We start from the raw sequence: 57,671 nt of genomic DNA, 5'->3' as shown, positions 1-57,671 counted from the left end.
GTAGTCGCTGGAGAACTGGCTGAAATTGTCGATGCCCCACTCCGCGGCCACGCGCCCGATGCCGCGCGCCCCGTCTTCGAGCAGCGTGCGGCGGATCGCGTTGAGGCGCAGCCGGCGCAGGTAGACGACGGGGCTGATGCCCAGCACGTCCTCGAAGCAGTATTGCAGCGTGCGGCGGCTCACGCAGGCGTGTTCGCACAGCTCGGGAATCGTCACGGCCCGGTCGCGGTGTTCCACCAGGTAGTCGCGCGCCTTCGCCACGATGGCGCGGCGGCGCTGCTCGCTGCGCAAGGTGGACGCCTCGATGCTCGAAGCGCCCAGCATCAGCAGCAGCGCATCGACCACGCAGTGCTGGGCTTCCTCGATGGAGGCGCCCGCGTGGTCGCCGCCCTCGCCCAGCAGCGAGGCGAGCGTGCGCAGGCAGGCGGTGCGCGCCGCCGGGTCGACGCGCAGGATCTCGGCGCCCTCGATCGCTCCCAGCACCTCCTCGCAGCCATTGCGCTGCGCGCCCTCCTCGCACAGCTCGCGGCTGACCACGACACCGAAGATATCGTGATCGCGCGGCGTGACGAGCTCGAACGCGCTGCCGCCCGGTCGCGCCATCACCGAGGCGCTGGCAGCCTTGCGCCCGTTGATGCGGCTTTCGTCCAGCTCCAGCGGCAGGCCGAACCACAGTGCGCCGGGGCGGACGCGGCACACCTGGTGCACCGCCTGGTTGATGCGCTCGCGAAACACCTGCACGCCCGGCAGGTGCAATTCGTCGAGGGCGCCGGCGAAGGCGCCGCAGGTGATCTGGTCGTAGACCTGTTCCCAGCCGGTCAGGTTGCGCGCCAGGTCGTCGGGGTCCTGCGCCGCCACGCGGCGCAAGCTGGTATCAAGTTGGTGCATGCCTGTATCACCTTGGAACAATGGTTGAACGATGCGCCGCGGCAATCCGTTGCAGGCAGGCCGCGTTGCCCTGAACTTTGCCGATTTCCACTAACGCTGGCGCCCGCAGCTTTTCTACACTCGGTACAGCAAGTTGTGTACCAAGGTGCGGTTGCAACAACTGCTCCAGCTTGCGGGACGATGGGGTAACCGATAAGGAGAAGCACATGAACAATGCAGGCACACCGGGCGCCCCGGCGCTCAAGCAGACACTGAGTACGGTCCAGCTATGGGGCATTGCCGTGGGGTTGGTCATCTCGGGCGAGTATTTCGGCTGGAGTTACGGCTGGGCTTCGGCAGGCACGCTGGGCTTTGCCGTGACGGCGATCTTCGTCGCCCTCATGTACACCTGTTTCATCTTCAGCTTCACGGAACTGACGACCGCGATCCCGCAGGCGGGCGGCCCGTTCGCCTACAGCAAGCGGGCGTTCGGCGCCACGGGCGGCTACCTGGCAGGCGCGGCCACGCTGATCGAATTCGTGTTCGCCCCGCCGGCCATCGCGCTGGCGATCGGTTCCTACCTCAACGTGCAATTCCCCGAACTCGATCCCAAGTGGATCGCCGTGGGCGCCTACCTCGTGTTCATGACCCTGAACATCGCGGGCGTGCAACTGGCGGCCACGTTCGAACTCTTGATCACCGTGCTGGCGATCGCCGAACTGCTGATCTTCATGGGCGTGGTGTCGCCCGGCTTCTCGATGGCCAATTTCGTACGCGGCGGCTGGTCCGGGCAGGACGGCTTCAGCACGGCCGCCATTCCCGGCATGCTGGCGGCGATCCCGTTCGCGATCTGGTTCTTCCTGGCCATCGAGGGCGTGGCCATGGCGGCCGAGGAAGCAAAGAATCCGCGCCGCTCGATCCCCATCGCCTACATTGCCGGCATCCTCACGCTGGTGGCGCTGGCGATCGGCGTGATGGTGTTCGCCGGCGGCGTCGGCGACTGGACCAAGCTTTCGAACATCAACGACCCGCTGCCCCAGGCCATGAAGACCATCGTCGGCGCCGACAGCGGCTGGCTGCACATGCTGGTCTGGCTCGGCCTGTTCGGCCTTGTGGCGTCATTCCACGCCATCATCCTCGGTTACTCGCGCCAGATCTTCGCCCTGGCCCGTGAAGGCTTCCTGCCGCGCGTGCTGGCCACCGTCCACCCGCGGCTGCGCACCCCGCACCTGGCCGTGCTGGCCGGCGGCGTGGTCGGCATCCTCGCCATTTTCAGCGACCAATGGGTGAGCTTCGGCGGGCAGACGCTGACGGCCAATATCGTCACCATGTCGGTATTCGGCGCCATCACGATGTACATCGTCAGCATGCTGAGCCTCTTCAAGCTGCGCCGCACGGAGCCCGACATGGTGCGGCCGTGGCGCGCGCCGCTGTACCCATGGTTCCCGGCATTCGCCGTCGCCGCCGCCGGTGTCTGCCTGGTGACGATGATCTACTACAACTTCCTGATCTTCTGCGTCTATCTCGGCCTGCTGGCCGTCGGCTACGCCGTGTTCCTGCTGAGCCGTGACAAGCGCCCCGCCCCAACCATCGTGGAGACCATCTGATGCGCCGCCCCTTCGCCAAACCGTTCCTCTCGCTCGCCGTTTCGCTTGCCCTTTCCCCGCTGGCCGCGCACCACGCAGCCGCCCAGGAAGCCCCGTGGGCACTGTCCGGCAACGTCACGCTGGCCTCGGACTACCGCTTCCGCGGCCTGACGCAGACGCAGAAGCGGCCCGTGATCCAGGGCACCTTCGATGCCGTCCACGCCAGCGGCCTGTATGCCGGCCTGTTCGGTTCCAGCGTGTCCAACGCGGCCTACAACAATGGCAGCGGCACGGAAATCGACGTGTATGGGGGCTACCGTCATGCCTGGGGCGACGGCAACAATATCGATGCCGGCATCGTCACCTACTGGTTCCCCAGCGCCGGCTACCAGCTGCAGGGCCGGCACATCGACTACGACACGCAGGAAGCCAAGCTGGCCGTCAACCTCGGCAGCTTCAACGTCACGGGCTGGGTGGGCCTGTCCAAGCACTGGTTCGGCTTCGCCGCCGATCCTGTCAGCGGCCAGCAGGTGAAGACGCGCGGCACCGGCTATATCGAAGTGAACTGGTCGCGCGAACTGGCGCCCGGCCTCGTGCTGGCCCTGCACGCCGGCCGGCAGCACTTGCGCCACCTGGGGGATTATGATTTCAACGATGCGCGGATCGCCGTGACGAAGACCTACAAGCAATGGTCGTTCAGCCTCGCGGCCATGCACAACGACGGCGACGCCGACCGCGCCGGCGTGCCGATCTGGACCTTCTTCGATGCGGACGGGCGCGGCAAACATGTGGCAGGATCGGCACTGGTGATCAGCGCGTCGCAGAATTTCTGATCTCATCCATAGCACGGAGCTGAACGCATCATGCCTGCATACAGTCACACCGTGGGCCCCAGGACCTACACCTTCGCCAGCCTGCGCGAGCTGATGGCCCGCGCCACGCCGGCCCGCTCGGGCGACCACCTGGCCGGCGTGGCGGCCGGCAGCGCCGAGGAGCGCGTGGCGGCCCAGATGGCACTGGCCGCCCTGCCCCTCACCACGTTCCTGAACGAAGCCGTGGTGCCGTATGAAACGGACGAGGTCACGCGGCTGATCGTCGACGAGCACGACGCCGCAGCCTTTGCCCCCGTCCGGCACCTTACCGTCGGCGACTTCCGCAACTGGCTGCTGGGCGACGCCGCCGACACGGCCGCGCTGGCCCGGCTTGCGCCAGGCATCACGCCCGAGATGGCGGCCGCCGTGTCGAAGATCATGCGCATCCAGGACCTGGTGCTGGTAGCCCGCAAGTGCCGGAACGTGACACGCTTTCGCAACACGATCGGCCTGCCCGGCACCCTGTCGACGCGCCTGCAACCAAACCACCCGACCGACGACCCGTCCGGCATCGCCGCCAGCCTGTTCGACGGCCTGTTGTACGGCAATGGCGACGCCGTCATCGGCATCAACCCGGCCACGGACAATGTGCCGCAGGTGATCCACATCGTGACGATGCTCGACGAGATCATCGCCCGCTACCGGATTCCCACGCAATCGTGCGTGCTCACGCACGTGACGAACACGATCGCCGCCATCGAACGGGGCGCGCCCGTCGACCTGGTGTTCCAGTCGATCGCCGGCACGCAGGCGGCCAACGCCAGCTTCGGCATCGACCTCGCGCTGCTGGGCGAGGCGCGCGCGGCCGCCCTGTCGCTGGGCCGCGGCACGGTCGGCGACAACGTGATGTACTTCGAGACGGGCCAGGGCAGTGCCCTGTCGGCCGGCGCCCACCATGGCGTGGACCAGCAGACGTGCGAGGCGCGCGCCTATGCGGTGGCGCGCAGGTTCCAGCCCCTGCTGGTGAACACGGTGGTCGGCTTCATCGGCCCCGAATACCTGTACGACGGCAAGCAGATCACGCGCGCCGGCCTGGAAGACCATTTCTGCGGCAAGCTGCTCGGGCTGCCGATGGGTTGCGACGTGTGCTACACGAACCATGCGGAAGCGGACCAGGACGACATGGACGTGCTGCTGACGATGCTCTGCACGGCCGGCTGCACGTACGTGATGGGCATTCCCGGGTCGGACGACATCATGCTGAACTACCAGACCACCTCGTTCCACGACGCGCTGTATGCGCGCCGCGCGCTGGGCCTGCGCCCGGCTCCGGAATTCGAACGCTGGCTGCGCGATCTCGGCATCTTCACGGGCGACGGCGACGTGACGCTGGGCCGCACGCTGCCCGCGCCGTTCGAACGCGCCCTGCTGCAACTGTCCTGAAGGAGCAACGATGTCGGACGATCTCGGCAACCCCGACCCGTGGCAGGCGCTGCGCCAGTTCACCGCCGCACGCATCGCCCTCGGCCACGTGGGGGTGAGCCAGCCCACCGCCGCCCAGCTGGACTTCCAGCTCGCCCATGCGCGGGCGCGCGATGCCGTGCACCTGGAACTGGACAGCGCGGCGCTCGGCAGGCAGATCGAAGCCGCGTGGCCGGAAGCGGGGCCTATCCTGTCGCTGCACAGCGCGGCGGAGAACCGGCATGTCTATCTGCAACGCCCCGACCTCGGCCGGCGGCTGGACGATGCCTCGCGCGCCCTCGCCATGCCGGGGCAGCCGGGTCCGCGTCCCTTCGACCTGGCCTTCGTGGTGGCCGATGGCCTTTCCGCCCTCGCCGTCATGCAGAACGCGGCGCCGTTCCTGGCCGCGCTGCGCTCGCGCCTGCGAAGCGAATCCTGGTCGCTGGCGCCGGTCTCGATCGTGCGGCAGGGCCGCGTGGCCGTCGGCGACGAGGTGGGCGAACTGCTCGGCGCCAAAATCGTCGTGGTGCTGATCGGCGAACGGCCCGGCCTCAGTTCGCCGGACAGCATGGGCCTGTACATCACGTGGGAACCGGCCGTGGGCCTGACCGACGAGCGGCGCAATTGCATTTCGAACGTGCGGCCGGCCGGGCTGCGCTACGAGGAAGCGGCAGGCCGGCTGCATTACCTGCTGGCGGAGGCGCGCCGGCGGCAGCTGACCGGCGTCGCGCTGAAGGACGAGAGCGGCGCCGCCGCTCCGCTGCCCGACGGCGGCGGCAGGCGCTTCCTGCTGTGAGCGCGCTTACCAGTTGTTCTCGAACGCGAGGCCGACGGTGGAGCCCCTGAAGGCGGTGCCGAAGATGCCGCCCGCCGATAACGGATCGCCACTGGCCGCCGCCGCGCGGGCGGCGGCGTTCCAACGGGCGTGCGTGAAGAACAGCCGCAGTTCGGGCCGGTCGAAATAGCGCCGGCCTGAAGACAGCGCCACCGCGCCCGTGAACTTGGTCAGCCGCCGCGCGTCGCCGTGCTTCGGCGCGACCCGGTCGTGACCGATGTCGGCCAGCAGTTTCACGTGGTCGGTAACGCCATAGGACATGCGCCCGCCCGCGCTGGCCCAGGTCTTCTCCTTCGCCGGATCGTGCGCGGTATCGCGTTGCCAGAGCAGGAGGAGCTCGCCGCCAAACCGCGGGGTGACCTGCGCCTGCCAGCCATCCATGATGCGCAGGCGATGCACGTCGCTGCCGTTGGCGGTGTCGCCGGTAGCACCATTGTCCGCGCCCGCGCCGGTGCCCCACTGGAGCACCAGGCGGTTATCGCCCGCGCCGAATACGTTCTTCTGGCGGTGCTGCACGGTGATCATCGAGCCGCCATGGCGCTGTTCGCCGCCGTTGCCGTGGATGAGCGTGAGGCCGAGTTCCAGCGAGCCGCCGGGATTGACCTGCCAGCCGCGCAGCTGGAAGTCGTGCCGGCTTGCCGTGTCGCCCACCTGCATGTTCGGCATGGTTTCCCGGTCGTCGTGCAGGAAGGCATAGCTCACCTGCAGGCCGCCCACGCGCACGTTCTCGATGCCGCCGCCCAGGCCAGAAGGGTTCCAGTACATGAAATCGGTAAGGTGCATCGATTCGCGCTTGTAGTAGCGCCGGCCGGCCCACAATGTCGCGCCACCGAGGCTGGACATGTTTTCGATGGCGACGTAGGCTTGCGGCAGGCCGACGTCCCACCCGCCCTGCGGCCGGGCGGCATTGCTGGACGCTGCCCGGTTGCCCAGGTTCAGCATCGCGTAACCCTTCACTTGCCCGTCCGCGCTGTCGAGCAGGCGCTGGCCGAGCAGCAGTTCGCCATAGACGCCGCATTCATTGCCCAGCCGGTACTTTGCCTCCGCGCCGGCCAGGCCGAAGCAGGTTTGCCCGCCCGAGGCGGAATTGACGCCGGCATGGGCGCGCAGGTACTGGTCGATATCGAGGGCAGCCGCCGGAAAGGCCGGGGCGAGCGCGAGCAGCGCCGCCGCGATGTGCTTCATGCGCATGATGTCTCCTGATGGTTTTATGGTTGTCGGGCGCAGCGAATCCCGTCCCGCCGCGGCAGCAGTGCGCGGCGGGTTGCGTGGTGCGAAGCGGGATTGCCGGGCCGTTCCGGCCAACGGCCGGAGGCTGCGCCGGCGGTGGCGCCGGCGCCTGGCGGGTCGTCAGTCAAGCATGGCGTCGACTTCCCGCGCCGACGGGGCATACGGCCCCGGGTGCATGGCCGCCACGGCGGCCACCGTGGCGATGCGCGCGAGTTGGCGGTGCGCCGGCATCTCGGGATACAGCAGCTTGCCGCTGATCCAGCCCGCCATTGCCGCGTCGCCGCAGCCGACGGTGTCGGCCACGTCGACGCGGCGCGCCGGCGCCTCCAGCACGTGCTCCCCGCGGATCAGGCACAGGCCGCGGGCACCGCGCGTGAGCAGGATTTCCGCATCGGGCGCTATCGCGCGCAGCTCGGCCACCGCGTCGCGCGGCGCCAGCCCCGGAAACAGGCCTTCCAGGTCTTCGTCGGACACCTTGATGTGATTGGCGATCGCCACGACCTGCCGGAACACCGGCTGGTAGGATGGGTCGCGCATCTCGTTGCGGAAATTCGGATCGAAGGCGATGCGCCGGCCGGCGCAGCGCGCCGTGAGGGCCTGCTCCACGAGCCGCTGCGCCAGCGGCGGGCGCGCCAGCGCCAGCCCGCCCAGGTGCACGATCTCGGCATCCTCGATCCAGCCTTCCGGCAGCCGCGCCGGCTGGAAGTGCAGGTCCGCGCTGTTCTCGCCGAGGAAGACGTAGCGCGGCGGATGGCGCGACGTCACCATGGCGATGAACGGCGGCGCGTCGGCGCGCTGCAGGAAGCGCGCATCCAGGCCGGCCTGCGCGCCCGCCTCGGCGATCTCGTCGCCGAAGATATCCTTGCTGACGGCGCCGGCATAGCCGGTGTGCACGCCCAGCCGCGCGCCCACGCGGGCCACGTTCCAGCAGGAGCCGCCGGGATGCGCGTGCCAGGTGCCGTCGTCCTGGCGGATCATGTCGGTCAGCGCTTCGCCGAAGACGACATAGCGGGGGAATCGTCCGTCTGCCATGTCAGTTCGCCTGTTGCTGGTGACGCCATTTGTCCAGCATCACGGCCAGCACGATGACGGCGCCCTTCGCCACGTACTGCCAGAACGAGGACAGGCCGAGGATCGTCAGGCCATTGTTGAGGAGCGCGATGATCAGCGCGCCGATGACCGTGCCCCAGATCGTGCCGACGCCGCCCATCAGGCTGGTGCCGCCGAGGACCACGGCGGCAATCGCATCGAGCTCGTAGCCGGAGCCCCAGTTGCCGTTCGCGCCATACAGGCGGCTGGCCGACATCGCGCCGGCGGTGCCCGCGCACAGGCCGGAGAACGCATACACGAAGACCATCACCACGCCGACCTTGATGCCGGTCAGGCGTGCCGCCTGCGGATTGCCGCCGACTGCGTAGATGTGCATGCCGAGCACCGTGCGGCGCAGGATGAACCAGGCGGCCAGCACCAGCGCCGCGGCCACCCACACCAGCCAGGGCAAGCCGGCGAAGGAACCGTTGCCGATCCACTCGAAGCTCGGGATCTCGCGGTTCAGGATCGTGGTGCCGTCGGCCAGCAGGTAGGCGGCGCCGCGCAACGCGGTCATGGTGCCGAGCGTGACCACGAAAGGATTGATGCGAAAGACCGCCACCAGCAGTCCGTTCAGCAGCCCCATGCCGAGGCCGGCGGCCAGGAAGACGGGTAGCGACAGCGCCGGCGCATTGCCCGGCAGCGAGGCGATCATGCCGAGCACCGCCGAGACCGCGAGCACGGAGCCCACCGACAGGTCGATGCCGCCCGTGAGGATCACGAAGGTCATGCCGGTGGCCAGCACCAGGTTGATCGAGGTCTGGCGCAGCACGTTCATCGTGTTGGCCGAGGTGGCGAAGTTGGAGATGCCGTCTTCCGCGAAGTAGCCGGTCAGGAAATAGAACACGACCCACAGTGCGACGAGCACCGGGAACATGCCGAGCGTGGCGAACATGCGCGAGCACGCCGGGCCGATGCCGCCGATGCGGCTTTGCCCGGCCGGGCGCCGCGCCGCGTTGGACGCAGCCTTGGCTTCGCCACCGGGGCTCGGTGACAGCGACGATTGAATGGTGTTGCCGGAATTGATGAGCATGATGTCTCCTTATGCGGCCTGGGCCAGGGTGGCCAGCGCCATGATGTTTTCCTGGGTGATGCGTTCGCCGCGCAGTTCGCCGGCCATGGCGCCTTCGCGCATGACCAGCACGCGGTCACAGATGCCGATGATCTCGGCCAGCTCGCTCGAGATGCACAGCACGGCGACGCCGGCGTCCGCCAGCTCGTGGATGATCCGGTAGATCTCGTGCTTGGCGCCGATATCGACGCCGCGCGTGGGCTCGTCCAGGATCAGCACGCGCGGGTTGATGGCCAGCCAGCGCGCCAGCAGCAGCTTTTGCTGATTGCCGCCGGACAGGCCGCCGATGATGCCTTCCGGCCCGGCGCCCCGCGCGGAGAGGCGGGCGATGGCGTCGCGCGTGACGCGCAGCAGCGCCCCCTGCCGCAGCACGCCGCAGCGCGCATGCGCGCCGAGCACGTTCATCGTCACATTGGCCAGCAGTGACTGTTGCAGGAACAGGCCCTGCCCCTTGCGGTCTTCCGGCACGTAGGCGATGCCGAGGCGGATGGCATCGGCGGGCTCGCGGATCGTCACCGCCTCGCCGTCCACCTCGACCGTTCCGCCGGCCATGCGGTCGGCGCCGAACACGAGCCGCGCGAGTTCCGTGCGGCCCGCGCCGACCAGCCCGGCGAGGCCGACGATCTCGCCGGCCCGCACGGCGAGCGACGCCGGGTGCACCTTCGCGCCGTGCACGCCGGTGAGCTTCAGGCGCACCGCGCCGGCGGCGCGCTTGCCGGCGTGCTCGTAGAAGCCGTTCAGCTCGCGGCCGACCATCATGCGCACCACCGTCTCGGGCGTGGCTTCCTCGCGCGGCAGTTCGCCGACCCAGGTGCCGTCGCGCAGCACCGTCACGCGGTCGGCCAGCATGCGCACCTCGGCCATGCGGTGGCTGATGTAGATGATGGCGATGCCCCGATCGCGCAGGCCGCGCATCACGTCGAACAGGCGCCCGGTCTCGCGCTCGGACAAGGCGGCCGTCGGCTCGTCCATGATCAGCACGCGGCTTTCGTGCACCAGCGCACGGGCGATCTCGACCTGCTGCTGGTCGGCGATGGACAGCCCGCAGGCAAGCCGGGTCGGCGCGAAGGTGGCGCCAAGGCTGCGCAGCACTTCCGCGGCGCGCCGGTTCATGCGCGCCGTATCGACGGTGCCGAAACGGCCGCGCGGTTCCGCGCCCATGAAGATGTTCTGCGCCACGGTGAGGTTGGGCGCCACCGACAGTTCCTGGTAGATCAGGTTGATGCCGCAGGCGCGCGCCTCGGCCGGGCAGGAAATGCGTACCGGCTTGCCGGCCACGCGGATCTCGCCCGCATCGGGCTGGTAGACGCCCGCCAGGATCTTCATCAGCGTGCTCTTGCCGGCACCGTTCTCGCCCATCAGCGCGTGGATCTCGCCAGGCCGGATGCAAAGCTGGACGCCGTCGAGCACCGTGACGGCGCCGAAGCGCTTGCGGATGCCGGACACCTCCAGCACCGCTTGTTCAATTGCTGTTGCCATGTCTCCTCCGATGAGGTGTTGCAGGGGGATTGCGCGGGAAGCGCGAGAGGCTACCGGCTGGCCCAGCCCTTGTAGGCAGCCACGTTGTTCCTGGTAATGGCCGGCGTGGGAATCAGCACGGTCGGGTTGGCCGGCCGCTTGCCCTGCATGATCCCGTAGCCGATCTCGATGGCCATGGTGGCCATCTTGTACGGGTCCTGCGCGGCCGTGACTGCGAAGATGCTGTTCTTCGACTTGAGCGCCGCCTCGGCGTCCGGCGCGCCGTCCACCGATGCCACCATCTGCACGTCGGCGCGGCCAGCCTGTTTCACCGCCAGCTCGGCACCGATCGCGGAAGGATCGTTGATGGCGAACACGGCGTCGATCTTGCGGTGCGCGATCAGGAGGTTCGTCATCACTTCCATGCCGCCATCGAGGCTGCCCTTGGCGTCCTGGTTGTCCGAGACGATGCGGATGCCCGTACCTGCCAGGGCTTGCTTGCACCCGGCCACGCGGGCGATCACGGCGGTCACGGGTGGGCCGTTGACGATCACCACATTGCCCTTCCCTTTCAGCCGTTCGACGATGCGCTTGCACGACTCGACGCCGGCCATCGTGTTGTCGGACATGATCGTGGCATCGGCATTGTCGGCCCCCACGTCGACCGCCATCACGACGATGCCGGCGTCGCGGGCCTTGCGCAGCACGGGAGCGATGCCTTTCGGGTCGGTCGCGTTGACGACGAGGATGTCGACCTTGTTGGCGATGAAGTTCTCGATCTGGCCGACCTGGGTATGCAGGTCGTACTTGCTGGAGACGGTGGTCACCTTCACGCGCGGGCCGGCGATGTTCCTGGCCGCGTCGGCGGCGCCCTTGCCGATGGCCACGAAGTAGGGATTGGCGAGGTCGCTCACGGCGACGCCGACGGATTTCAGGGGCCGCTGGGCGCTGGCCGGGCCGGCCAGCGCCAACGCTGCGGCCGCGATGCAGGCGGCGAGGGCTTGTCTTTTCATTGCAGTGTCTCCGGTTAATGGGGCGAGCGGCGCGAGCGCGCCCGCGGCCTGTGGCGCCACTGTCCGGCGCCGGGCTGTGATTCTGTCGTCACGAGCAAACTTTACACGTGTCGACTTTTTGACGTCAACCGGTTTTTTCCGTGCTGTTGCCGAGGGGATCTGGCGCTAGATTCCGCAGGGAAAAATCAGTTGGCGGTGCGCTCCGTTCCCGTGCCACCGTGCCCGGCAATTCCCATACCGGCAAAGATGCTGCACTGATGTTGCGCACAAGTATTTGCGCTATGATAGGGAAGCTGTCGCGGTATCGCCGGCGCCGGCCATGGATGGCAACGGGCTTCTGGCCGTTGCCCGGGAACTTACCTTACACGAGTCAAGTCACGCATGAAGAAAGCCCAGAATGGCCATGCCATCCGCCCACCGGCCACGATGCACGATGTCGCCGCGCGCGCCGGGGTCTCGCGCGCCACCGTCTCGAAGTATTTCAACGACGGCGACGGACTGAAGCCGGACACGCGGGCCCGCATCCTCCAGGCCTGCCAGGAACTCGAATACGTGCCGGACCCGCACGCGGTGAGCCTTGTCAGGGGCCGGTCGCGCACCGTCGGCGTCGTTCTGCCCGTGATCAACGAACCCTTCTTCGCCGAAGCGCTGCGCGCCATCGAACAGAAGGCCAAGGCGCTGGCGATGGATGTGATCATCCAGTGCTCGTACAACGATCCGGCCGAGGAAGCGGCGGCGCTGCTGACGATGCGCTCGATGAAGGTGGCCGGCGTGGTGCTGACCGCCGTCGCGTCGCGGGACAACCTGGACCTCCTGCGGCGGCTCGAGCAGGAAATGCGCATCGTCTACCTGGACAGCTACGTGCACGAGGACTGCAACTTCGTGATGAACGATAACCGGCAGAGCATGGCGATGCTGACGCGCTACCTGCTCGGCCGTGGCCACCGGCCTGCCTACCTGGGCGCGCCGCCGGTCGCGCATCCCTCGCCGGCGGAAAGGCTGGCCGGTTACCAGGAAGCGATGGCGGAAGCGGGCATGCCGCCGCACCTCGTGCCCGCCGGCACCCAGCCGTCGTGGGATTTCGAGGGGTATGCATTCCGCCACGTGCTCGACTGGCTCGCCACCGGCGCGTTCAAGCGCGCCGGCATCACCGCCCTCGCCTGCGGCACCGACCGGCTGGCGATCGGCGCCATGTCCGCCTGCCGCAAGTTCGGCCTCGAACCGGGCAAGGACATCGCCATCGCCGGGCATGACGACCTGCCGATCTCCGCTTACCTCCATCCTCCGCTCACCACGTTCAGGCAAGACGTCGCGGCCATCGGCATCGCCGCCATGGAATGCGTGCAGGCGCAGCTCGACGGCGACGATACGGCGCCGTGGCGCAAGCGCTTCACGGGCGGGATGGTGCTGCGCGAGTCGGCCTAGCCGCAACCGGCGCCGTCCTCGCCGGGCGAGCCGGCCGGCGCGCGCCAGCCGGCTCCGGTTGCGACCGCCATGCCCAGCAAATATACTGGCAGCAACGACCGCCCGCCGGTCATCCTTGCCAGGTGCCCTTTGAGTCTGCTGCAAAACGTCCTGTTGCTGGTCCTGCTGGTGCTCGCCGCAGGTTTCCTGTCCCTTACCGAGATCGCGTTCGCCGGCGCGCGCAAGATCAAGCTCAAGCTGCTCGCCGAAGCGGGCGACGAGCGCGCCCTGAAGGTGATGGCGCTGCAGGCGCAGTCGGCCGACTTCTTCGCCGCCAGCCAGATCGGCCTGAACGCCATCTCCATCATGGGCGGCATCGTCGGCGAAGGCGCGCTGCGCCCGCACTTCATCGGCTGGATCTCCACCTTCTACACCGGCCCGGCGCTGGACAATATCGGCTTCGCCGCCTCGTTCATCACCGTCACGTTCCTGTTCATCCTGTTCGCCGACCTGATGCCGAAGCGGCTGGCGATGATGGCGCCGGAACGGATCGGGGTGCTGCTGATCGAACCCGTTTCGCTGTTCATCCGCATCTGCAAACCGCTGTCCTGGCTGATCAACTCGGCCGCGAACATCATCTTCCGCATCTTCAAGATCGACACGGCCCGCGAAGACAGCATCACCTTCGACGAGATCTCGGCCGCCGTGGAAGCGGGCGCCCAGGCCGGCGTGCTGCAGAAGCAGGAACAGCATTTCATCGAGAACGTCTTCCAGCTGGAGTCCCGCTCGGTCGCCTCGGCGATGACGACGCGCGACAACGTGGTGTACTTCAACCTGAAGGAAAGCGAGGAAAGCATCCGCCAGAAAGTGGCGTCGTTTTCGAAATTCCCCGTGTGCGACGGCTCGATCGACCGCGTGATCGGCTACGTGGACACGCGGGACATCCTGGTGCGCCTGCTGCACAAGCAGGCCCCCGTGCAGCTGAACGAACTGACGATCCGCACGGTGCCGATCATCCCCGACACGCTGACCCTTTCCGAGCTGCTCGACCGCTTCCGAGCCAGCAAGGAAACCTTCGCCGTGGTGATCAACGAATATGCGCTGGTCATGGGCGTGATCACGCTCAGCGACATCATGCTGACGGTGATGGGCAGCTGGGGCAACACGCCGGACGAGGACTTGCAGGTGATCCAGCGCGACGACGGTTCGTGGCTGATCGACGGCGGCACGCCGGTCGAAGACCTGAAGCGCACCTTCGGCCTCGAAAGCCTGCCGGAAGAAGAGAATTACGAAACCGCCGCCGGCTTCATGATGTACATGCTGCGCAAGGTCCCGAAACGCACCGACAGCGTGGAGTACCACGGCCTCAAGTTCGAAGTGATCGACGTGGACCATTACCGGATCGACCAGTTGCTCGTCAAGCACGTGGCGCCGAAGGAAGGCGGCTGAGCGGCCGGGCGCCGCCAGCAATCGGCACACGCGCAGGCCGGCACGACGCGTGCCGGCCTGCTGGGCTTATTGATAACGCACTCGCAATATCATAAACTCGCGGTTCGCAGCCGAGCCTGGACCTGGGGCCGGTACCGTCTTCAACCGCTACGCCGGGACGCAAGTCTCCGGCCGAACCCCCATCATGAAGAAAAAGAACGTCCTTCCCCTTCTGGCCAGCGTCATTGCCGCCGGTCCCGTGCTGCCGGCCCGTGCCGACGAGCAGCCGATCGCCACCGTCACCATCACGGCCGCCCCCAGGCCGGCGTTCAACGCCGTGGCCGACGCCGGCTCGCGCCTCGGACTGACTCTTGCCGAAACCCCGGCATCGGTCGAAGTGATCGACCGCGCCCTGATGGAGCAGCGCGGCGCGCGCACGCTCGAGGATGCGCTGGGCGGCGCCGTCGGCATGACGGTGGGCGGCAACCCCGGCTCGCCCGGCGTCGCGTCGACCCGCGGCTTCACCGGCGGCTTCCTCACCTACCTGTACGACGGCATGCGCATCTCGACGCCAACCATGTCGACCCGCCCGCAGGACAGCTGGAACTATGAACGCATCGAAGTGCTCAAAGGCCCCTCTTCCGTGCTGCACGGCGAAGGCGGCATCGGCGGCGCGGTCAACTTCGTGCCGCGCCAGGCCCGCCGCGAAGCCAGCGCCGAAGCCCTGCTGTCCGCAGGCAGCTACGGGGCACGGCGCGCGGCGCTCGGCCTGGGCGGCCCGGCCGGCAGCGACAGCGCCTGGCGCGTCGACGTGAGCCACAACCGCAGCGATGGCTGGATCGACCGGACCGGCCAGCGGCTCACGCATCTGACGGCGGCCTGGCACACCACGTTCCGCCCCGGGCTCACGCTGGACCTGTCGCTGGACCGGCTGCGCGACGACGTCGGCGCCTATTACGGCACACCGCTGATCCCGGCGGCGCTGGCCGGCGCGCCGACCGGCGCCGTCAGCGACCCGACCGGGCGGGTCATCGACCGCCGCGTCGCCCGCATCAACTACAACCTGCTGGACAGCGTGATGGATGCCGACAGCCTGTGGCTGCGCGCGAAAGTGGGCTGGCAATTCACTCCCGGCTGGACCCTTCGCAACGAGCTGTCCCGCTACGATGCCGACCGCCTTTGGCGCAATGCGGAGAGCAATGTCTTCGCCGCGCCGGCCAGCGTCGTGCGTACGCAGAGCCACGTCGGCCACGAGCACCGGGTCTGGAGCGACCGCGTCGATCTCGGTTACCAGGGCACGCTGGCTGGCATGCGGCACCGCTTCGTCGCCGGCGCCGAGCTGACCCATACCGCGTTCGCCAGCGACCGCCGCTTCTCGGACGGCTCGGCCGCCACCCGCGCGGCACTGCTGGTCGACCTGTTTGCTCCGTACCAGGGCTACTACGACGACAGCATGGCATTGACGACCGGCGCCGGCAACCGCGTCATGCTGCGCACGCGGGTACGCACCGCCGCCGTCTTCGCCGAGGATGCGCTGACGCTCGTCCCCGGCCTGACCGTGGTGACCGGCTTGCGCCACGAAACGATCCGGCTCGAAAACGAGGCCGACGACCGCAATCTCGCCGCCACGAGCGGGTTCTCCAGGCGCTACCGGCCGTCATCCGCGCGCGCCGGCGTGGTCTGGGAAGCACGGCCCGATACGGCGCTGTATGGCCAGGCCGGCACCGCGGCGGCGCCCGTGGGCAGCTCGAACCTGCTGCTGATGAACGCCAGCAACGCGGCCTATCCGCTTACCCGGGGCCGCCAGATCGAGGCCGGCATCAAGCAGAGCCTGCCGGCCCGGCGGTTCGACTGGAGCGCCGCGCTGTACCGGCTGGAGCAGACCGACGTGCTGTCGCGCGATCCGGATCGGCCGAACATCACGGTCAACAATGGCAGGATCTCGTCGCGCGGCGTCGAGCTGTCGGCAAGCTGGCAGGCCAGCGGCGCGCTGAGCATTGCGGGCAACCTTTCAGTGCTGGACGCGCACTACGACTCGCTGGTCGAGACCGGCGGCGTGTCGCGGGTGGGCAAGGTCCCCGTCAACGTACCCGAACGCACCGCGCGGCTGTGGAGCGACTACCGCATCGCCCGGCTTGGCCTGGCCGTCGGCGCGGGCCTGAGCTATACCGGCGCGCGCTATGCGGACAATGCCAACACCGTGCGGATGAACGGCCATGCGCTGGCCGATGCCCATGTCAGCTGGCGTGCCCGTCCGGCCACGGTGACGCTGCGGGTGCGCAACCTGGCCGACCGCCTGTACGCCAAGTGGACCGGTTCCAGCGCCGCGAACCAGATCGTGCTGGGCGAGCCCCGCACCGTCGAGCTGACGGCCGCATTCGACCTTTGATGGCGCCGGCAGGCGCTTCGCCCGGCACGGCCGACGTCGTCCCCACGGCAGGCTGGAAAGCCGGTGGCAGCAGGACCGTGCCGGGGAAAAGCCATACGATCGTCTCAGCCGATACAGGCGAATCAGGCACAGGTGTCGCAGCCGGACGATGCGATGGCGCCCGCCCGCAGGCGCCGTTCCACGGGGAACGCCGCACCGGCCGTGCGCCCGCCGCCGGAAATTCGTTGGCACGCGTGTTGCTGTGCTCTCCTCACCACAACAAGGAGACACATGATGAACGACTCTTACCCCGATTCACCCCGCACGATGCGCGCGGCGGTCTGGCATGGCCGCCACGATATCCGCGTCGACACCGTGCCGCTGCCGCCGCCCCCGCAGGAAGGCTGGGTGCAGATCCGCGTGCACTGGTGCGGCATCTGCGGATCGGACCTGCATGAATACCTGGCCGGTCCCGTGTTCATCCCCGTCGGCACGCCTCACCCGCTGACCGGCATCGAGGGGCAATGCATCCTCGGCCACGAATTCTGCGGCGAGATCGCCGCCCTCGGCCCAGGCGTCGAAGGCTTCGCGGTCGGCCAGCGGGTGGCCGCGGACGCGTGCCAGCACTGCGGCCGCTGCTACTACTGCACGCATGGCATGTACAACATCTGCGAACAGCTGGCCTTCACCGGCTTGATGAACAACGGCGCCTTCGCCGAACTGGTCAACGTGCCCGCCGACCTGCTCTACAAGCTGCCCGACGACTTCCCGGCCGAAGCGGGCGCCCTCATCGAGCCGCTCGCCGTGGGCATGCACGCAGTGAAGAAAGCCGGTTCGCTGCTGGGGCAAAGCGTGGTGGTGGTGGGCGCCGGCACCATCGGCCTGTGCACGATCGCCTGCGCCCGCGCCGCCGGCGCCGCCCAGGTGATCGCCCTGGAAATGTCGGGCGCACGCAAGGCGCGCGCGCTGGCGGTCGGCGCCAGCCACGTGTTCGATCCCTCGTCCTGCGACGCGCTGGCCGAGGTGCGCCGCGTCACGGCGGGCCTGGGCGCCGACGTCAGCTTCGAGTGCATCGGCCATCGCGACACGGCGAAACTGGCCATCGACGCGATCCGCAAGGCCGGCACCTGCGTGCTGGTCGGTGTCTTCGAGGAACCGAGCAGCTTCAATTTCTTCAACCTGGTCTCCACCGAGAAGCGGGTGGTCGGCTCGCTGGCGTACAACGGCGAGTTTGCCGACGTGATTGCCTTCATCGCCGACGGCCGCATCGATGTCGCGCCGTTCATCACCGGCCGCATCGCCCTGGAAGACATCGTGGCCGGCGGCTTCGAGCGCCTCGCGCGCGACAAGGAAAACAACGTGAAGATCATCGTGACGCCGGCCGCGGCGGCAGTGGCATGAACGCAGTACCACGTTTCGCATCACCACAACACAAGGAGACCCCATGCGCTTGAAACAGACCATCGCCTGCGCCGCGTTCGCGCTGGCACTGCCGCTCGGCGCCAGCGCCGGCATGCCCGGCATGAAGGGCGCCCACCACGTGGGCATCACGGTGCCGGACATGCACGAGGCCGTGCGCTTCTTCGTCGACGTGATCGGCTGCGAGGCTTCCATCGAACTGGGCGCGTTCAAGTTCGCCGATGACTGGATGACGGTCCACCTGAATGTCGATCCGCGCGCCGAGATCCGCCGCTTCCAGATGGTGCGCTGCGGGCAGGGCATCAATGTCGAAGTCTTCGAGTACGCCGCGCCCGACCAGGCCACCAGGCTGCCGCGCAACAGCGACATCGGCGGCCATCACCTCGCGTTCTATGTCGAGGACATGGACAAGGCGGTCGCCTGGCTGCGCGCGAAGGGCGTGCGCACGCTCGGCAGCCCGAGCACCTTCAAGGAGGGCCCGGCGGCCGGGCTGACGTGGATGTACTTCCTGGCGCCCTGGGGCCTGCAACTGGAGATCGTCAGCCTGCCGCGCGGCATGGCATACGAGAAGACGACGAAACCGCTCTTGTGGGACCCGCGCTACCCGGCCAGGTAGCGACGCCAAGGGGGCGCCCGGGCGCCCCCTAGCGCTGGTTCGGCGGCACGATGCCGAACTTGCGCATGTACCGGTACACCGTGGCGCGCGCCAGGCCCAGCTCCGATGCCGCGCGCGTCACGTTCCACTTGTGGCGCGCCAGGGCGGCCTGCAGCGCCGCAGGTGGTACGAGACGCGCACCGTCCTCGTCTTCCGTGTCGCTAGCCGCCGGCGGCGGGGCCGGCGGGGAAGCGCCCAGCCCCGCCCCGAACTGGCCGGTCAATTCCTGCGGCAGGTCGGCGTGCATGACCAGGTCGCCGTCGGTAATCGCCAGCGCGTAGCGCAGCACGTTGCGCAACTGGCGGATATTGCCCGGCCAGGCAAAGCACAGCAGCGCACGCATGGCATCGGTGCTGAGCTGCGCATCCCTGCCCAGCAGCTCCGCCTCCTCGGCCAGCACCCTCTCGATGAGATAGCGCCGGTCCTCGCGCTGGCGCAGCGGCGGCAGGTGCAGCGTGGCGCCGCACAGCCGGTAATACAGGTCTTCGCGGAACGTGCCGTCGCTGATCAGGTTGCGCAGGTCGCGGTGCGACGCGGCGATCACGGTCAGGTCGAGCGGCACCGGCCGGTCGGCGCCCAGCGGCAGCACTTCCCGCTCCGACAGCACGCGCAACAGGCGCGTTTGCAGGTGCAGCGGCATGTCGCCGATCTCGTCGAGGAACAGCGTGCCGCCGTCGGATTGCAGGATCACGCCCTTCATGCCTTTCGCGCGCCCGCCCGTGAAGGTGCCCGCCGTATAGCCGAACAGCTCGCTCTCGATCAGCGATTCGGGGATGGCGCCGCAATTGACGGCCACGAACGGCCGGGCGGCCCGGTTGCTCGACCCGTGCAGCGCGCGGGCGACGACTTCCTTGCCGGTGCCCGTCTCGCCGTGGATCAGGATGTTCAGCTTGCGGTTGACGAGGCGCTTGGCCTGGTCGAGCAGGCGGCGCATTGCCCCATCGTCGCCCGCCAGCCGGTCCAGCTCGGGGTGGCTGGCCGGCACGGCGCCTTCCGGTTCGGCGGGCAGGCGGCGCGCCGCCGGGCGCTGGCGCGGCGGCCGCACGCTGGCATAGAACATTTCGCCGCCGCCCCGCGCCACGATGGAACGCTCGCCGGCCTGGAAGCGCAACAGCTGGTGCAGGTCGGCCGGCGCCAGCTCGAACAGGTCGCCGAGTGCGCGCCCGACGATGCCGCCCGGCGCATCGTGGAACAGGCGGCGCGCGCCCGTGTTGGCGCCCACCACGTTGCCCGCCTCGTCGTAGGCCAGCATGATCTCGCCGCTGACCTCGACGAGCGCCCAGGTGGTGCCCAGGCGCAGGATCGCCCGGTCCTGGAAGTGCCGCAGGAAGTTGGCGTCCTCGATCAGCTGGGCGTACATCATCGTCAGGTGCAGCGCCAGGTGCTGGCTCTTCTTGCTGGGCGGCGATGCGAGGGCCGACAGGTCGAGCACCGCGAGGAACTTGCCTTCCGGGTCGAACAGCGGCGCCGCCGAGCAGGTCAGCGGGATGTGCGTGGGATCGAAATGATCGGCCTGGTGGCAGGTCAGCGCCGTCTGCTCGGTCACGCAGGTGCCCACGGCGCACGTGCCGGCCGAGCGTTCGCTCCATTCGGCGCCCAGGTACAGGCCGGCCCGCTTCAACTCGACGGCCTGCGCATCGTTGCCGATGTAGTCGACGGTGACGCCGGCGGCGTCCGTGAGCAGCAGCACGTAGCCGAGGCCGGACACGCGCTTGTGCATCTGTTCCATGCCCACGCGCGCCACGCCCATGAATTGCTCGATCTGCTCCTGGTGCGCGCGCAGCGTGTGCGAGGTCACGATGTGCGGGGCCCTCGGCCGCGCGGGGTCGAGCCCGTAGTCGCTGATGCAGCGCCGCCACGACCTGAGGATCACTTCGTCGGCGGCTTCGCCCTGCGCCCCTTGCAGGGCGGCCGACAACACGTGTTCGATGTGCCGGCTGGTTGCGGAATTCGTCATGCCTGTCTCCTGCTGCGCCGGCAACTCATTGATTGCCGGTCATTGCCCGCTTGTAATGATACGTCAACATGGCCCCGCCGCGGCGCGGGGACCATCGTACGGCTACAGCGCGCCGCGCCCCAGTTCGGCGGCGATGTGTTCGGCCTGCCGGATCGCCAGCGCGACGATCGTCAGCGTGGGATTGGCCGCCGAACTCGACGTGAACTGGCTGCCGTCCGAGATGTAGAGATTGGGGATGTCGTGGCTGCGCCCCCATTTGTTCACCACGCCGTCGCGCGCGTGCGCGCTCATGCGGTTGGTCCCCATGTTGTGGCTGGCCGGGTAGGCCGGCATGTCGATCACGCGCGTGGCGCCCACCGCCTCCGACAGCTTGCGGAACTGAGCCAGCCCGTGGGCCGCGATGGCGTCGTCGTTGCGGTGGTAGGTCTTGCTCACGATCGGCACGGGCAGGCCGTACTGGTCCTTCTCGGTCGGGTGCAGCGTGATGGCGTTCTGTTCGCGCGCCATGTCCTCGCCGCACACCCAGATCGCCGTCATGTGGTCGTACATCTCCAGCGCGGACGTGACATCCCTGCCCCAGCCCCCCGGCTTCATGAACGCGGCCGCGTACGGCAGGCCCAGCGCCAGCCCTTCCAGGTAATAGCCGCCGTTGAAGCCGCGCCGCGTGTCGGGCGGCACCTCGTCGGCAATTACGGCGCCGATGTCGAAGCCGCGGTTCATGTACACCGGCTTGCGGTGGATCGCCAGCGCCGCGGCCGTGGAATGGTTCATGTAGTTGCGCCCCACCTGGCCGGACGAATTGGCCAGGCCGTCGGGGAACATCGCCGACGCCGAGTTGAGCAGCAGGCGCGGCGATTCGATCGAGTTGCCGGCCACGCACACGAGCCGCGCCTTCTGCAGCACGTGGCGGCCCTTGCGGTCGGCGTACAGCACGCCGTTCACCTTGCCGGCCCTGTCGTGGCGGATCTGCAGCGCCATGCTCTCGGACCGCAATTCCACCCGGCCCGTTTCCACGGCGCGCGGCACTTCCGTGTACAGCGTCGACCATTTCGCGCCAATCTTGCAGCCCTGCATGCAAAAGCCGATCTGCATGCAGCCGGGCCTTCCGTCGTACGGCTGCGAGTTCGAGGCGACGGGCCGGATGATGCGCTGGTAGCCGATCTTGCGGGCCCCGGCCGCCACCACCTTCGTCTGGTTACTTTCCGGCATGGGCGGCAAGCCGCTCGCGCGCGTTCCCGCCACGCCCATCTTCTTTTCCGCCAGCTCGTAGTAGGGCTGCAGCTCTTCCAGCGTGATGGGCCAGTCCAGCACGTTGGCGCCTTCCACGGCGCCATACACGGTACGGGTGCGGAAGTCGTGCTCCTGGAAGCGCAGCGCCACGCCGGACCAGTGCACCGTCGAGCCGCCCACGGCCTTGACGATCCAGGCCGGCAGGTTCGGATAGGTTTTCGTGTGGTGCCAGCCGCCGGCCGAGATACGCTTGTCGAGCCAGGAAAGCTTGTTGAACATGGCCCATTCATCGTTCTCGAAATCGGCCTGCGTGAAATGCTTGCCCGCTTCCAGCATCACGATCTTGTCGACGCCCTTGCGCGCCAGCTCGTGCGCCAGCGTGGCGCCGCCGGCGCCCGAGCCGATGATCACGACCACGTCCGGGTCGTTCAATGCGAATTTCCTGCTCATGCTGTCTCCTGTATTGTTATGGTGCTGCGCCGGCCGCCTACAGCCAGTCGATGTCGTTGAACCCGCGCGCCAGGTAGCCGCCCTGCTCCCATGAGGAGCCCTCGTAGCCGAGCAGGGGCCAGACGGCCTTGTTGTCGTACAGGCTGGTCACCATGTCGCCGCGGATCTTCTGGAAGAAAGGCGTCGCCTCGATCCCCTGCAGCAGGGCAACGCGGTCGGCTTCGGCCGGCACGGCGGCGTAGGCCGCGCCGAAGCGGGCCCTGGCTGCCGCGTCGAGGTCGCGCACGCCGGCGCGCACCATCGCGGCCAGCGCCTTGTCCTTCGCCATGGCGCGCTCGAGGGGGCGCAGCGCATCGGCGTAATAGCGTTCGGCCAGCCGGTCGTGGGGAAATACGTCGCGCGCCATGCGCAGCAGGGTCGCCGCCGCGGGCGCGCCCAGCACGCGGAAGGTCCGGGCAAGCCCCGCGGCCGCCGGCTCGCCGAGCGCGGCGGGGGTCACCGCCGCGATGCCCAGGGCCATCGCGCCGCCGTGCAGGAAGCCCCGCCGCGTCACGGTGATCGTTTTCGGCAGCACGCGCATGCCGGTCCCGCCGCAGGCGGGTTTGACTGGTTCGTTCATCTTGGTCCTTTCATCAATGCGACAGGAAGAATTGGCGTTGCGCCCTCGGCGTGGGCGGGCACGCAACGGTGGCGTCGGCGGCCGCCCCGAGCACGTCGGTCAACATGTGGTGCAGGCGCTCGGCCAGCACCTCGGCGAGGATGGGCGCGCCCAGCTGCTCGGCGAACGAGGTGGTGCGTTCTTCCAGCAGCGCCGCGTCGGCGGGCGGCTGGCCGAGCGCATCGCACAGCAGCGGCCAGTCGGGCCGGCCGATGAGCGTGCCGGAGGTCAGCAGCACGCCGGTGCGCCGCCGCAGCTGGGCGAGCCCGACGATCTTGCGCCGGCCGACCACCACCTCCCATGGCGAGACGCCGCCATAGCAGGCCCACTTCAGCCCCCCATCGGCCTCGCGCAGCCGCACCTCCTCGGGAGGAATGGCATAGGCGGCGATGCCGATATCGCGCAACAGGCCCGCGTGCAGCGCGCCCAGCCAGCGGTAGCTCGACAGGGTGCCACGGCCGAGCAGCGGGTGCGCCGGCGGCAACACGATCGACGCGCTGACCATCCACGGCCCGGTGAGCACGGCACCGCCGCCCGAGCCGCGCTGCACGACCGCGCCGGCAAGCGTATGCGCGCCGTCCAGCCGCTCGCGCAGGGCCCCCTGCGAGCAACCGAGCACCACGCCCGGCGCGCGGTAGGTCCACAGCCGCATGCGCGGCTCGGTCACCGGCTCGTCCAGCTGGGCCGCGTTCCACGCCTGTTCCTCGCGGCAGGTCACCGTGTCGATGAAGACCGCACGGTTGTCCATCACAGCCCCTCCGCCGTTTCCAGGCGCTGCTTCAGCGCCGTCAGGAACAGCGCGGCCGGATAGCCGTCCACCGCGCGGTGGTCGAACACCAGGTGCAGCCCCATCATCGGCGCCACCACCACGCCGCTCCCCCGCGCCACCGGCCTGGCGGCGACGCGGGTCACGCCGAGGATCGCCACTTGCGGCGCGTTGAGGATCGGCGTGAAGCTGTCGATGGCGGTGCCGGCCAGGCTGGTGACGGTGAAGGTGCCGCGCTGGTAGCTGCCGGGGGACAGGCTGCCGGCGCGCGCGCCCTCGGCCAACTGGCGTGCTTCGGCCGCCAGCTCCGCCGTGCTCTTCTGGTCGGCATTGCGCAGCACCGGCACCATCAGGCCTTCGTCCAGGCTCACGGCCAGGCCCAGGTTGATGTCTTCCATGAGCTCGATATCCTTGTCGAGCAGCCGCGCGTTCAGGCGCGGATGCTCGCGCAGGCACAGCGCGACGGCGCGCAGCACGTAGGCCGTCAGGCTGCTCCTGGCGCCTTCGCCGGCGGCGTCGCGCAGCGCCTGCAACGCCGACACGTCGGCTTCGATCGACTGGGCCACGCGCGGCACGCGCCAGCCCTGTTCCATATTGCGCGCGATCGCGCCGCGCATGCCGGCCAGCGGTACCTTGCCCGGCTGCCCGGCCGGGCGGTCCTCCACAGGGGTTGCGGTGCCCATGGCCTAGTCCCCGATCCGCGCCAGCGGCTGCGCGCGCCCGAACGTCTCGCCCGCCGCCACCAGCAGCGCCGTCACGCGCCCCGCCACCGGCGCGGTCACCTCGTGCGTCGTCTTCACCAGCTCGGCGATCGCCAGCGGCTGGCCGGCCGCCACCTCGTCGCCGGTTGCCACCAGCCATTCCTGCAACAGGGCTTCGGTGCCCTCCTCGACGTCGTCCCACACCCCGCCTTCCAGCCTTGCTTCGGTCATTGCTTCGGTCCTTGCTTCGGTCATGCTGGTGCTCCCTGGAGTAATGAATTGATCGGTTTTCCTGCTTCCATCAGGCCGCGCACGGCGTCGGCAATGGACTCGACTTGTGGAATCACGGCCTGTTCGAGCGGCCGGCTGAATGGAATCGGCACGTCGGGCACCGCCAGTCGGCGCACGGGCGCGCGCAACGGCACGGTGTCGAGGTGCTCGGCGACCAGCGCGGCGATCTCGCCGGACAGGCCGAAGCTCAGGTAATCCTCGTCGGCGACGAGCACGCGACCGGTCCTGGCCACGCTGGCCAGCACGGCTTCGCGGTCGAGGGGCACGATGGTGCGCAGGTCCAGCACTTCGACCGAGATGCCTTCGCCGGCCAGCTGCTCGGCCGCGAGCGCCGCCTTGTGCACCATCTGGCTGAGCGTCACGATGGTGACATCGCTGCCCTCGCGCACCACGCGCGCCTTGCCGAACGGGATCGCATACGCCTGTTCCGGCACCGCGTTCGTGCTGCCCTCGAAATACGACATCCACGACAGGCCCATGATGCCCTTGTGGTAGCAGAACACCACCGGGTTGTTGTCGCGGATCGCCTGGATCATCAGGCCCTTCGCGTCGTAGGCATTAGACGGCACCACCACCTTCAGGCCGGGCATGTGGGCGAAACTCGCGTACAGGCACTGCGAGTGCTGGGCCGCGTCGTTGTAGCCGCCGCCGATGCCGGTCGTGATCACCACCGGCAGCTTCACCGCGCCGCCGGACATGTAGCAGTTCTTGGCCATGTGGTTGTAGATCTGGTCGAAGCAGACGCCGAAGAAGTCGACGAACATCAGCTCCGCGATGGGCCGCAGCCCTTCCGCCGCGGCGCCCACGGCCGCGCCCATGAAGGCGGTTTCCGAAATCGGCGTTTCCATCACCCGTTCCGGGCCGAAGCGGTCCAGCAGGCCGGTGGTGGCGCTGAAGATGCCGCCGTACCTGCCGATGTCCTCGCCCATGACGAACACGGACGGATCGCGTTCCATCTCCTGGCCGATCGCCTCGGCAATGGCCTGCGCCATCGTCAGCGTGCGCACGGCGCCGTCTTTGCTGCTCTCTTGCATGGTGTCTCCTGGTATCAAGTCTTCAATCGGCGAAAACGTGCTCGAAGGCGTCGCGCGCCGCCGGATACGGGCTTTGGCGGCCATACGCGAAAGCCGATTCGATGCGGCCGGCGATGCGCATGCGCAGCACGTGTTCGCGCCCGTCGTCGAGCAGACCCGCGCCGCGCAGGGCGGCGGCCAGCCGCGCGATCGGATCGTCCTGGCGCAGCGCGGCGCCCTCGCCCTTCGGGCGGTAGTTCTCGGGGTCGCCCTGGAAGTGGCCGAAGTAGCGGTCGGTCTTCACCTCGATCAGCGTGGGGCCTTCGCCACGGCGCGCGCGGGCGATGGCGGCGCCCGCCGCCGCGTAGACGTCGATGGCGTCGTTGCGCTCGACGAGCACGCCCGGCATGCCGTAGGCGGCCGCGCGGGAGGCATTCGACGCGACGGCCGTGGACACCGATTTCTCGACCGAGATGCCGTACTTGTTGTCCTCGCAGACGAAGACCACGGGCAGCTTCCACACCGCCGCCAGGTTCAGCGATTCATGGAACGCGCCCTGGTTGGCCGCACCCTCGCCGAAGAAGGCGACGGCGACGGAGTCGGTGCCCAGCTTGCGGGCGGCCAGCGCGGCGCCGCATGCCTGGGGCGCGCTGGCACCGACGATACCGCTGCACGAAAAACGGGTCGGCACGTGGAACAGGTGCATGTGGCCGCCCTTGCCGCGACCCAGCCCCGTGTCCTTGCCGAACATCTCGGCGGTCATCGCGTCGAGCGGCACGCCCTTGGCGATCGCGAAGTGGTGGGAGCGGTGGGCGCCCACCACGCTGTCCTGGTCGCCCAGGTGCGCGCAGACGCCGACCGCCACGGGTTCCTGCCCGGCGGCCAGGTGCATCTCGCCGGGCACGGGCCCGGCCCCGATATCGAACGCCAGCCCCTTCTGGATTTTCGGCGGCAGCTTCCCTTCCATGTAGACCTTCGCCATCGTCTCTTCATAGGCGCGGATCTCGATCATCTTCTCGTACATCCAGAGCAGGTGTTCCGGTGTCGGCTTCATCAGTACTGTCTCCTTGTAGGTGGTCCATGCGCGGGTCCGGTGAGGACAGGCAGCGCATGCAGGAGACGTTGAGCAAATTCGATGCCACCACGCGTTTGACGTGCGTGAGGACCGTTTTGCGTGGAAAACCGGGGAGATGGGAGGGAAATGCGCGCAACCGGCGCCGACACTTGTCGCAGGCGAGGCGGCGCCTGCGACAAGTGTCTCAGCCGGCTCGGCGGTCTTGCCGGGTGAGGCGCGGCAAGCGCGTGGCGGCCGTGCCCGGAACGTGGCGCCGGCGTAGCCAGCGGCTACATGGACGGGGCGCCGGGCATGGCGGAGCACGCCATGCCCGGCGAATGACTCAGAAGTTGTAGGCGGCCCGCACGCCGAAGGTGCGCGGATCGTTGAGGAAGAACGAACCCGGCACGCGGCTCTCGATCTTCACCGTGTCCTCGATGTTCTTCACGAACAGCTGCACGTTCCAGGTGCCGTCCGGGTTCGCGTAGCCGATCGACGCGTCGGATTTCCAGTACGAAGGCTGGCGGTAGCGGATACCTTCGACCGGGTCGCTGATGTAGTACGACGTCGAGTGCCGGGTGTTCACGGTGGCCGTGATCTCGCCGCCGTTGGCCACCGCGAAGTGATGCGTGTAGCCCAGCCCGACGGTCGATGTCGGCGCCCGGTCCAGCTTCTGGCCCGAGAAGTCGATCGTCGCGGTCGGCTGGTAGTTCTTGTATTTCGCGTCCGTGAACGCCAGGCTGGCGCGCAAGGTGCCGTCGCCCAGCACGCGCAGCTGGCCCTCGAACTCGGCGCCGTCGACTTCCGAATTGGCCGCGTTGGCCGTGAACGAATGGCAGGAGGCCGGATCGTTCGTGCGGCAGGTCGTCGTCGTCAGCTGCTGGTCTTCGTACGCATAGTGGAACACGTTCGCCGACAGTTGCAGGCGGTTGTCCAGGAAGCGGCCCTTGATGCCGGCCTCGTAGGCCTTCAGCGTCTCGGGGCGGTACACGCCCGTATCGCGCTCGGCGTTGAAGCCGCCGGCCTTGTAGCCCGTCGAGATGGAGCCGTACACCATCACGTTCTGGCGCAGGTCGTGGTCGATGCCGAGCTTCCAGCTGGTGTTATTGAAGCGCACGTCTTCCGAGTAGGCCTTCGAGCTCTCCGTGGCCGGCGGCACGGCCGCCTCGCCGGACAGCGGATCGTAGCCGGACTTGCGGTCGCGCGTGCGGCGCACGCCGGCGATCAGGCGCGTATCGGGACGGATCGCCCAGGTGGCCTGGCCGAAGGCCGCCGTGGACTTGTTGTTCAAGGTGGCGAGGAACGGCAACTGGATGTTGAACTGGCCGAATGGCGCGGTGACATAGGTCGTGTAGGCGGCGCGGCGGAAGATGTCCTCGTCGAACTTGTACACGCCCGCCACCCAGCGCAGCGGCCCGTTGCCGGTGGAGTTCAGGCGGAACTCGTGCGATACCGCGTCGCTGTCGCCGATGTTCAATGTGGTGAACGGGAAGCCGAAGTACACGCCGTTGTTCAGTTGGTCCAGCTTCAGGCGCATCTTCGCCAGCTGGTAGGTGACATCGATGTCGGCCACGCGGGTCTTGAATTCGCCGCGCAGCGAGGTCGCCTCGTTGTCGCGGTGCGAGCCGGCGTCCTGCTTGAACTCCCAATAGGTGGTGCGCTGCACGTCCTTGCCGCGATCCACATACACAGGGTCCTTGATGTGGTTGCCACGGCCCGCCGGCGTGAAGGGCAGCTTGCCGACCAGCTCGCCGTCGAAGAAGTTCGTGATCGGTACCGGTGAGGATGCACCGCCGCCGATCCTGTTCTTCTCGGCGGTGAGCAGCAGGCTCGTATCCTTGCCGAAGTTGCCCAGCAGGTGCAGGCGCGCCGACTTGTCGTCCTGGCTTTCCAGCTCGATCGTGTTCGGCCCCGGGTTGTAGTAGGAATCGTGCTTGTTCGTGTTGATGGCCGCGCGCATCGCCCAGTTCTCGCCGAGCGGCACGTTGAGCATGGCGTCGAGCCGCTTCGTGCGGTAGTTGCCGATCTCCACGCCCACCTTCCCTTCCAGCTTGCGCGTGGGCTTGTTCGTGATCAGGTTGATCGCGCCCGCCGTGGCGTTGCGGCCGTACAGCGTGCCCTGCGGGCCGCGCAGCACTTCGATGCGGTCCAGGTCGAAGAAGGCGGCCGCCTGCGCTTCGTAGCGTGGAATGTAGGCGCCGTCGACATGGAAGGCGGCGGAGGGGTCGCCCTTTTCCGTCATGTCCAGGCTCGTCACGCCGCGGATCGATACCTGCAGCATGCCGCTCTCCTGGGCGATTTCGACATTGGGCAGCGCCTCGGCCAGGGCGCGCGGGTCGTTCGTGCCGGCGTTCTTCAGGTCGTCGCCGGACACGACCGACAGCGCCAGCGGCGTCTTGCTGGCGGGCTGCGCCACCTTTTGCGCGGTGATGATCACTTCGGCGATGCCGCCGCGGTCCGGCCGTGCTTCCTGGCTGGCGTCACCGGCCTGCGCGGCGACGCCGGCCGACAAGGACAGGCAGCCGGCGGCGCAGAGGGCATGGGCGATGGCGCTGGGCTTGGGGTGCTTCATTTTCGTCTCCTGGTTATCCGGCGGTCCTGGACCGGCCGTCAATTCTGTGTTTGTGCGAAAAATGATAGGTGCTGAAGGACCCGTTTCGATGCCCCGGCCGGCGTGATTGTTTGGATGCCAGGGATCGACGCGGTGGATACTGCGCGGCCGCGCATGGGCGTGCGTGGGGAACGGGCTGGCAACCAGGCCAGCCTCGCCTTCGCGGCCGCGTGATGTTCCCGTTAAGTGTGCGCCGCCTCGATGGCCGCGCGTGCCGTGCAGCTGGTCACGGGACTCCACGGCAGGTAGGAGATGCGCAGCTGGACCGCCGCCGTCACCTCGTGTTCGCCGGGCGGCAGCCCGCCGGGCTGCAGGACGGTGACCTGCGCGACTTCGCCGAATTCCCAGCGTTCGACATATTCGGTCTCCAGCTCGTCGAGCGTGAAGGTCATGCCGCGCACCGTGAAGCGCACGTGTTCGCGCGGGACCCTGTTGCCGTCCACGGTCAAGGCGATATCCTCGACGGCCGAGAGGATCTGGCCCCGGTAATACGGCAGGCGCGCGCCCAGTTGCCAGCCGGCGCCGTCGTCGGTATTGCGCACGCTGCCGGGATAGATGATGTGCTGGTCGTACATGGTTTCTCCTTTTCTTTCCAGACCGCGGTTGTCAGACTTCGCCCAGCAGGCGCTTGAACATTTCCTGTTGCCGCCGTACCTGCTCGCGGCCGTCGACCTCGAAGGCATCCTCGATGTGGCGCTGGCCTTCGTATTCGCTGGACAGGTGGCCGTCGTAGCCGCCCTCGATCAGCACGGGGATGATCTCCTCGTAGGGAATGGCCGGTTCGCGCCCGCTGTCGTCGATCTCGTAGAACTTGGCGTGGATGTTGAAGATCCACGGCATGAACTCGAGCATGCGGCGCGGATTGCTCCAGATGTTGTGGCGCAGCGTCTCGGCCATCTGCAAATCCACGGCGTTGGCGCCCATCTTGCGCACGTCCATCAGCACGTAGTCGGGCAGCACGCGCGCGGCATGCGCCTGCAGGATGAATTCGACGATCTTCGGTGTCGCGCCCATGCGCAGGAAGCGGTCGCGGAACACCGGAGGGTAGTTTTTCGTGTACATGCCCATGTCGGGCACGTAGCCCACGTGGTCCGAACCGGTGGCACGCGTGAGTTCCGTGTAGCGCAATATCCATGGGTGGTCGAAGTGGAAGGGCGAATGCACCTCGATGCCCATGCGCACGTCGAGTTCCTCGGCCAGCGGCACGCAGGCGACCACCACTTCCGGCGGCGTGTTGACGATGATGCGCACGTTCCGGCAGCCGATGCGCTTGGCGAAGCGCAGGTCGCGTTTCAGGGAGGCGACCATCTCGTCGAAGTTCAGCTTGCGGTCCTTGTACAGCTTCACGTCCAGGAACATGTCGTGGCATTGCGGATACGCGCCATGGCGTTCGAGCGAGGCGAACCAGCCGGCCACCTGCTCCTCGGGCACGTCCGGGAAGCCGGTGAACGACTGTTCGCTGACGACTTCGATGCCGCGCGCGCCGAGGCCGGCGGCGTGGGCGATGCAGTCGTCGAGGGTCATCTGGCGAAGGAAGGTCTCGTACTGGTAGCTGTACAGGGAGACGCCGCGCTTGATCTGGTGGGATGTGGTCATGTGATTCCTCTGGATATTCGGGATGCAGGGGTCCCTGGCCCTGTCGCGGGCCCTGGTGAATGGTGGGGAAAACCGGTGTCCGATATCCCGAGGGATGTCCGACACCAATGTGCGGCCGCCGGTTGCGGCGGTGAGGCTACGAGTAGGCGGGTGCCGGCGGCCGCCGCAGCCGCAGCAGCACGGCGCCGAGGGCGCACACGCCGGCAATGATGCCGAAGGCCAGGAATGCGCCCTGCAAGTCGCCCACCAGGCCACGCATGGCGTTCACGGCGGCGGGCGACAGGAACTGGGCCACGAAGAAGGAGCTGGCCCACCAGCCCATGCCCTGGCCGCGGTGTTCGAACGAGTACTTGCTCTGTGTCCAGGCGATCAGGGCGGGCACGATGATGCCGTTGGCCAGCTGCTGCACGAACGCGAAGGCCAGCGCGACCTTGTAGTCCGGCGCCATGCCGATGCCGCCCAGGCCGATGGCATAGCCGACGAACACGAGGAAGATCTGCGCCCCGGCGCCGAAGCGCGTCGTGTAGCGGAAGATGACGGCGCCGATCGGCACGCCGATGCTGGGGATCGCCATCCACAGCCCGATCGACTTGGGATCACCAACGCCCATTTCCTTGAGCAGCAGCGAAAAATTGATCACCTGGACGTAGTAGATCGTCGACAGCACCACCGTCACACCGCACACCATCAGCGCGACGAGCTTGGGGAACGGCGTGGCGGTCGGCGCGCCGTCGGTTTTATGCAGGCGCTTGCCGCGCGGCGCCGGTTCGAACAGGAAGGCCAGGCTGGCGAGGAAGATCGGGATCGCCACGCCATACACGAGGAAGGGGAATTGCCAGCCCTGCGCGGCAAGGAAGCCCGAGCAGGCGATGGTGAGCGTGCCGAGCATGGACCCGACCACGCCCTGGATCATCAGCCAGCGGTGGCGCGCCTGCTCCTCGTAATAGTCGGCCAGCAGCGTGTTGACGACGGTGAGCACGCCGGCCTCGCCGATGCCGATCACGAAGCGCCCCGCCACCACGGCCCAGAAATTATCGATGAAGAAAGGCAGCAGGCCGCCGGCGCCGTACAGGGCCATGGCCCACAGCAGCAGCTTGCGGCGGCCAAACCGGTCGGCGATGGCGCCGGCCGCAGGGGCAAACAGCGCGATGCACGCGCTGGGCGCCGTGATCAGCAGCGGCACCATCAGTCTGGCATTGGGTACGTCGTGGAAGTGCGCCAGCAGCGTGGGCAAGGTGGGCGCGAGGGCGATGATCGCCATCACCGGCAGGAAGCCGGAAAAGACGAGGATCCATCCCTGGCGCCAGTCGGCCTGGCGGTGTGCTTGGGGGCTGTTGCTCTGCATCGTGTGTCTCCTGGATGGTGTGCAGCTCTCTGGCTGCTTCAGCGGGGGAAATCAGAACTGAAATTATGATATCGCTTCCCGCCGCCTTTTCCCATCAAAAAGTGCATCGACGCCACCGGTTTGTATGGATAGCACCTATCCAGGTCTTCGATAGCGCCCCGTGGCTGCACGTTGGCCGCGCCTCGACCGTTTTTCGACTGTTTATCGGCCGGGCCTGAACAGCAGGAAGGCCAGCAGCATGTCCGACAGGTCGTCCAGGAACTGGCTCCAGCTGCCCGCCTCGTCCAGCCGGCCGATGCTGTCCAGCCCCAGGAAGCGCGCCTGCGTGGCGTAGATGAGCTGTATGCCGGTCTCGATGGCCCGGTCGGGGTGCGGATGGCGGATCTCGCCGCGGCACGTCTGGAGCAGTGCGATGAACTTCGCAAACGTCTCCAGTGCCGACTTCTTGCCCGCGGCGCCGATGACCGGGTCGCTGGTGCCCCGCAGCATGAACGCGCGCAGCAGGCTGGCATTGTCCTTCAGCAGGGCGCCGAGGCCGCGGACGACGGCCGGCACGACCTGCTCCAGCCCGCGCGCCTCGGCGGCGATGCGGTCCGCCTCGCGGGTGAACTGCCCGGCAAGACCGGCGAGGAAGCGCACCTGCACCACGCGCAGCAGCTCGTCCTTGCCATCGACCCGGCCGTACAGCGACCCGGTGGATACGCCGGCGCGCCGGCAGATTTCGGCCAGCGTGATCTGGTCATAAGCGCGTTCGCCCAGCAGGTCCAGGGTGGCGGCGATGATGCGTTCGAAGGATTCGCGGCTCCGGCCCTGCTTGGGCGCACGGGCATGGGCACTGGTGGGCGGCATGGCCTGGCCGTCAGTCGGCCAGGCCCAGCGCCCGGCGCGCGGCTGCCAGCGATGCAACGTCCGGCAAGGTGGGGAAGTACTCCAGCCCGATCTCCCCGGCATACTTCCCGTCGCGCAGCGCGGCCATCACGTGCCCCCAGTCGATATCGCCCGTGCCCGGTTCGTGCCGCCCGCCCGTGTCGGCCACCTGCACATGCCCCACCAGCGCCATGCGGCCGCGCACGGCCGGGCCGAACGCCTCGCCCGTTTGCGCGGCATGGAACACGTCCGCCAGAAGGCGCAGTGCGGGACTGTCGACGGCGGCCACGATATCGAGCCCGCGCCCGATCGTGTCGACGAACATGCGCTGGCCGCCAACGATCATGTACACCGGCTCGAGCCACAGCGTGGTACCCGACGCTTCGGCCAGCGCCGCCGCGCGCCTGAGCACCGCGACCACCGCGTCGAACTGCTCCTGGTCCGGCACGCCGGGGCGCGTGAAGCCCGAAGCGAGGATCATCGCCGCGCCCTGGAAGCGCCGTGCGACCGGGATCGCATCGGCCACCGCCGCCAGCACGGCGTCATGGTCTGCGGGGTCGGCCAGGCTGCGGCGCGGGTCGACGCAGAAGCTGCGCAGGCGCACGCCGGTCTGGCGCAGCGCCGCCTCGATGGCATCGAGCGGCTTGTCGCGCCACAGGTGGAATTCCACGGATTTGAGGCCGGCCGCGGCGGCGGCGTGGATGCGCGCCGGCAGGTCCGCGCCGGCGTCCGCAAACATCCATTCGATACAGGCTGCGAATTGCATGTCATGTCTCTTTCAGGTGAGTGACGAGCAGCACGAGCGCGGCGGCGGCGCAGGCTGCGCCCACCACGGCCACGCTGCCGAGGAAAGTGAAACCGAAGCTGCCGATCAGGGTCAGCAACGGCGGGCTGAGGAACTGGCCCAGGAAGAACGAGCCGCCCCACAGGCCCATGCCGCGGCCGCGGTGTTCGAAGCCGTAGTGCTGCAAGGCCCAGGTGACGAGCACCGGCAGCATCAGCCCGCCGCCGACCTGGCCCAGCGCGTCGAGCGGCAGGCCGACGACGAGATCGGGCGCCCACGCCACGCCGACGTAGCTGACGCCATAGAAGGCCAGCACGATGGCCATCCACGTCGTCACCGACAGGCCGCCGAAGCGCTTGAACAGGTAGCCGCCCAGCACGGTGCCCAGGCTGGCCACCGTGGCCAGCACGCTGATGCGCTCCGGCGACGCCACGCCCATGTCGGCGAAGATGCGGCCGTGCTGCACGGCCTGCACGAAGAACACCAGCGCGAACAGGATCGTCACGCCGCACACGAGCAGCGACACGCGCCAGGGGAATGGCGTGGCCGCGGGCCGCTCCGCTTCGGCGGCGCCCCTGCGCGGCTCATGGCAGACGAAGAAGACCAGCGCCAGCACGGCGAAGCCGGAGAGGTACAGCAGGAACGGATAGCGCCAGTGCACGCCGGCCAGGAAACCGCCGGAGAGCAGGATGGCCGAGCCGATGAGCGGCGCGAACATGTTCTGGTAGCCCAGCCACTTCTGCCGCTCCTCGCCTTCGAAATAATCGCCCATCAGCGCATTGCCCACCGTGAGGATGGCCGCCTCGGCCAGCCCGACGACGACGCGGCTGGCGACGATGAGCAGCAGGCTGTCGAACATCAGCGGCGCGAGCCCCAGCAGGGCGAAGGCGAACAGCGCCGCCAGCAGCAGCCGGCGCCGCCCCCAGCGGTCGGCGATGGCACCCATGAACCCGGAAAACAGCGCCACGCACAGCGACGGCACCGTGATGATCATCGGCACCAGCAGCTGGAAGTTCGGCACCGCGGAAAACTGCTGGAACAGTTGCGGCAGGCCCGGGACCAGCGCGGCCAGCGCCAGCGTGGGCATGGCCAGGATCGCCATCAGCGCGATGCCTTGCGCGCGGCCGGCGGTACGCGCAGGCGCCGCCCCGCCATGCCTGGCCCCTTCCTTGGCACCTTGCCTGGCGCCTTCCTCGGCGCCCGTCTCGTGGAGGTTCATGGCGCCTCCCGATCAGCGCAGCGAAAGGTCGCCGGCCCGCTCCAGCACATGGCGCCGGTACCAGGCGTTGAGCATCATGCCGCTCGCGATCGGCTCGGGCCCCTTGTCGCTTTCGACGACGATCCAGCCCGCGTAGCCCAGTTCGCGCATTGCCGCCAGCAGCGCCGGGAAGTCCACCAGCCCGCTCCCCATCTCGCCGAACCAGCGCTGCACCTCGCGCTCCCCACCCGCCGCGATCATGGCCCGTTCGGCGTTCGGCAGGCGGTACTCGCCCAGCGTGTCGACGGCCAGCGCATCCTTGAAGTGGAAGTGCAGCACGCGTTCGTGGAAGCGGCGGTACAGCGCCACCACGTCATGGCCGGCGATGGTCAGTTCCGCCGTGTCGATGGCCAGGCCCACGTTGTCGCTGTCGCACAGTTGCAGCAGGCGATCCAGTTCGTCGGCCGTGCGCAGTGCCGACAGCGCATCGACATGCAGCGCCGTCTTCAGGCCCAGCGAGGCGGCCATGGCGCCGACGGCGTTCCAGCAGGCCGCGGCGGCGGCCATGCGGGTTTCGTCGAGCGCGCCCTCCTTCCAGAACGACGGGAACGGCCGCACCACGAGCACGTCGCCGCCCACTTCCGCCAGCATCCCGGCATGAATGCGCGCCTGGGCGACGATCCGGTCGCGGTCCGCCGGCTGGGTGCTCATCAGGCCGAAATGCAGTTCCTCGAAACTCATCACCGTCGGATCGAAGAAGGTGCTGGACACGCGGTGGATGCCGAGCTCGGCCAGCTTCAGGCGGAAATGCGCCGCCGATCCGAAGTTGATCGCGATGTTCTCCGGGCGCCCGATCGGGTCCCAGCGGCCGCTGCCCGCGTTCAGCTCGACCGCGTCGAAGCCGCAGGCGGCGGTCACCTTCAGCGCCCGTTCGATTTCCTCGAGCCGCGCGAAGCTGGTGAAGCCGGCCTTCCACTGGTTGACGCCGTACGCCCATTTGATCTGTCCGTTCATTACCTGCCTCACGCGTAGATTTTCTTCAGCACGTGCTGGATGTACCATGCCGCCAGCGCCGTGCTTTCCGGGTAGTTGCCGCCGCCCACGTCGGCCTTGTCGTGCTCGACGCCGACCCAGCCTTCAAAGCCGCACTCCTTCATCGCCGCCATCAGCGCCGGGAAGTCCACCAGGCCGCCGGGCGTGCCCATCTCGTGGAACCAGCGCGGCGTGGTCGTCGCCATCACCTCGGCATCGGGCTTGCGGCGGTAGTCGCCCACCAGGTCGACGTGCTTCGTGTCCTTCATGTGGAACGCGGCGCAGCGCTCGTGCAGCTCCAGGTACAGGTCGACGGGATCGACGCCGGCGATCACGTGCTGCGCCGTGTCCAGGCACAGGAACACGTAGCGCGGATCGGTCCACTCGTAGAACTTGCGCAGCTGTTCGGCGGAGCGGATGCCGCAGAAGAATTCATGGTGGCAGCACGTCTTCACGCCATGGTCCAGCGTCATCTTGCCGACGCGGTTCCACAATTCGGCGCAGGCGCGCAGCTTGTCGTCGGTGACCGGTTCCACGTCGTAGTACAGGCCGGCCGGCATGACGATGAAGTTCTGCACCCCCAGGCCGGCGGAAGAGCGCATGATGTGCTGCGCGTAGTTGAAGATGTGGTCATGCGTGGCCCGCACGTGCGGCGCGCTCTGCCGCTCGTCGTACATCACCGCGTGGAACAGGCTCAGCACGCGGTCGATGCCGCGCTCCTGCATGAAGGCGCGGGCGTTTTCCAGCGAGCCGAACAGCTCGCGCAGCGGACCGAGGTGGAAGTCGAAGGTTTCGATGGCCTCGAAGCCCAGCGCCGAGATCTGCTTCAGGAAGGCGTCGAAGCGCTTCACGGACGTGTATTGCGACAGCTGGCCCTGCGGCGTATCGATGCGCCAGTGATCCATATAAGCCCAGCGCAGTTTGGGGGTCGTCATGCCTTGCCCTTTCAAGAATTAGAATTACCGTTATATTCGAAGCAAAACAAAGCGGGTGCGCGCCCCCGCTTCGCGGGCATCAGATCCGGCCAGCCTTGATCTGGGCCACCGCGTAGTCGACCGCGCGCACCGTCAACGCCATGTAGGTGAGCGAGGGATTGACGGTGCCCGCCGACGCCATGGCCGCGCCATCGGTGACGAACAGGTTGTCCACCCCATGCACCTGGTTGTGCGCATTGAGCACCGACTCGGCCGGGTCGTGCCCCATGCGCGCGCCGCCCATCTCGTGGATGGATACGCCGGGCATGGTCCGCACGGGGATCAGCTGCACGCGCTCGGCGCCGGCCGCCTTCAGCATCTGCTCGGCCTGCCTGCCGGCGTCGACGGCCATTTTTCTCTCGTTCTCGCCGTAGGCCACGTCGAAGCTCAGCTGCGGCAAGCCATGGTTGCCGGGCTTCCTGTCGTTGAGCGTGACGCGGTTGTGCGCCTGCGGCAGCTGTTCGCCGAACGCGCCCAGGAAGGCCACCCACTTGCCAGGCCGCGCGATGTTGTGCTTCATGCCGGCGCCGAAGTCGTCGGTGAGCGCCGCCGTGTTGGTCCAGTCGTCGCGCATGGCGCCGCCCTGGAAGCCGTAGCCGCGCGTGAAGTCGGCGTCCTCGTCCTGCCTGCCCACGTTGCGAAAGCGCGGGATCAGGATGCCGGTGGCGCGGCGCCCCTTGTAGTTGCGGTCCTCGAAACCCTTGATCTCCCCGAACGCGGCCACGCCGTGGTGGTCGACCAGGTAGCGCCCCAGCTTGTCGCTGTGGTTGCCGATGCCGTTCGGGTGAGTGGCGCTGCGCGATTGCAGCAGCACCTGCAAGGTGCCGTAGGTGGAGGCGCACAGGAAGATGACGCGCGCCTTGAACGTGAGCCGCTGGCCGCTCTTCGCGTCGATCACGCGCACGCCGGTGGCCCGCTTCGTCTTCGGATCGACCTCGATCGATTCCACCACGCTGTCGGTGCGGATCGTCAGCCGCCCGGTCTTCTGTGCCGCCGGCAGGGTCGAGCTGAGCGAGCTGAAATAGGCGCCGAACGAGCAGCCGCGGTTGCAGATATTGCGGTTCTGGCAAGCGCCGCGGCCATTGTGCTCCACGGTCAGATTGGCCACGCGCCCGATCGTCACGCGGCGGTCCCGCCACTTCGCCTCGATGCGTTCCTTCAGCGCGCGCTCCAGCGCCGTCATCTCCATTGGCGGCAGGTACTCGCCGTCGGGAAAATGCTCCAGGCCTTCGGGCTGGCCGCTCACGCCGATGAATTTTTCGACGTGGCTATACCACGGCGCCAGGTCGGCGTAGCGGATCGGCCAGTCGTTGCCGTGGCCATCGCGGGCATTGGCGAGAAAGTCGTCGTTGCCCCAGCGGTAGGACTGCCGGCCCCAGGTCAGCGAGCGCCCGCCCAGCACATTGGTGCGGTGCCAGCGGAACGGTTTTACCTGCTCGTACGGATTTTCACGGTCGTTGATCCAGTAGTGGCGGTTGGCCCAGCTGAAGGCACCCCGCTCGATCTTGCTCTGGATTTCATAGTCGCGCGCAAACAGCTCGCGCTCGGGCAGCCCGCCATTGGGCGCCTGCCACGGCGGCGTGAATTCGTGGATGTATCCCGTCTGGTGCTCGACCTTCGCGCCGCGCTCCAGTACCAGCACCTTCAGCCCCTTCTCGGTCAGCTCCTTGGCGGCCCAGCCGCCCGTGATGCCCGAGCCGATCACGATGGCGTCGAATTGCGCGCCCTTGCTCATGTCCTTCTTCATGATGGTCCTCAGATGACGACCTGGTAGGGCCAGGTCTTGATGTCGACATTCGCTTCGAACTTGCCGGGCACCGGCATGTAGCGCAGCTCGCGGTTGCTGCCCGTCTCGGACGTGAAGTAGCCCAGCACGACCAGGTCGCGCAGCCGCAGGTAGAACGGCGCCTTCGGGTCGAGGATGCGGTCGGCCAGCGAGAACGTGCGCCCGCCATACGGGCTGGCCGCGCGCAGCGCCTGCAGCAGTTCGGCGCCCTGCTCCGGCGTGCAGTCGGCGAAGCCGCGCTGCCAGCGCTGCCGCGCGCTGTCGTCCAGCCCGGCCAGGCCGCCGCGGAAGGCGGCCGCTTCGGCGTCCGTCATCCAGCCTGCGTACAGGGCGCCGATGAACTGCGGCACGCCCGCTTCGCGCGCGCCGGGCGTGTCGGTCGTGGGGATGATCACCTGCGCGGCGGCGCCGAGTACCGCCATCTCGCCGGCGTTCAGGGCGGACCGCGCCGGTGCGGCCGCGCCGGCGGCCTTCAGCGCGGCGCCCGCGGCGGAGCCGGTCCACGCAGTAGCCAGCGCGCCTGCCAACAGCGCGGCCAGCACGTCGCGGCGCGACGGATTGTCGACGCGGCCTTCGCCCGCGGCGGCCGGCCGCTGCCGGCGGAACTGCACTTTACTGATCGTCATGAATCACCTTTCTTTCGGGACTGCGGGCCAACGGGGCGCACGGCGCCCTTGCCGGTGCCGCGCGGAGCGGCCGGACAAGCTGGCGTTATCGATTCGCTTGCGCGGACCCGCGTGCCGGTGGCGGCGCGGGCCGGTGGATCAACGGCAAGTTGGTGCGGGAGGCGGGGTCGCGGCCGTGCCGGCCGCGCAGGGGTGGATCTGGCAGGTCATGCGTTTTGTCTCCAATGTTCTTGTGTCCGCACGCGCCCGTCATGGCCGGGCGTCATGTGGAATCCAGCATAGCACGGTTTTAGAACCGTAATTCTTGTTTTTTATGCTGCCGCGGGTGCGGGATTGCGCACGCCCACCACCTGTTCGGCCAGGGTGCGCAGGCTCGCGCTCACCTGCGCCTCCAGGCACTGGCCATCGCCGTCGAACAGCTTCACGCCGGCCGTGTTGAGCGTCACGCCCAGCGGCGTCGGCCAGCCGCGCAGCGCATGCACGATCGAGCGCATGGCCGCCAAGGTGGTATTGCAGCCCTGCCAGCCGGCCGCGGTGACGATGCAGCCGACCGGCATGCCGTCCAGGTACACGCGCTCGTCCGCGCGCAGGTCTTCCAGCAGGTCGATGGCGTTCTTGACGAGACCCGAGACGCCGCCGTGGTATCCGGGCGAGGCGAAGATCACGGCGTCGGCGCGCCGCACCGCCTCGACCAGGTCGCGCTGCCCTGCCGTGCGTTCGCTCTGCTCCGGCGAATAGCCGGGCAGCGCTGCCAGCGCCTCGCCGCCGAACAGGCGGGTCTCGGCGCCCAGCTCCCGCGCATGCCGCAATGCGGCGCGCAGCGCGCATTCGGTGCTGGAGCCGGGGCGGGTCGTGCCGCCGATGCCGACGACGAATGGCGCACGGCCGCTGGCGCGGGCCGCATTGGTGGTGTGGTTCACGATTTGTCTCCTTGGATGGTGATGGATACCGACAGCGGCAGGTCGGCGCTGGAATGGCCCACCAGCAGGTGGATCGGCCCCTCCAGCGTGCGCCAGCCATCGCGCCACGTTTGCAGGCGGCGCAGCGGAACGGGTATGACGACGCTTGTCGCCGCGCCTGCCTCCAGCCACGCCTTGGCGTAGCCGACCAGCGCCAGCTCGGGTACGGTGCGGTACACCTGTACGACCTCGGCGCCGCCGCGCGTGCTGGTATTGCGCAGCGTGACGGTGACCTCGCAGCCGCCGGCCGCTTCGCGCACGGCGGCATCGCGCAGGTGGAACTCGGCATAACCGCGGCCGCCGCCGAACGGCTGGCGCGGCGCAACGCCGCGCGCGGCCAGGCCCCGATAGCCGACGCGCACGCCATCGCTGTAGTGCAGGTCGCCCCGCGCGTCCGGCCGCAGCGACAACGCCGGGTAGTCGGCATCGTCGCGGGCGATCGTGACGGGCATGCGCCCGCCCGGTTCGCGGTCGCCGGCCAGCACCTGGGCCAGCGCGGCGCCGAATTCCTGGCCCGGGTACCAGCAGTGCAGCACTGCCCTCGCCTGCGTTTCCCAGCGCGTGTCGAACGCATGGCCGACATTGGTGACGACCACCGTGTTCGCATTGGCCGCGCACACCCGTTCGATCAGGGCAAGCTGCTCGAACGGCAGGCAGGTATCGGCGCGGTCCTTGCTCTCCACGCTGGCATCGGACGTCTCGCCGACCACCAGGATGACGGTGTCGGCGTCGCGGGCTGCCTGCACGGCGGCAGCCATCATCGCCGCGGCGGTGCCGGGCGCGCGCACGCCGTACCACAGGCCCTGGCAGCGGGCCGGCGTGTAACGCAGCTCGACGACGACTTCCACCGTGCGGCCGCCCTCCAGCGGGATAACGACGCTGTCGGCATCGCCGCTCTTCAGGCGCCCCATCACGTCGCCCGGCGCCAGCTGTTCGTCGCGGCGGAAGACTTCCTCGCCGTCGACCAGCAGGCGCAGGGCGCCGGTACCGCCCACGTGGAAGCGGTGCTCGCCGCTTTCGGTGGCGGTGAACAGGCCGCTGGCGCGCGTGCCCGCCGCGACCTGGAAGGCGCCGGCTTCATGCACGCCGTGGAACCAGGTCAGCGAATTGGTGTCGCGCGTCTCGCTCAGCACGGGCCGGCCGGCCAGGTCGGCATTGTCGAAGTACTCGATCGTCATGCCGCGCGTGCAGCCATCGTCGAGCGCGCGCGCCGGCCGCACCGGCATGCGCGGCAGCTTCGGCTGCGGATCGACACCCGGCGTGTAGCTGGCGATGGCGTCGCCGAAGCGCACGCGCAGCGCATCGATCGGCAGCACGGCATCGGGCTTGACGGCGATCTTGGCGAAGGTGCCGCCCTGGAAGCATGGCGCGCTGGCGTTCGGGCCGATCACGGCGATGCGCTGCCGCTTCGCCGGATCGAGCGGCAGCATGGCACCTTCATTGCGCACCAGCGTGAAGCCGGCGGCTGCCGCTTCGACCAGCAGTTCGGTCGCGGCGGCATCGTCGAGCGGCTGGCCTTTGCCGGCGCCGAAGCGCCGCGCGGTGTCGGCCACGCGCTGCGCCGCGTCTTGCAGGCGTGCCAGCGGCACCTGCCCTTCGGCCACGGCGCCGGCGCTGCGCGCACCGAGAAAGCGCGCCGGCCCCGGCATTTCCAGGTCGAGGCCGCCGGCCAGCGAGCCCACCGTGGAATGCGTGCCGAACCAGTCGCTCATGAACACGCCGGGGAAACGCCACTCGTCCTTCACGATGTCGCGCACCACCGGCCCCGCTTCGGCGCACCATTGGCCGTTGACGCGGTTGTACGCCGTGAGCATGCCGGCGCATCCCGCCGCCGCCGCCATCTCGAACGGCAGCAGATAGACTTCGCGCAGCGTGCGCTCGTCGACGACGGCATTCATGCGGTCGCGCTCCGTCTCGCTGTCGTTGCAGACGAGGTGCTTGGCGACCGCGCCCGTGCCGACGGACTGGCAACCCTGCACCCAGGCGGCGCCCAGCGTGCCCGTCAGCACGGGATCTTCGGAGAAGTACTCGAAGGCGCGGCCGGCCAGCGGGCTGCGCGCCAGGTTCAGGTTCGGCGCCAGCATCAGGTCGACATTGCGGCGGATCGCCTCGCCGCCGACCAGCCGCCCTACCCTTTGCACCAGCGCCGGGTCCCAGCTCGCGCCCAGCGCGATGGGCGCCGGCGTGAGCAGCGAGACGTCACGCTCGTCGATCCGCGCGCCGGCCACGCCCATCGGCCCGTCCGCCATCGCCAGCGAGGGAATGCCGGCGTCAAGGATGGCCGGCGTGGTCCACATCGTCGCGCCGGCGGTCAGCGTCGCCATCTCGTCGATGGTCAGCTCTCTCGTCATGGTGTTCTCCACGGCAGGCGGCGCGTCACTTGAAGGCTGGCAGCACGTGTTCGGCCAGCAGGCGCAGCGTCTGGTTCGCATAGGCCAGGCGCTTTTCCGTCAACGGGCCGGTCACCGTGCCGCACAGGATATTGCCGATGCCGACTTCCTGGTAGTCCCGCAGTTTCCCGATCACGGTTTCCGGGCTGCCGTACAGGCACCAGGTGGCCATCCATTCCTCGGTCAGCGCGTTGTTCGTGCGGTCGGTCTTCCGGTTTGCCTCGTCCGCTTCGGCCCTGGCGTTGAAGGCCGCCTCGCGTTCGATGGCTTCCTGGTACGAGGTCAGGATTTCCAGCACTTCCTTGTGCGCCTGTTCGTCGGTGGGCGCCAGGTGCACGCACTGGTAGCTGTGCGTGGTCCACGACAGCGCATCGGCCACCGTGTCGGCCGGGTGGCCGGCGGCCAGCAGCTGCTCGTGGTAGCTGCGGAAGTATTTTTTGACGTGGCTGAGCGGTTCCGTGCCGCCGATCTTCGGCGGCGTGAACGCGGGGATAAAGGCCGGCCAGCCGTTGACGGCCGCGCGCGTGGTGCTGCTTTCCTTCATCGCCACCGGCATCAGCCGCGCATGCTTTTCGCCATACGGCGCCGGCGCGATGCGCTGCAGCACGCGGCCCTTGTGGAAGCCATCCAGCTCGACCGGCGCGTCATCGACCGTCTTGTTCCACAGCGCTTCGGCCGCCTGCAGGTTTTCCTCGGCGATGCGGCCGGCATCCTTGTAGTTCACGCCGAAGCCGATCATCTCTTCCGGCGTGGTGCCCGAGCCGATGCCGACCAGCAGCTTGCCCTTCGTCAGGTGGTCGAGGATGTTGATGCGTTCGACGAAACGCACCGGGTGGTGCAGCGGCACCGACGTGACGGAAAAGCCGAAATGCATGTCCGGCAGCTTGGCCGCCAGGTAGGAGGCGAACATGTAGCTGTCGCTGGCCACCGGCATGTAGCCGTTGAAATGGTGGTCGGGCAGGAAGATGGCGTCGAAGCCCAGTTCGCCGGCCAGCAGGGCGTGCTCCTCCAGGTCGGTGATCAGTTGCTTGTCGGCGTCGGCACGCATCGTGCGCGCGTTGAGGAAGACGGAGAAACGCATGGGAAGCCCTTTGCTGATGAGTGTTTGGACGCTTCTAAGTAAAATCAGAATTACGGTTATATTATTAACCGCCATCCTTCGCGTCAATCACTTTGCGCTGTCGGGGGTATTGCTTTGGTGGATACCTGGGATGCACGGGACTGGAGAATCCGGGTGCTTCCTTGGCGTGCCGCCGCTTCCTCAAGTCATACGCCGGACATATTCACCCTGTAGCGTGCAACCGAACCACGCTACAAGAATTGACTGAGGATGCCCATGCGCCAATTGCTCTCCACCCTTCTCGCCTTCATCGCGGGTTGCTGCGCGGGCCTCGCCGTCGGCGCGGCGATCCTCGCCATGGCCGGCCTGCCGCTGCCGCTGCCCGAGGAAGGCAGCCTGCTGGCCGAACGCTTCATCGCGGCGATGGCCGTGCCGGGCTCGATGGCCTATCCGGCCCTGCTCGCCGCGCATGCCGCCGGGGCCTTTGCCGGTGCCGCGGTGGCGGCGCGGCTGGCGCCGGGCCATGGGCTCATCAGCGCGCTCGCCATCGGCTTCACCTTCCTGTCGGCCGGCATCGCCAGCGTGCTGGTGCTCGACGCGCCCTTCTGGTTCCAGGTCCTCGACCTCAATCTCGCCTTCGGTCCGATGGCGTGGCTGGGCTGGCGCGTGGCCAGCGCGCCGGTCCGCCGCGCCGCTTTCCGGCCGCGCGCGTGGCACCCGCGAAGCAGGTCCGCATAGCGCGCGGAGCCGCCGGCCACCAGTCAGCGCGCGCTTTCCCCGACCTCGGCCAGGTACCGTTCGATGTCGGCAAGCGGCATCGGTTTCGCGAACAGGTATCCCTGCCCTTCGTCGCAACCGATCGCTTGCAGCTTTTCCATGAGCTCCACGCTTTCGATCCCTTCCGCCACCACGGAAAGATCGAGCGCATGCGCCATGTCGATCATTGCCGATACGAGACCCAGGTCGTTCACATCCTGGTTGACGAAAGTACGGTCGAGCTTGAGCACGTCCACCGGCAGTTGCCGGAGGTAGGACATGCTCGAGTAGCCGGTGCCGAAATCGTCCAGCGACAGCTTGATGCCCTGCTGCTTCAGCCCGAGCAGCGTCTCGGCCGACTGCGCCAGGTCGACGATCAGCGCGCTTTCCGTCACTTCCAGTTCGACGGAGCCCGGCGACAGCCCCGCCCCGTTCACCGCATGCAGCACCTGGTCTGCAAAGGCGCAGGAGCGCAGCTGGCGCGCCGAGACGTTGATGGACACGCTGAGCCCGAGCCCGAAACGCTCCTCGAGGCGCTTGAGGCTGCGGCATGCCTCGCCGAGCACCCAGGCCCCGATGGCCTCGATCTGGCCGCGCTCCTCCGCCAGCGGAATGAATTCGAGCGGCGAGACGTGGCCCAGTTCCGGATGGTGCCAGCGCAGCAGCGCTTCCATGCCGAGCACGCGCCTGCGGCGCAGGTCGATCCGCGGCTGGTAATGCACCTGGAACTGTTGCAGGTCCAGCGCCCGGTTCAGGGCCATCTCCAGCTGCAGCCGCCGCTTCGCCTCGGCGCACATCGACGGCTCGAAGAATTCGAACGAGCCGGTGCCGGCCGCCTTGGCCTTGTACATCGCGGTGTCCGCGCTCTGGAACAGCTGCTGCGTGCTTGCCGCGTCGCCCGAGGCCTGGCAGATGCCGATCGAGGCGCCGATCGACATTTCGAGGCCGTCGGCGTGGAACGGTGCCCGCAAGGCCGTCAGCAGCCGCTGCGCGATCGCCGTCGCGGCTTCACGGCCCACGCAGCTTGCCGCGACGACGAATTCGTCGCCCCCCAGGCGCGCCACCGCGTCGCCGGGGCGCATGCATTTCTTGAGCCGTTCGCTGACCTGCCGCAGCAGGATATCGCCCGTGGCATGGCCCATTGAATCGTTGATCTCCTTGAAGCGGTTCAGGTCGATGAAGAAGACCGTGGTCAGCGCCCGGCTCTCGGGCGAGGCCAGCATCGCATCGATGCGCTCGTTGATCCACGCCCGGTTCGGCAATCCCGTCAGGCTGTCGCGGGTGGCCAGCTCTTCGAGCTTCGCTTCCGCGACCTTGCGCTCGGAGATATCGTGGAAGAACACCGACAGGCCATCCGCATACGCATAGATCCGCTCGCTCAGCCAGACGCCGTTGGGCTCGTAGAATTCCTCGAAACTGATGCTCTGGCGCGTGGCCATCGCCTGCCGCAGGTTTGCGCCGACGACGGATTCGGCGAGCCCGGGAGCCACATCCCAGACGCGCTTGCCCAGTACCGCTTCGCGACCGGCGCCCACGAACGCCGCCGCCCGCTGGTTGCAGTAGGTGATGACCCAGTCGGCATTCACGGAAAAGAACCCGTCGTTGATGCTCTCCACCAGCGCCAGCTTGTCGCGCGCCATGGCCTGCAGCTGGCGCCGCATCTCCTGCTCTTCGGTGATGTCGCGGGAAACCAGTACCATGCCGAGACTGCGGCCGTCGGCCGGGTCGAAGATGGGGCAGGTCTTCGTGCTGAGCTGTATGTATTCGCCGCTGGCGCTGCGCTTGCGCACCTCGGTCACGAGCGGCCTGGCTTCAGGGGTGACCAGATACTCGAGCGCGGCGCGCGCGGCACCCTGGTCGTCCGGATGCAGGAAATCGATGACGGGCCGGCCGATCATCTGTTCCGGCCGCCATCCGAACAGGCGGGTGTACGAAGCAGAGATGTGCAGGTAGCGCCCGTCCGCTCCGCAGTGCGCGATCAGGTCGTCGCTATGGTCGATGATCAGGCGGTGTTCGGCGGCGCTGCGCCGTGCCCCGTCGAGCGCGTGCTGGTGCGCCGTCAGGTCGATGATCGCGCCGCTGAAGCACACGGTGCCCTCGCCCGCCGGAATCCCCGTCACGAGCAGATGGCGGACATGCCCGTCCACCGCGACCAGCCGCAATGGCTGCTGGAACGCCTCGCCCGCCGCGAGCGCGGCGCCCAGCGCGGCAACGTGAACGGAGTCTGCCCGCAGGCGTTCGTTCGCCAGCCAGTCCACCAGCCGTTGCCCAGCAGCCGCGCCGAGCAGGCCGGGATGGTGTTCGTGCAGGGAACGGAAGGCGCCGTCGGCGCCTGTCGACCAGATGGCGCCAAGGGTCGGAAAGTCGGGTTGTGGCATGGCGTTCATCGTCCAGCGGATGGCTCTATGCAGAGGTGTCGGGAACGAACGATGGGTCGCGGGTGCGAGCGGTTCGGGAGGTCGATGTGCGCGGCATCGGATGCCGGCCATCCTGCGCGTGCGGGCGCACTACGGCGTCGGAATGCGCTTGCTGGGCTGTTCCGACGAGACCAACAGTAACACCAATGATTCCATACCGCAACTTTAGTTGCGTGAGGCGGTGGATAGGTGTGTCAACCCCGCATCAATCGGCCTGTCCCTGCCTGGGCAGCCTCCAGGCCGGAATGAATCTCCTACTCCATCCGCTTCAGGCGCTGCCCGAGAATGCCCCAGCGGCAGTCGGTACCGTCCACATTGCCGCACAGGGCCCAGCCCGTGCCGATCTTTTCGACGGTGACGGGGCTGCCCAGCTCGGCGGCCAGCTTCTCGGCCCACATGCTGGCCGCGCCGCGGCCCTTGAACAGTTCCTGGCCCTCGAAGACGACGGTGGCGTCGAACACGGGCATGGCGAAGACGGTCATTGCTTTCTCCCGGCCGCGGCGGCGCGCGCCACGTGCAGTTTGCGGTAGCTGTCGATCAGGCGATGGTGGCGGTCCAGCCCTTCCAGCGCCATGCTGGTCGGCGTGAGCCCATGAAAGCGCACGGTGCCGTCGATGGAACCGAGCGCCGCGTCCATGCGCGGGTTGCCGAACATGCGGCGGAAGTTGGCCTCGTAGTCGGCCATTTCCAGCTCATCGTCGAGGGTCACTTCCAGCACCACGTTCAGCGCCTGGTAGAACAGGCGGCGTTCCACGGTGTTGTCGTTATATTGCAGGAAGGCGCCGACCAGCTCGCGGGCTTCCTCGAAGCGCTTCAGGGCGAGGTTGATCAGGAGGCGCAATTCCAGCACCGTCAACTGGCCCCAGTCCGTGTTCTCGTCGAATTCGATGCCGATCAGGGTGGCGATGTCGGAGTACTCGTCCAGCTCGTTGTTTTCCAGGCGGTCGAGCAGATCGGCCAGGCGCTCGTCATCGAGGCGGTGCAGGTTCAGGATGTCTTCACGGAACAGCAGCGACTTGTTGGTGTTGTCCCACACCAGGTCTTCGACCGGATACACCTCGGAATAACCGGGCACGAGGATGCGGCAGGCCGTGGCCCCCAGTTCGTCGTACACGGCCATGTAGACTTCCTTGCCGGCTTCTTCGAGCATGCCCAGCAGCGTTGCCGCTTCCTGGGCGTTCGAATCCTCGCCGTGCCCCGAAAAATCCCATTCGACGAAGTCGTAGTCGGCCCTGGCGCTGAAGAAGCGCCAGGACACCACGCCGCTCGAATCGATGAAGTGCTCGACGAAGTTGTAGGGTTCCTGCACCGCCTCGCTGGCGAAGGTGGGCGCCGGCAGGTCGTTCAAGCCTTCGAAGCTGCGGCCCTGGAGCAATTCCGTCAGGCTGCGCTCCAGCGCCACCTCGAAGCTGGGATGTGCGCCGAACGAGGCGAACACGCCGCCGGTGCGCGGATTCATCAGGGTTACGCACATGACCGGGTACACGCCGCCCAGCGACGCGTCCTTGACCAGCACGGGGAAGCCCTGCTCCTCCAGGCCGCGGATGCCGGCCACGATGGCGGGATACCTGGCCAGCACTTCCTGCGGCACGTCGGGCAAGGCGATCTCGCCTTCGAGGATCTCGCGCTTCACGGCCCGCTCGAAGATCTCGGACAGGCACTGCACCTGGGCCTCGGCCAGCGTGTTACCGGCGCTCATGCCATTGCTGGCGTACAGGTTTTCCACGAGGTTCGACGGGAAATACACGGTCGCGCCATCGGACTGCCGCACGAACGGCAGCGAGCAGATGCCGCGCTCCACGTTGCCGGAATTGGTGTCGTACAGGTGGGTGCCCAGCAGCTCGCCGTCGGGGTCGTAGATCTCCCGGCAGTAGTCGTCGAGGATCTCGGGCGGCAGCGCGCCCTTCCGGCCGGGCTTGAACCAGCGCTCGTTCGGGTAATGCACGAAGGGCGCGTTGGCGATGTCCTCGCCCCAGAACGCGCCGGCGTAGAAGTGATTGTTGTTCAGGCGCTCGATGTATTCGCCCAGGGCCGAGGCCAGCGCGCTTTCCTTCGTGGCGCCCTTGCCGTTCGTGAAGCACATCGGCGAATGCGCGTCGCGGATATGCAGCGACCAGACGTTGGGCACGATATTGCGCCACGAGGCGATTTCGATCTTGATGCCCAGGCCGGCCAGCAGCCCGGACATGTTGGCGATCGTCTGTTCCAGCGGCAGGTCCTTGCCGGGAATAAAGGTGCTGCCTTCCGGCTTCAGCGTCAGCAGCGCCTGCGCGTCGGCGTCGAGGTTTTCCACTTCCTCGATCACGAACTCCGGCCCCTGCTGCACCACCTTCTTCACCGTGCAGCGGTCGATCGAGCGCAGGATGCCCTGGCGGTCCTTTTCCGAGATATCGGGCGGCAGCTCGACCTGGATCTTGAAGATCTGCTGGTAGCGGTTCTCGGGGTCGACGATATTGTTCTGCGACAGCCGGATATGCTCGGTGGGGATATTGCGGGTATCGCAGTACAGCTTCACGAAGTAGGCGGCGCACAGGGCCGACGACGCCAGGAAGTAATCGAACGGGCCCGGCGCCGAGCCGTCGCCCTTGTAGCGGATCGGCTGGTCGGCGATGACCGTGAAGTCGTCGAACTTCGCTTCCAGGCGAAGCTTGTCGAGAAAGTTGACCTTGATTTCCATGCGAATTCCAGTTGGTGCTGATGATTGATGTCGGTGCGGCGGCTCAGCCATGCGGCGGCGGGGAAACAGAAAAGCCCTGTCCGGACAGGGCTTCATGTCTTGCTCATCGGGAGGCTTGCGGGGGTGCCCGCGCATCGACGGATATCATCCGGACCGGCAAGCAGTGCACTGTCGTGGCGCGCCCAGCGCGGGATTATACCTTGTGTTTTCATGCGATCCGGCGCAAGGGCTGCCCGGAAACGAAAAGGGCGCCGTGCCCAGGCAGGGCGACGGCGCCGAAAGCGCGGAGTGAGCGCTCCACGCAGGTACCCGATGGCTGCGCCGGCGACCCCACATCGCTGGCACTGCCGGCAGGCTGTATGGCACGGCGTTCGCGGAGGAGCATGCACGCACGCCGTGGATGGCAACAGGGCCGCTGTTGACGCAGCGGCCCCGCGATCGGTCAGAACTGGTTCATCGTATTGAGCTTGCCCGAAGCCTTCAGCGCCGCTTCGCCGCTGAAGTATTCCTTGTGGTCGTCGCCGATGTCGGAACCGGACATGTTCTGGTGCTTCACGCAGGCGATGCCCTGGCGGATTTCCTTGCGCTGCACGCCGGCCACGTAGCCCAGCATGCCCTGCTCGCCGAAGTATTCCTTGGCCAGGTTGTCGGTCGACAGCGCGGCCGTGTGGTACGTCGGCAGCGTGATCAGGTGGTGGAAGATGCCTGCCTCGCGGGCCGCGTCGGCCTGGAAGGTGCGGATGCGCTCGTCGGCTTCGCGCGCCAGTTCGGTCGCGTCGTACTCGGCGCTCATCAGCTGCGAGCGTTCGTAGGCCGACACGTCTTCGCCGCGTTCCTTCATGCCGTCGAACACCTGCTGGCGGAAGTTCAGCGTCCAGTTGAACGACGGGCTGTTGTTGTACACCAGCTTGGCGTTCGGGATCACCTTGCGGATTTCCTTGACCATGCCGCCGATCTGCGCGATGTGCGGCTTCTCGGTTTCGATCCACAGCAGGTCGGCGCCGTTCTGCAGCGAGGTGATGCAGTCGAGCACGCAGCGCGCCTCGCCGGTGCCTTCGCGGAACTGGAACAGGTTGCTCGGCAGGCGTTTCGGGCGCAGCAGCTTGCCCTCGCGCTTGATCACCACGTCGCCGTTGGCCAGCTGGTCGGCCGGGATTTCTTCCACGTCCAGGAAGCTGTTGTACTGGTCGCCCAGGTCGCCCGGTTCGCGGGTGTAGGCGATCTGCTTCGTCAGGCCGGCGCCCAGCGAGTCGGTGCGCGCCACGATGACGCCATCGTCCACGCCCAGCTCCAGGAAGGCATAGCGCACGGCGCGGATCTTGGCCAGGAAGTCCTCGTGCGGCACGGTGACCTTGCCGTCCTGGTGGCCGCACTGCTTCTCGTCGGAGACCTGGTTCTCGAGCTGGATGCAGCAGGCGCCCGCCTCGATCATCTGCTTGGCCAGCAGGTACGTCGCCTCGGCGTTGCCGAAGCCGGCGTCGATGTCGGCGATGATCGGCACCACGTGGGTGACGAAGTTGTCGATCTTTTCCTGGATCGCGGCGCGGGCCGGGCCTTCGGCAGCGTCGAGCTGGCGGAACAGGCCGCCCAGTTCGCGCGCATCGGCCTGGCGCAGGAAGGTGTACAGCTCGCGGATCAGCGCGGGCACGGCAGTCTTTTCATGCATCGACTGGTCCGGCAGCGGGCCGAATTCCGAGCGCAGCGCGGCGATCATCCAGCCCGACAGGTACAGGTAGCGGCGATCGGTGCTGTTGAAGTGCTTCTTGATGGAGATGAGCTTCTGCTGGCCGATGAAGCCGTGCCAGCAGCCGAGTGACTGCGTGTACTTGCTGGAATCGGCATCGTAGGCGGCCATGTCGCGGCGCATGATGCCGGCCGTGTAGCGGGCGATGTCCAGGCCCGTCTTGAAGCGGTTCTGCGCACGCATGCGTGCGGCGGACTCGGGATTGATGGCATTCCAGCCGCTGCCTTCCTGCTGTTTCAGGGCGGTGATGGACTGGATATCGTTCTGGTATTGGGACATGGTAAGGCTCCTGAGGCTGGTATCGAAATTTGCTTCCCGTCGCTGTCGGCAGCGCTGCCGAATGCCGGGCCGTTGGATACATCTTACGGCAGGCGCACTCGAGTCTCATGTCTTATATAAGAGTTGAAGTGAAGCTTTTTAATCCTTTAAAATCATCTACTTGGATCACTCGTTTCATAATGCGGCAAGATCTTTTACGGAACGGTAAGGATGCCGCCAAAAAGCGAAGCGCCATATTTCACGATGCGAAACGTCATTCGACGCTGCGAAAAACCGCTGTCGGTCAAGCCCTGTCGGGCTGCGCGCCGACCACCCGCGCCTGCCCCATGAATACCGCCAGCCCGGCGGCGCACGCGGCCAGGAAGCAATACAGGCTGGGCGCGCCTGCCAGCGACATCAGTGCACCGGCCAGCAGCGGCCCGAGGCAGGAGCCGACGCCGAACACGGTCAGCAGCAGGCCCGCCAGCGGCACGCGCAGGTGCGGGGCGATCCGTTCGTTGGCCAGGCCGGCCCCAAGCGGATACATGCAGAATTGCAGGCTGCCGATCGCGAACGCAAAGACGAGCAGCGTCGTGGGCGAGAATCCCTGGTACAGGCCCAGCGGCAGGCAGGCCAGCGCCAGCGCCACGGCGATGCCCCGGATCAGCGTGACCCGGCAGACGCGGTCCGACAGCCAGCCCAGCGGCAGCTGCGCCAGCAGGCCGGCCACGACGGTGAACGCAAGATAGCGGCCGACGGCCGCCGCATCCATGCCCTGGTGGGCCGCATAGAGGGCGGCCAGGCCGAAGAAGGAACCATTCAGCGTGCCCGACACGAACACCGTGCCGAGCGGTTGTGCCAGGCCCCGCACCAGAGAGCCGAGCGGAACACGCTGCGAGGCTGTCGCCGAAGGCGGCTGCGCCCGCGTGATGGCAAGCGGCACGAGCGCCAGCACGAAAGCCAGCGCCACCGCGGGATACGCATAGGTGCCCGCCGCGTCGTCGAGCCCCACCGCGAGCTGGCCCAGCATCATGCCGCCATAGGTGGCGATCATGTAGATGGCGAGCACCGTGCCGCGCTGCCGGCTGTCGGCGCGGTCGTTCAGCCAGCTCTCCAGCACCATCCACTGGCAGATCGTCGCCACACCCACGATCACGCGCAGCACGAGCCACAGCGGCAAGGCCGCGCTGGCGGCGTGGCCCAGCACGGCCAGCAGGATGATGCCGGCACTGGCGACATAGGCACGCACGTGCCCGAGCCGCGCGATCAGCAGCCGGCCGACGCCGGCTCCGCCGACCATGCCGAGGGCGTGCGCGGCCATCAGCGCGCCGACCTGGAAGTCGTCCGCGCCGGCGCCGCTGGCGCGCAGGGCCAGGAAGGTGATCAGCAGGGTCGCCCCCACCTGCATCATCAGCGTAGCCAGGTAGAGCGGGCCGAACGTCTTTGCGATACCGTACAAGTTGCATCCTTCGCGGTGTCACCCGCAGTGTTTCCTGAATCGGCCGGGAACAGCGCCGCATGTTCATTGCGCGACAGTGCCATGCGCACGCCAACGCCGCGCGCCTGCGGGCAGGCCCGCGGCTTGGACAGCGCGGCATCCAGCCACGTCACCCCGAGGTCGCTGGCGAACACGAAGTCGATCAGTTCGCGCAGCCTGGTTTCCAGCAGCGGCGTGTGCGGCGCCTCCGGCCATTCCTCCGTCACCCAGCGCACGATCGGCCGGTAATCGATGCCGCCGCCGCCGGGGCTGAAGCGGTGCGGATCCGGCACGATGACGAGGTTCACGTGCACGGGCTGGAATTCACGTTCGTGGTCCCAGATCCCCACGCGCAGGCGGGTATCGAGGTTCGAGATGGCGATCACCGGGCCCTGGCGCCCGCCGAGCAGGTCCATCACGGCACCCGCATCACGCGCGGTTCGTGGCCCGTGTAGGCCAGGAAGGCTTCCAGCGTGGCGTGCGGCACCGCCATCGTGGAGGTATTGCGCAGCGGGTGCCCCTGCACCTTGTCGGCCTTCCACACGGCTTCGTCGATCACGAGTTCGACCGCATGGTCCTTGTCGTTGACGATGGCGAAGATGCTGACCGCGCCCGGCGTGACGCCGAGATGGCGCTGCAGGCGCTCGGCCGAGGCCATGCTGAGGCGCGTGGCCGGCAGCTGGCGGCCCAGTTCGGCCATGTCCACGCGCCGGTCATGGGGCACGATGACGAGGATGTGGCGCTGGCCCTTGCCGTCGCGGACGAACACGTTCTTCGTCTTCACCCCGCCCAGGTGCGGCACGGCGGCCAGCGCTTCCTCGATGGTGAACACGGGGTCGTGCTCGACCGCCTCGAATGCCCAGTTCTGCCCGGCAAACAAGTCCCACAGGCCGCCCTCGGCGGTGGCTTCCAGCATATCCATGTCACTCTCTCCACAGTGTCGGTCGAGCCCCGATTGTAGAGGGGCGCCGGCGGCGGCTGTGACTGAAAGCGACATCGGCTTGTCCGGCGGCGCCAAGTCGCCCTTGTCGCAAACGTATCGCGCCGTGCGCCTTGATCGCGTCGCAATCGTACAAGCCGCTGGCGCTCCCATGACGGCCCCGCGGCAGGCCATGCGGTGTAATGGGACCGACCTTCCCTACCGAGAACCCGACCACCATGCCAAACGCGGAACCGACCCATATCCTCACCCTGTCCTGCGCCAGTTCGGCGGGGCAAGTGGCCGCCGTCACGGCCTTCCTCGAGCAGCGCGGCTGCTATATCGACGATATCGCCGCCTACGACGACAAGCTGGAACAGCGCTTCTTCGCCCGCTTCGTGTTCCACCCCACATCGAGTGCGCTGGCCCTCGGGGACTTGCGCGAAGGTTTCGCGCCGATCGGCGAGCGCTTCGCCATGGACTGGGCGATCAGCGACGCGGCGCAGCGCCCGCGGGTGATGATCATGGTCTCGAAGCTGGATCACTGCCTGAACGACCTGCTGTACCGCTGGCGGCTCGGCGAATTGAAGGTCGATATCGTGGCGGTGGTCTCGAACCACCCGGACCTGAGGCCGCTGGCCATCGCGCACGACATTCCCTTTCACCACCTGCCGATCACGCCCGACACGCGCGATGCGCAGGAAGCCGCCCTCCTCGCGCTGATCGAGCGCACCGGAACGGACCTGGTGGTGCTGGCGCGCTACATGCAGATCCTGTCCACGCAGCTGAGCGACCGGCTGGCCGGCCGCGCCATCAACATCCACCACTCCTTCCTGCCGGGCTTCAAGGGCGCGCGCCCATACCACCAGGCGCACAGCCGCGGCGTGAAGCTGATCGGAGCGACCGCGCACTATGTCACGTCGGACCTCGACGAGGGGCCGATCATCGAGCAGGTCGTGGAGCGGGTCGACCACAGCCACGATCCGGACCAGCTGCGCGCCACGGGGCGGGACATGGAATGCCTGGCGCTGTCGCGCGCGCTCAAGCTGCAGGTCGAGCGGCGCGTGTTCCTGAACGGGCAGCGTACCGTCGTGCTGCGCTAGGCTCAGTGCCGCTGGCGCCGCTCGGCGCCGGGGGCCATCTCGAACACTTCCCGATACGCCTTGCTGAAGCCGGCGGCGGTGCGGAAACCGCAGTCGGCGGCGACCTGCGCCAGCGGCAGGTCGGTCTGGCGCAACAGTTCGCGCGCCCGGTGCAGGCGCAATTCAAGGTAATAGCGCAGCGGCGACGCGCCCAGATCCTTCCTGAACAGGCGCTGCAGGTGGCGCGGCGAGGTGCCGGCCAGCCTTGCCAGTTCGTCCAGGCCCAGCGGTTCGCCCAGGTTCGCTTCCATCAGTTGCACCGCGTCGCGCAGTGCCGGCTGGGCGTGGGCGAGCCGCGCCGACAGCGGCACGGCCTGGCGAGCGCCCTCCTCGCGGACGTGCTCGTGGATGAACTGGCTGGCGATCAGCGCCACCGCGGCGGGCCCCAGGCGGGGCGCGACGATACCCAGCATCATATCCAGTGGTGCGATGCCGCCGCTGCACGTGTAACGGTCGCGGTCGATGACGAAGAGTTCCTGGGCGAAGTCGACTTTCGGGAAAGCCTTGGCCAGCGATTGCGCGTTTTCCCAATGGATGGTGCAACGATAGCCGTCCAGCAGGCCGGCCGCCGCCAGCGCGTGCGCGCCAGTGCACAGGCTGCCCAGGGCGACGCCTTGGGCCGCCAGCGCTTGCAGGAAGTCCAGCATGGGAGACTCGGTCGCGGTTTCCACGTCGATGCCACCGCACACGAAGACAATGTCGGGCAGGTCGGCCGGGTCGGGCCGCTGGGTGGGAACGGATAGGCCGTTGCTGGCCGTGGCATCGAGGCCGTCGAGGCCGAGCACCGTCCACCGGTAGCGCGTCTCGTAGCCCAGGTACATGGCCATGCGCAGCACTTCGACCGCGTTGGTGAACGCGATCATCGAGAAGTTCGGCAGCGGGATGAAACCGAAGTGCGTGAAGGCGCGGATGTCTGGGGCGGGCACGGGAGCCTCCGGAAACGGGAAGCGCATCATATACGATGAGCCGCATGGGATGGTACACCCGCTTCGGCAGGCCGATGCGCATGCATCCCCCAAGCGCAAGGCTGGGGTTCATGCACGCGCTCCGGCACACTCCCCGTCAAGCGGCCAGCAGCTGATGCGGATCGATCACGAATTTCCTCGGCGCGCCGGCGTCGAAGGCCGCATAGCCTTCCGGTGCCTGGTCGAGCGTGATCAGCTGCACGCCGACGATCTCGGCGATGTTGATGCGGTCCCACAGGATCGCCTGCATCAGCTGGCGGTTGTATTTCATCACCGGCGTCTGGCCCGTATGGAAGCTGTGCGACTTGGCCCAGCCGAGGCCGAAGCGGATCGACAGGCTGCCGTGCTTGGCCGCCGGGTCGACCGCGCCCGGATCGTCGGTAACGTACAGGCCCGGGATGCCGATCTTGCCGGCGGCGCGCGTGACCTCCATCAACGAATTGAGCACCGTCGCGGGGGCCTCGTGCTGGGCACCGGCATGGCCATGGCCGCGCGCCTCGAAGCCCACGCAATCGATCGCGCAATCGACTTCCGGCGTGCCGAGGATCTGGGCGATCTGGTCGGCCAGCGTTACGTCCTGCGACAGGTCGACCGTCTCGAAGCCCACCTTGCGGGCGTGCTCCAGGCGCGCCGGGTTCAGGTCGCCGACGATCACCACGGCCGCGCCCAGCAGTCGTGCGGACGCGGCGGCGGCCAGGCCCACCGGTCCGGCGCCGGCCACGTACACGGTGGAACCGGGACCGACGCCGGCCGTGACGGCGCCATGGAAGCCGGTCGGCAGGATGTCGGACAGGCAAGTGAGGTCGCGGATCTTCGTCATCGCCTGCGCCTTGTCCGGGAAGCGCAGCAGGTTGAAGTCGGCATATGGCACCATCACGAATTCAGCCTGGCCGCCGATCCAGCCGCCCATGTCCACGTAGCCGTAGGCGCCGCCGGCGCGCGACGGGTTGACGGACAGGCACACGCCCGTATGCTGTTCCTTGCAGGTCTGGCAGCGGCCGCAGGCCACGTTGAACGGCACCGACACGAGGTCGCCCACCTTCAGCGTTTCCACGTCGGAACCCACCTCGATCACCTCGCCGGTGATCTCATGGCCGAGCACGAGGCCGGCCGGCGCGGTCGTGCGGCCGCGCACCATGTGCTGGTCCGAGCCGCAGATATTGGTCGATACCACGCGCAGGATCACGCCATGGCCGATCTTGCGCCCGTTCGGCGTTTCCAGTTTCGGGAAGGGGATCGACTGCACCTCCACCTTGCCCTGTTCGATATAG

At 67.9% G+C, this 57,671-nt stretch carries 48 protein-coding genes (2 of these 48 running past the window's edge); 11 read left to right on the top strand and 37 right to left on the bottom strand.

The window, feature by feature from the left end:
- Positions 1–888, bottom strand: partial view of a helix-turn-helix domain-containing protein gene (locus V6Z91_RS19605; RefSeq protein ID WP_338759969.1) — the 5' portion only. 66 nt of this gene lie to the left of the window's left edge; only the first 888 of its 954 coding nucleotides appear in the window; the start codon lies at positions 886–888; its stop codon lies beyond the left edge, outside the window.
- A 206-nt stretch (positions 889–1,094) separates the two neighbouring features.
- Here V6Z91_RS19605 and eat point away from each other — a divergent pair, with 206 nt between their 5' ends.
- The 4 genes from eat to eutC are packed head-to-tail and all read left to right on the top strand — an operon-like array spanning position 1,095 to position 5,522.
- Positions 1,095–2,474: an ethanolamine permease gene (gene eat / locus V6Z91_RS19600; RefSeq protein ID WP_338759966.1), complete on the top strand. Its 1,380-nt coding sequence runs from the start codon at positions 1,095–1,097 to the stop codon at positions 2,472–2,474.
- The gene (locus tag V6Z91_RS19595) at positions 2,474–3,286 is read left to right on the top strand and encodes a TorF family putative porin (RefSeq protein WP_338759963.1); all 813 of its coding nucleotides are present in this window, start codon (positions 2,474–2,476) and stop codon (positions 3,284–3,286) included. Before eat ends, V6Z91_RS19595 begins: the two co-directional genes overlap by 1 nt.
- 30 nt (positions 3,287–3,316) lie before the next feature.
- Entirely contained in the window at positions 3,317–4,708 is a 1,392-nt protein-coding gene (locus V6Z91_RS19590; protein ID WP_338759960.1) for an ethanolamine ammonia-lyase subunit EutB, read from the top strand.
- A gap of 10 nt (positions 4,709–4,718) precedes the next feature.
- The gene (eutC, locus tag V6Z91_RS19585) at positions 4,719–5,522 is read left to right on the top strand and encodes an ethanolamine ammonia-lyase subunit EutC (RefSeq protein ID WP_338759958.1); all 804 of its coding nucleotides are present in this window, start codon (positions 4,719–4,721) and stop codon (positions 5,520–5,522) included.
- Between the two features lie 6 nt (positions 5,523–5,528).
- Here the strand turns inward: eutC and V6Z91_RS19580 are convergent, their stop codons facing one another.
- The 5 genes from V6Z91_RS19580 to V6Z91_RS19560 form a co-directional block, all read right to left on the bottom strand.
- Positions 5,529–6,752: a carbohydrate porin gene (locus V6Z91_RS19580; protein ID WP_338759955.1), complete on the bottom strand. Its 1,224-nt coding sequence runs from the start codon at positions 6,750–6,752 to the stop codon at positions 5,529–5,531.
- A 159-nt stretch (positions 6,753–6,911) separates the two neighbouring features.
- A complete protein-coding gene (locus V6Z91_RS19575) occupies positions 6,912–7,823 on the bottom strand; it encodes a carbohydrate kinase (protein WP_338759952.1) in 912 nt (303 codons plus the stop codon).
- Between the two features lies 1 nt (position 7,824).
- Positions 7,825–8,775: a ribose ABC transporter permease gene (locus V6Z91_RS19570; RefSeq protein WP_338771946.1), complete on the bottom strand. Its 951-nt coding sequence runs from the start codon at positions 8,773–8,775 to the stop codon at positions 7,825–7,827.
- Between the two features lie 147 nt (positions 8,776–8,922).
- Positions 8,923–10,431 (bottom strand): sugar ABC transporter ATP-binding protein, encoded by a 1,509-nt coding sequence (locus tag V6Z91_RS19565; RefSeq protein WP_338759949.1) that lies wholly within the window; start codon positions 10,429–10,431, stop codon positions 8,923–8,925.
- Between the two features lie 50 nt (positions 10,432–10,481).
- On the bottom strand, positions 10,482–11,423 hold the full coding sequence (locus V6Z91_RS19560; protein ID WP_338759946.1) for an ABC transporter substrate-binding protein: 942 nt from the start codon (positions 11,421–11,423) through the stop codon (positions 10,482–10,484).
- A 381-nt stretch (positions 11,424–11,804) separates the two neighbouring features.
- Here V6Z91_RS19560 and V6Z91_RS19555 point away from each other — a divergent pair, with 381 nt between their 5' ends.
- From V6Z91_RS19555 to V6Z91_RS19535, 5 genes are all read left to right on the top strand, one after another.
- Entirely contained in the window at positions 11,805–12,848 is a 1,044-nt protein-coding gene (locus V6Z91_RS19555; RefSeq protein WP_338759943.1) for a LacI family DNA-binding transcriptional regulator, read from the top strand.
- A gap of 129 nt (positions 12,849–12,977) precedes the next feature.
- Positions 12,978–14,276 carry a hemolysin family protein gene (locus V6Z91_RS19550; RefSeq protein WP_338759941.1) on the top strand — a complete coding sequence of 433 codons (1,299 nt, stop codon included), beginning with the start codon at positions 12,978–12,980 and terminating at the stop codon, positions 14,274–14,276.
- A 184-nt stretch (positions 14,277–14,460) separates the two neighbouring features.
- Positions 14,461–16,644: a TonB-dependent siderophore receptor gene (locus V6Z91_RS19545; protein WP_338759939.1), complete on the top strand. Its 2,184-nt coding sequence runs from the start codon at positions 14,461–14,463 to the stop codon at positions 16,642–16,644.
- Positions 16,645–16,950: 306 nt separating this feature from the next.
- A complete protein-coding gene (locus V6Z91_RS19540) occupies positions 16,951–18,024 on the top strand; it encodes a 2,3-butanediol dehydrogenase (protein ID WP_338771944.1) in 1,074 nt (357 codons plus the stop codon).
- A gap of 43 nt (positions 18,025–18,067) precedes the next feature.
- Positions 18,068–18,658, top strand: coding sequence for a VOC family protein (locus V6Z91_RS19535; protein WP_338759937.1), 591 nt, complete (start codon positions 18,068–18,070; stop codon positions 18,656–18,658).
- A gap of 28 nt (positions 18,659–18,686) precedes the next feature.
- Here V6Z91_RS19535 and V6Z91_RS19530 read toward each other — a convergent pair whose 3' ends face one another.
- The 22 genes from V6Z91_RS19530 to V6Z91_RS19425 form a co-directional block, all read right to left on the bottom strand.
- Entirely contained in the window at positions 18,687–20,654 is a 1,968-nt protein-coding gene (locus V6Z91_RS19530; RefSeq protein WP_338759933.1) for a sigma-54-dependent Fis family transcriptional regulator, read from the bottom strand.
- 102 nt (positions 20,655–20,756) lie between these two features.
- Positions 20,757–22,334 (bottom strand): GMC family oxidoreductase, encoded by a 1,578-nt coding sequence (locus tag V6Z91_RS19525; RefSeq protein ID WP_338759930.1) that lies wholly within the window; start codon positions 22,332–22,334, stop codon positions 20,757–20,759.
- 37 nt (positions 22,335–22,371) lie between these two features.
- Positions 22,372–22,953 (bottom strand): gluconate 2-dehydrogenase subunit 3 family protein, encoded by a 582-nt coding sequence (locus V6Z91_RS19520; RefSeq protein ID WP_338759927.1) that lies wholly within the window; start codon positions 22,951–22,953, stop codon positions 22,372–22,374.
- Between the two features lie 13 nt (positions 22,954–22,966).
- Entirely contained in the window at positions 22,967–23,740 is a 774-nt protein-coding gene (locus tag V6Z91_RS19515; protein WP_338759925.1) for a ligase, read from the bottom strand.
- Positions 23,740–24,441 (bottom strand): 2-oxo acid dehydrogenase subunit E2, encoded by a 702-nt coding sequence (locus V6Z91_RS19510; RefSeq protein WP_338759922.1) that lies wholly within the window; start codon positions 24,439–24,441, stop codon positions 23,740–23,742. The genes V6Z91_RS19515 and V6Z91_RS19510 overlap by 1 nt, the downstream gene beginning before the upstream one ends.
- 3 nt (positions 24,442–24,444) lie before the next feature.
- Positions 24,445–24,714 (bottom strand): lipoyl domain-containing protein, encoded by a 270-nt coding sequence (locus V6Z91_RS19505; RefSeq protein WP_338759919.1) that lies wholly within the window; start codon positions 24,712–24,714, stop codon positions 24,445–24,447.
- Positions 24,711–25,784, bottom strand: coding sequence for an alpha-ketoacid dehydrogenase subunit beta (locus tag V6Z91_RS19500; protein ID WP_338759917.1), 1,074 nt, complete (start codon positions 25,782–25,784; stop codon positions 24,711–24,713). Before V6Z91_RS19500 ends, V6Z91_RS19505 begins: the two co-directional genes overlap by 4 nt.
- A gap of 22 nt (positions 25,785–25,806) precedes the next feature.
- Positions 25,807–26,817: a thiamine pyrophosphate-dependent dehydrogenase E1 component subunit alpha gene (locus V6Z91_RS19495; protein ID WP_338759914.1), complete on the bottom strand. Its 1,011-nt coding sequence runs from the start codon at positions 26,815–26,817 to the stop codon at positions 25,807–25,809.
- 343 nt (positions 26,818–27,160) lie between these two features.
- Positions 27,161–29,389, bottom strand: coding sequence for a TonB-dependent receptor (locus V6Z91_RS19490; protein WP_338759911.1), 2,229 nt, complete (start codon positions 29,387–29,389; stop codon positions 27,161–27,163).
- Positions 29,390–29,610: 221 nt separating this feature from the next.
- Positions 29,611–30,003, bottom strand: a complete 393-nt coding sequence (locus tag V6Z91_RS19485; protein ID WP_338759907.1) for a DUF6379 domain-containing protein — start codon at positions 30,001–30,003, stop codon at positions 29,611–29,613.
- A 31-nt stretch (positions 30,004–30,034) separates the two neighbouring features.
- Positions 30,035–31,024 (bottom strand): TIM barrel protein, encoded by a 990-nt coding sequence (locus V6Z91_RS19480; protein ID WP_338759904.1) that lies wholly within the window; start codon positions 31,022–31,024, stop codon positions 30,035–30,037.
- A 136-nt stretch (positions 31,025–31,160) separates the two neighbouring features.
- On the bottom strand, positions 31,161–32,369 hold the full coding sequence (locus V6Z91_RS19475; RefSeq protein WP_338759901.1) for an MFS transporter: 1,209 nt from the start codon (positions 32,367–32,369) through the stop codon (positions 31,161–31,163).
- Between the two features lie 201 nt (positions 32,370–32,570).
- Complete coding sequence (locus tag V6Z91_RS19470; RefSeq protein ID WP_338759898.1) at positions 32,571–33,218, bottom strand: TetR/AcrR family transcriptional regulator; 648 nt, start codon at positions 33,216–33,218, stop codon at positions 32,571–32,573.
- Between the two features lie 10 nt (positions 33,219–33,228).
- Complete coding sequence (locus tag V6Z91_RS19465; protein WP_338759895.1) at positions 33,229–34,002, bottom strand: TIM barrel protein; 774 nt, start codon at positions 34,000–34,002, stop codon at positions 33,229–33,231.
- 1 nt (position 34,003) lies between these two features.
- The gene (locus tag V6Z91_RS19460; RefSeq protein ID WP_338759892.1) at positions 34,004–35,239 is read right to left on the bottom strand and encodes an MFS transporter; all 1,236 of its coding nucleotides are present in this window, start codon (positions 35,237–35,239) and stop codon (positions 34,004–34,006) included.
- A 12-nt stretch (positions 35,240–35,251) separates the two neighbouring features.
- A complete protein-coding gene (locus tag V6Z91_RS19455; RefSeq protein WP_338759889.1) occupies positions 35,252–36,232 on the bottom strand; it encodes a sugar phosphate isomerase/epimerase family protein in 981 nt (326 codons plus the stop codon).
- A gap of 8 nt (positions 36,233–36,240) precedes the next feature.
- Positions 36,241–37,185: a sugar phosphate isomerase/epimerase family protein gene (locus V6Z91_RS19450; RefSeq protein ID WP_338759887.1), complete on the bottom strand. Its 945-nt coding sequence runs from the start codon at positions 37,183–37,185 to the stop codon at positions 36,241–36,243.
- A gap of 79 nt (positions 37,186–37,264) precedes the next feature.
- Positions 37,265–38,971 (bottom strand): GMC family oxidoreductase, encoded by a 1,707-nt coding sequence (locus V6Z91_RS19445; protein ID WP_338759884.1) that lies wholly within the window; start codon positions 38,969–38,971, stop codon positions 37,265–37,267.
- Positions 38,972–38,979: 8 nt separating this feature from the next.
- Entirely contained in the window at positions 38,980–39,636 is a 657-nt protein-coding gene (locus V6Z91_RS19440; protein WP_338759881.1) for a gluconate 2-dehydrogenase subunit 3 family protein, read from the bottom strand.
- A 311-nt stretch (positions 39,637–39,947) separates the two neighbouring features.
- Complete coding sequence (locus V6Z91_RS19435) at positions 39,948–40,556, bottom strand: NAD(P)H-dependent oxidoreductase (RefSeq protein WP_338759878.1); 609 nt, start codon at positions 40,554–40,556, stop codon at positions 39,948–39,950.
- Positions 40,553–42,946: a glycoside hydrolase family 3 C-terminal domain-containing protein gene (locus V6Z91_RS19430; RefSeq protein ID WP_338759875.1), complete on the bottom strand. Its 2,394-nt coding sequence runs from the start codon at positions 42,944–42,946 to the stop codon at positions 40,553–40,555. The genes V6Z91_RS19435 and V6Z91_RS19430 overlap by 4 nt, the downstream gene beginning before the upstream one ends.
- Positions 42,947–42,971: 25 nt before the next feature.
- Positions 42,972–44,066: an LLM class flavin-dependent oxidoreductase gene (locus V6Z91_RS19425; RefSeq protein ID WP_338759873.1), complete on the bottom strand. Its 1,095-nt coding sequence runs from the start codon at positions 44,064–44,066 to the stop codon at positions 42,972–42,974.
- 255 nt (positions 44,067–44,321) lie between these two features.
- Here V6Z91_RS19425 and V6Z91_RS19420 point away from each other — a divergent pair, with 255 nt between their 5' ends.
- Entirely contained in the window at positions 44,322–44,783 is a 462-nt protein-coding gene (locus V6Z91_RS19420; protein ID WP_338759870.1) for a hypothetical protein, read from the top strand.
- A 23-nt stretch (positions 44,784–44,806) separates the two neighbouring features.
- Here V6Z91_RS19420 and V6Z91_RS19415 read toward each other — a convergent pair whose 3' ends face one another.
- The 7 genes from V6Z91_RS19415 to V6Z91_RS19385 form a co-directional block, all read right to left on the bottom strand.
- On the bottom strand, positions 44,807–47,179 hold the full coding sequence (locus tag V6Z91_RS19415; protein ID WP_338759867.1) for an EAL domain-containing protein: 2,373 nt from the start codon (positions 47,177–47,179) through the stop codon (positions 44,807–44,809).
- A 293-nt stretch (positions 47,180–47,472) separates the two neighbouring features.
- Positions 47,473–47,700, bottom strand: coding sequence for a hypothetical protein (locus V6Z91_RS19410; RefSeq protein WP_338759864.1), 228 nt, complete (start codon positions 47,698–47,700; stop codon positions 47,473–47,475).
- On the bottom strand, positions 47,697–49,895 hold the full coding sequence (locus tag V6Z91_RS19405) for an OsmC domain/YcaO domain-containing protein (protein ID WP_338759861.1): 2,199 nt from the start codon (positions 49,893–49,895) through the stop codon (positions 47,697–47,699). Before V6Z91_RS19405 ends, V6Z91_RS19410 begins: the two co-directional genes overlap by 4 nt.
- A gap of 442 nt (positions 49,896–50,337) precedes the next feature.
- Complete coding sequence (locus V6Z91_RS19400; RefSeq protein WP_338759858.1) at positions 50,338–51,918, bottom strand: isocitrate lyase; 1,581 nt, start codon at positions 51,916–51,918, stop codon at positions 50,338–50,340.
- Between the two features lie 283 nt (positions 51,919–52,201).
- Positions 52,202–53,356, bottom strand: a complete 1,155-nt coding sequence (locus V6Z91_RS19395) for an MFS transporter (protein WP_338759855.1) — start codon at positions 53,354–53,356, stop codon at positions 52,202–52,204.
- Positions 53,308–53,793 (bottom strand): hypothetical protein, encoded by a 486-nt coding sequence (locus V6Z91_RS19390; RefSeq protein ID WP_338759852.1) that lies wholly within the window; start codon positions 53,791–53,793, stop codon positions 53,308–53,310. The genes V6Z91_RS19395 and V6Z91_RS19390 overlap by 49 nt, the downstream gene beginning before the upstream one ends.
- On the bottom strand, positions 53,790–54,296 hold the full coding sequence (locus V6Z91_RS19385; RefSeq protein WP_338759849.1) for a prolyl-tRNA synthetase associated domain-containing protein: 507 nt from the start codon (positions 54,294–54,296) through the stop codon (positions 53,790–53,792). Before V6Z91_RS19385 ends, V6Z91_RS19390 begins: the two co-directional genes overlap by 4 nt.
- A gap of 236 nt (positions 54,297–54,532) precedes the next feature.
- On the opposite strand from V6Z91_RS19385, the gene purU reads away from it, so the two are divergent.
- On the top strand, positions 54,533–55,396 hold the full coding sequence (gene purU / locus V6Z91_RS19380; protein ID WP_338759846.1) for a formyltetrahydrofolate deformylase: 864 nt from the start codon (positions 54,533–54,535) through the stop codon (positions 55,394–55,396).
- A gap of 2 nt (positions 55,397–55,398) precedes the next feature.
- Here purU and V6Z91_RS19375 read toward each other — a convergent pair whose 3' ends face one another.
- Positions 55,399–56,361, bottom strand: a complete 963-nt coding sequence (locus V6Z91_RS19375; RefSeq protein WP_338759844.1) for a GlxA family transcriptional regulator — start codon at positions 56,359–56,361, stop codon at positions 55,399–55,401.
- Positions 56,362–56,497: 136 nt separating this feature from the next.
- Positions 56,498–57,671, bottom strand: the 3' portion of a protein-coding gene (fdhA, locus tag V6Z91_RS19370) for a formaldehyde dehydrogenase, glutathione-independent (RefSeq protein ID WP_338759842.1). It continues 23 nt past the right edge of the window; 1,174 of the gene's 1,197 nt are visible here — the last part of the coding sequence; its start codon lies off the right edge, out of view; the stop codon is at positions 56,498–56,500.

Origin of the sequence: Massilia sp. METH4 (genome assembly GCF_037094685.1) — a bacterium.
Lineage (GTDB): Bacteria > Pseudomonadota > Gammaproteobacteria > Burkholderiales > Burkholderiaceae_D > Rugamonas.
Note: the sequence above shows the minus strand (reverse complement) of the source record. Positions and strands in the feature narration are given on the sequence as shown.

Excerpts from the sequence above, each read along its gene's own strand:
- V6Z91_RS19465 (WP_338759895.1), bottom strand. The coding sequence starts at position 34,002 with ATGCAATTCGCAGCCTGTATCGAATGGATGTTTGCGGACGCCGGCGCG.
- V6Z91_RS19515 (WP_338759925.1), bottom strand. The coding sequence starts at position 23,740 with ATGGACAACCGTGCGGTCTTCATCGACACGGTGACCTGCCGCGAGGAA.
- V6Z91_RS19545 (WP_338759939.1), top strand. The coding sequence starts at position 14,461 with ATGAAGAAAAAGAACGTCCTTCCCCTTCTGGCCAGCGTCATTGCCGCC.
- V6Z91_RS19430 (WP_338759875.1), bottom strand. The coding sequence starts at position 42,946 with ATGACGAGAGAGCTGACCATCGACGAGATGGCGACGCTGACCGCCGGC.
- V6Z91_RS19590 (WP_338759960.1), top strand. The coding sequence starts at position 3,317 with ATGCCTGCATACAGTCACACCGTGGGCCCCAGGACCTACACCTTCGCC.
- V6Z91_RS19510 (WP_338759922.1), bottom strand. The coding sequence starts at position 24,441 with ATGGGCACCGCAACCCCTGTGGAGGACCGCCCGGCCGGGCAGCCGGGC.
- V6Z91_RS19450 (WP_338759887.1), bottom strand. The coding sequence starts at position 37,185 with ATGACGACCCCCAAACTGCGCTGGGCTTATATGGATCACTGGCGCATC.
- V6Z91_RS19470 (WP_338759898.1), bottom strand. The coding sequence starts at position 33,218 with ATGCCGCCCACCAGTGCCCATGCCCGTGCGCCCAAGCAGGGCCGGAGC.
- V6Z91_RS19475 (WP_338759901.1), bottom strand. The coding sequence starts at position 32,369 with ATGCAGAGCAACAGCCCCCAAGCACACCGCCAGGCCGACTGGCGCCAG.
- V6Z91_RS19500 (WP_338759917.1), bottom strand. The coding sequence starts at position 25,784 with ATGCAAGAGAGCAGCAAAGACGGCGCCGTGCGCACGCTGACGATGGCG.
- V6Z91_RS19580 (WP_338759955.1), bottom strand. The coding sequence starts at position 6,752 with ATGCGCATGAAGCACATCGCGGCGGCGCTGCTCGCGCTCGCCCCGGCC.
- V6Z91_RS19415 (WP_338759867.1), bottom strand. The coding sequence starts at position 47,179 with ATGCCACAACCCGACTTTCCGACCCTTGGCGCCATCTGGTCGACAGGC.
- eat (WP_338759966.1), top strand. The coding sequence starts at position 1,095 with ATGAACAATGCAGGCACACCGGGCGCCCCGGCGCTCAAGCAGACACTG.
- V6Z91_RS19570 (WP_338771946.1), bottom strand. The coding sequence starts at position 8,775 with ATGTTCGCCACGCTCGGCATGTTCCCGGTGCTCGTCGCACTGTGGGTC.
- V6Z91_RS19530 (WP_338759933.1), bottom strand. The coding sequence starts at position 20,654 with ATGACGAATTCCGCAACCAGCCGGCACATCGAACACGTGTTGTCGGCC.
- V6Z91_RS19440 (WP_338759881.1), bottom strand. The coding sequence starts at position 39,636 with ATGACGATCAGTAAAGTGCAGTTCCGCCGGCAGCGGCCGGCCGCCGCG.
- V6Z91_RS19540 (WP_338771944.1), top strand. The coding sequence starts at position 16,951 with ATGCGCGCGGCGGTCTGGCATGGCCGCCACGATATCCGCGTCGACACC.
- V6Z91_RS19525 (WP_338759930.1), bottom strand. The coding sequence starts at position 22,334 with ATGAGCAGGAAATTCGCATTGAACGACCCGGACGTGGTCGTGATCATC.
- V6Z91_RS19480 (WP_338759904.1), bottom strand. The coding sequence starts at position 31,024 with ATGACCACATCCCACCAGATCAAGCGCGGCGTCTCCCTGTACAGCTAC.
- V6Z91_RS19575 (WP_338759952.1), bottom strand. The coding sequence starts at position 7,823 with ATGGCAGACGGACGATTCCCCCGCTATGTCGTCTTCGGCGAAGCGCTG.
- V6Z91_RS19520 (WP_338759927.1), bottom strand. The coding sequence starts at position 22,953 with ATGAACGAACCAGTCAAACCCGCCTGCGGCGGGACCGGCATGCGCGTG.
- V6Z91_RS19385 (WP_338759849.1), bottom strand. The coding sequence starts at position 54,296 with ATGGATATGCTGGAAGCCACCGCCGAGGGCGGCCTGTGGGACTTGTTT.
- V6Z91_RS19400 (WP_338759858.1), bottom strand. The coding sequence starts at position 51,918 with ATGTCCCAATACCAGAACGATATCCAGTCCATCACCGCCCTGAAACAG.
- V6Z91_RS19420 (WP_338759870.1), top strand. The coding sequence starts at position 44,322 with ATGCGCCAATTGCTCTCCACCCTTCTCGCCTTCATCGCGGGTTGCTGC.
- V6Z91_RS19490 (WP_338759911.1), bottom strand. The coding sequence starts at position 29,389 with ATGAAGCACCCCAAGCCCAGCGCCATCGCCCATGCCCTCTGCGCCGCC.
- V6Z91_RS19410 (WP_338759864.1), bottom strand. The coding sequence starts at position 47,700 with ATGACCGTCTTCGCCATGCCCGTGTTCGACGCCACCGTCGTCTTCGAG.
- V6Z91_RS19565 (WP_338759949.1), bottom strand. The coding sequence starts at position 10,431 with ATGGCAACAGCAATTGAACAAGCGGTGCTGGAGGTGTCCGGCATCCGC.
- V6Z91_RS19485 (WP_338759907.1), bottom strand. The coding sequence starts at position 30,003 with ATGTACGACCAGCACATCATCTATCCCGGCAGCGTGCGCAATACCGAC.
- V6Z91_RS19425 (WP_338759873.1), bottom strand. The coding sequence starts at position 44,066 with ATGCGTTTCTCCGTCTTCCTCAACGCGCGCACGATGCGTGCCGACGCC.
- V6Z91_RS19405 (WP_338759861.1), bottom strand. The coding sequence starts at position 49,895 with ATGGAAATCAAGGTCAACTTTCTCGACAAGCTTCGCCTGGAAGCGAAG.
- V6Z91_RS19455 (WP_338759889.1), bottom strand. The coding sequence starts at position 36,232 with ATGAACGGACAGATCAAATGGGCGTACGGCGTCAACCAGTGGAAGGCC.
- V6Z91_RS19555 (WP_338759943.1), top strand. The coding sequence starts at position 11,805 with ATGAAGAAAGCCCAGAATGGCCATGCCATCCGCCCACCGGCCACGATG.
- V6Z91_RS19595 (WP_338759963.1), top strand. The coding sequence starts at position 2,474 with ATGCGCCGCCCCTTCGCCAAACCGTTCCTCTCGCTCGCCGTTTCGCTT.
- purU (WP_338759846.1), top strand. The coding sequence starts at position 54,533 with ATGCCAAACGCGGAACCGACCCATATCCTCACCCTGTCCTGCGCCAGT.
- V6Z91_RS19505 (WP_338759919.1), bottom strand. The coding sequence starts at position 24,714 with ATGACCGAAGCAAGGACCGAAGCAATGACCGAAGCAAGGCTGGAAGGC.
- V6Z91_RS19460 (WP_338759892.1), bottom strand. The coding sequence starts at position 35,239 with ATGAACCTCCACGAGACGGGCGCCGAGGAAGGCGCCAGGCAAGGTGCC.
- V6Z91_RS19445 (WP_338759884.1), bottom strand. The coding sequence starts at position 38,971 with ATGAAGAAGGACATGAGCAAGGGCGCGCAATTCGACGCCATCGTGATC.
- V6Z91_RS19560 (WP_338759946.1), bottom strand. The coding sequence starts at position 11,423 with ATGAAAAGACAAGCCCTCGCCGCCTGCATCGCGGCCGCAGCGTTGGCG.
- V6Z91_RS19535 (WP_338759937.1), top strand. The coding sequence starts at position 18,068 with ATGCGCTTGAAACAGACCATCGCCTGCGCCGCGTTCGCGCTGGCACTG.
- V6Z91_RS19495 (WP_338759914.1), bottom strand. The coding sequence starts at position 26,817 with ATGAAGCCGACACCGGAACACCTGCTCTGGATGTACGAGAAGATGATC.
- eutC (WP_338759958.1), top strand. The coding sequence starts at position 4,719 with ATGTCGGACGATCTCGGCAACCCCGACCCGTGGCAGGCGCTGCGCCAG.